This window comes from Pseudomonas sp. ANT_H12B, assembly GCF_008369325.1.
GTDB lineage: Bacteria > Pseudomonadota > Gammaproteobacteria > Pseudomonadales > Pseudomonadaceae > Aquipseudomonas.
The window spans coordinates 230,036-287,706 of the sequence record NZ_VOBI01000003.1 but is presented as its reverse complement, the minus strand read 5'-3'; the positions used below and the strand labels follow the sequence as shown (position 1 = coordinate 287,706).

Sequence of the window (57,671 nt, the reverse complement as noted above, 5' to 3'; positions counted from 1 at the left end):
CCGCGAAAGCGTCCTGACAGTCAATGAAGATGGCGGCTGTATGGGCCTCTTCGCGGGCAAGCCCGCTCCCACAGGGATTGCGCTCAGCCTTTCTTACTGCCCGCCCAGAGAGAATCCCCCGCGTGCCCGACGCCATTTTGCGCCTCGCCCTGCCTTCGCCCCTGCGCCGCCTGTTCGATTACCGTGCCCCGGCCGGAGTCCTGCGTGCCCAGTTGCAGCCGGGCATGCGCCTGCGGGTGCCGTTCGGCCGGCGGGAGATGATCGGGATTCTGGTGGAGGTGACCGATCACAGCGAAGTGCCGGTAGAAAAGCTCAAGCCAGCCCTGGCCTTGCTCGATGCCACACCGCCGCTGCCGCCCGCACTGTTCAAACTGTGCCTGTGGACGTCTCAGTATTATCAGCACAGCCTCGGCGACACCTTGAGCTGGGCGCTGCCGGTATTGCTGCGACAAGGCGAACTGGCCGAAGCACGGCAGGAACGCTTCTGGTCCGCGGCGCCCGGCGCCAGCCTTGATGACCCGCGCATCGCTCGCGCCCCGCGTCAACGGGAGGCCCTGGCAACCCTGGCCCAACATCCCCACGGCGTCGCCCATCAGTTGTTGAGCAAACTGATGCTGAGCAAGGACAGCCTGGATTTGCTGCTGGCCAAGGATCTGGTGCAAGTCGAAATCCGCAAGCACGCCCCCGACGCCCGCCACGAACACTGGCTGGCGCAGCCGGAGTTGCCGCTCAACCCGGAGCAACGCGCTGCCTATGAAGCGATTCGCGCCGGGTTCGACAGTTATCACGCCTTCCTGCTGGCCGGCGTCACCGGCAGCGGCAAGACCGAAGTCTATTTGCAGCTGATCCGCGAAACCCTTGAGGCCGGCGAACAGGCGTTGGTGCTGATTCCGGAGATCAACCTCGGCCCGCAGACCCTGGCGCGCTTCGAACAGCGGTTCAATGCACGCATCGCGCTGATCCACTCGGCGGTCAACGATCGCGAGCGCCTCGAAGCCTGGCTCGCCGCCCGGGACGGTGAAGCCGACATTATTATCGGCACCCGTTCCGCGCTGTTCACGCCGATGAAGAACCCCGGCCTGATCATCATCGATGAAGAGCACGACGGCTCCTATAAACAGCAGGAAGGTTTGCGCTATCACGCCCGCGACCTGGCATTGGTACGCGCCCGGCAGGAAAACATCCCGATTGTCCTCGGATCCGCCACGCCGTCGCTGGAAAGCCTGCATAACGCCTACACCGGCCGCTATGGGCTCCTACGCCTGAACGAGCGCGCCGGTGGCGCCAAGCAACCACGCTTCCTGCGGCTGGACGTGAAAAGCCGTCCACTGGACAGCGGCATTTCCGGGCCGATGCAACAAGCCATTGGACAGACTCTCGCCGCCGGCCAGCAAGTGTTGGTGTTCCTCAACCGTCGCGGCTTTGCGCCGACCCTGCTGTGCCACGACTGCGGCTGGATGTCCGAGTGCCAGCGCTGCGATGCCCGAATGACCGTGCACCAACGTTCCGGCGAGTTGCGCTGCCACCATTGCGGCTACGTGGAACGCGTGCCCCGGCATTGCCCGAAATGCCGCAAGGTCGACTTGCGTCCCGTAGGCGCAGGCACCGAACGCGCCGAAGAACGGCTGGGGATTCTGTTTCCAGACGTCCCGGTGTTGCGAGTCGACCGCGACAGCACTTCGCGCAAAGACGCGATGAATCAGCTGTTCGCGACGATTCAAAAGGGCCAGCCATGCATTCTGGTGGGCACGCAGATGCTTGCCAAAGGGCATCACTTTCCACGGGTGACGCTGGTGTCGATTCTCGATGCCGACGGCGGTCTGTTCTCCGGCGACTTCCGCGCCAGCGAGCGCATGGCGCAGCTGATCGTCCAGGTTGCCGGGCGCGCGGGCCGGGCTGAAGAGCCGGGCAAAGTGATCATCCAGACGCACCTGGCCGACCATCCGCTGCTGGTGCAACTGACTGAGCAGGGCTATTTCGCCTTTGCCGAACAGGCCTTGAGCGAACGTCGCTCGGCGGGCCTGCCGCCGTTTGCGCACTTGGCGCTGCTGCGGGCCGAAGCGCACAAACCGGGGCAAGCTGAAGGTTTTCTGGATGAGGCGTGCAGCGAGGCCGAGCGTTTGCTGGCCGAACAGAACCTGACCGGGATTGAACTGCTAGGGCCGGTGCCGGCGCCGATGGAACGCCGGGCCGGGCGTTATCGTGCGCAATTGTTATTGCAGGCCACGGCCCGGGCGCCGCTACATCGGTTATTGAGCAGTTGGTTGCTGGCTTTGGAACAGATGCCGAGCGGGCGGGCGGTGCGTTGGTCTTTGGATGTCGATCCCGTCGATTTGTATTGATTTTTGAGATCGCCATCGCGGGCAAGCCCGGCTCCCACAGGGTCTGTGGTGTTCACATGTTTTGCGTCATAACACTAACCCTGTGGGAGCGGGCTTGGTCCGGGCGGCGTTCCGACGAAGGCGTCCGAATGGTCACCACATATCCATAACCTGGCCGCTATAGTTGGCAAGCCCGTCTTCGCAACGGATAATGCCCAGTTTTTCCACTAGCGCATCCAGGCGCCGCCGCGCTTGCGGTCGAAAGAGAACACCATGAAAGACACCATTCGCCAGCTGATCCAACAAGCCATCACCCAACTCGTCAACGAAGGTGTGTTGCCTGAAGGCCTGTCGCCGGCGATCCAGGTGGAAAACTCCCGTGACAAGACTCACGGCGATTTCGCCAGCAACATCGCGATGATGCTGGCCAAGCCGGCCGGCATGAAGCCGCGCGACCTGGCAGAGAAAATCATCGCCGCGCTGCCGGCCGACGAAAACGTCGCCAAGACCGAAATCGCCGGCCCCGGCTTCCTGAACTTCTTCCAGAACACCCAGGCCCTGGCCACTCGCCTGGACGCGGCGCTGGCCGACGATCATATCGGCGTGCGCAAGGCGGGTCCGGTGCAGCGCACTGTCGTCGACCTGTCGGCACCGAACCTGGCCAAAGAGATGCACGTCGGCCACTTGCGCTCGACCATCATCGGCGACGGCGTGGCGCGGGTACTGGAATTCCTCGGCGACGAAGTGATCCGGCAGAACCACGTCGGCGACTGGGGCACCCAGTTCGGCATGCTGATGGCGTATCTGCAGGAAAACCCGATCACCAGCGACGAGTTGTCGGACCTGGAAAACTTCTACCGCGCCGCCAAGCAACGCTTCGACGAATCCGAAGAGTTCGCAGATCGCGCCCGTGGCCTGGTGGTCAAGCTGCAAGCCGGCGACCCGGACTGCCTGGCGTTGTGGACCAAGTTCAAAGACATCTCGCTGTCGCACTGCCAGAAAATCTACGAACTGCTGAACGTCAAACTGACCATGGCCGACGTGATGGGCGAAAGCGCCTACAACGACGACCTGATCAACGTGGTCAACGACCTCAAGGCGGCCGGCCTGCTGGTCGAAAGCAACGGCGCCCAGTGCGTGTTCCTCGACGAGTTCAAGAACGCCGACGGCGACCCGCTGCCGGTGATCATCGTCAAGGCTGACGGCGGTTACCTCTACGCCACCACCGACCTGGCCGCCGTGCGCTATCGCAGCGGCGTACTGAAAGCCGATCGCGCGTTGTACTTCGTCGATCAGCGTCAGGCCCTGCACTTCCAGCAAGTGTTCCAGGTCGCGCGCCTGGCCGGTTTCGTGACGCACCCGATGGAAATGGAACACATGGGCTTCGGCACCATGAACGGCGCCGATGGCCGTCCGTTCAAAACCCGTGACGGCGGCACCGTGAAGCTGATCGACCTGCTGACCGAAGCCCAGGAACGCGCCTACACCCTGGTGAAGGACAAGAACCCGGAGCTGGCCGAAACCGAGCTACGCAACATCGCCAAGGTCGTGGGCATTGGCGCGGTGAAATACGCCGACCTGTCCAAGCACCGCACCAGCGACTACAGCTTCAACTTCGACCTGATGCTGAACTTCGAAGGCAATACCGCGCCGTACCTGCTGTACGCCTACACCCGCGTGGCCGGCGTGTTCCGCAAACTCGGCAAGGACTTCAGCGAAGTCGAAGGCCAGATCGTCCTCGAAGCGGCGCACGAACATGAACTGGCGGCCAAGCTCGCGCAGTTCGGCGAAGTGCTGAACAACGTTTCCGACAAAGGCACGCCGCACACGCTGTGCACGTACCTGTACGATGTGGCCGGCCTGTTCTCCAGTTTCTACGAGAACTGCCCGATCCTCAGCGCCGACACCCCGGCGCAAATGCAAAGCCGTCTGCGCCTCGCCGCGTTAACCGGCCGCACTCTCAAGCAAGGCCTGCAACTCTTGGGTCTGGAAACTCTGGAGCGTATGTAAGTTGGCTGCCAAGAAAAAACCTGCACCCAAGCGTGGCGCCAGCCGTTACCAAGCTCCTGCAAAGCAACCGATCCCGGGCTGGCTGTGGATGGCCATCGGCCTGACGGTCGGCGCGTTCATTGTTTTCCTGATGAAGCTGGAACCGGGCAAGGGCAGCGAGAGCGTCAAACGCGAGAGGATCGAGCAGCAGAAGGCCAAGATCGTCGAGGCCAACAAGACCCCGCCGAGCCCGACGCAACCGGTGAAGCCGAAGTACGACTTCTACACCCTGCTGCCGGAATCAGAAGTGATCGTGCCACCGGATGCCGTGCCGGAGAAAACCCTGCCGACGCCACAAGTGCCGGCCATTCCGACGACGCCGGTCACGCCGGAACAAGCGGCGAAGATCGATACCGCGCGGGCTCAGGCCGCGCTGGCCGGGATTACTCCGCCACCAGCGCCGCCGGTTTCAAAAGCAGCGCCGGTGACCAAGTTCTTCCTGCAGGCCGGCTCGTTCCGCAAGGAGGCTGACGCGGACAAGGTGCGTGCGCAGATCATCCTGCTGGGGCAGGCTGTGGCGGTTGAATCCGGCACCGTTAAAGACGAGACCTGGTACAGGGTTCTGGTCGGTCCGTTCAGCAATCGCGAACAACTGACCACCGCCCAGAAGCAACTGGCCGGCAGCGGGTTCAGCAACCTGCTGTTACAACAACGTCAAAGCCGCTGACCCCCTCCTCCGATCGTTCCCACGCTCTGCGTGGGAACGATCATCTTCAACACCGCTCGTCCCCTCTCCCGCTCTACAGTTGAAAAACGCACCACCACCCCCATATGAGTTGGCATAAGGCATTTTCGCCCCGCTGCGTGGAGACTCTCCCTTGACCACCATCGTTTCAGTTCGCCGCCACGGCAAAGTCGTCATGGGCGGCGACGGCCAGGTTTCTCTCGGTAATACCGTGATGAAAGGCAACGCGAAGAAAGTTCGCCGCCTGTACCACGGCCAGGTAATCGCCGGTTTTGCCGGGGCCACCGCTGACGCCTTCACCCTCTTCGAGCGTTTCGAAGGCCAGCTTGAGAAACATCAGGGCCACCTGGTTCGTGCCGCTGTCGAACTCGCCAAAGAATGGCGCACTGACCGCTCCCTCAGCCGCCTCGAAGCGATGCTTGCGGTCGCGAACAAAGACGCCTCCCTGATCATCACCGGCAACGGCGACGTGGTCGAACCCGAAGAAGGCCTGATCGCCATGGGTTCCGGTGGCGGTTACGCCCAGGCCGCCGCCAGCGCCCTGCTGAAGAAAACCGATCTGTCGGCCCGCGAAATCGTCGAAACCGCCCTCGGCATCGCCGGCGACATCTGCGTATTCACCAACCACACCTTCACCATTGAGGAGCAGGACCTCGCCGAGTAAGCCTGTTTTGGCCACCACGCCACGGCTCACTTTTACCTGAGGACCGCCAATTACTATGTCCATGACTCCCCGTGAAATCGTCCACGAACTCAATCGCCATATCATCGGCCAGGACGATGCCAAGCGCGCCGTCGCCATCGCGCTGCGTAACCGCTGGCGCCGGATGCAGCTGCCTGAAGAGCTGCGCGTTGAAGTGACTCCAAAGAACATCCTGATGATCGGCCCGACCGGTGTCGGTAAAACCGAGATCGCCCGTCGCCTGGCCAAACTGGCCAACGCGCCGTTCATCAAAGTCGAAGCCACCAAGTTCACCGAAGTCGGCTATGTCGGCCGCGATGTTGAATCGATCATTCGTGACCTGGCTGACGCGGCAATCAAACTGCTGCGCGAACAGGAAATGACCAAGGTTCGCCACCGCGCCGAAGACGCCGCCGAAGAACGCATCCTCGACGCCCTGCTGCCACCGGCACGCATGGGTTTCAGCAACGACGACGCTGCTCCGGCCGGCGATTCCAACACCCGCCAGCTGTTCCGCAAGCGCCTGCGCGAAGGTCAGCTGGATGACAAGGAGATCGAAATCGAAGTCGCCGAAGTGGCCGGCGTCGATATCTCCGCGCCACCGGGCATGGAAGAAATGACCAACCAGTTGCAGAGCCTGTTTGCCAACATGGGCAAGGGCAAGCGCAAGAACCGCAAACTCAAGGTCAAGGAAGCGCTGAAACTGGTACGCGACGAAGAAGCTGGTCGCCTGGTCAACGAAGAAGAGCTGAAGGCCAAGGCGCTGGAAGCGGTCGAGCAGCACGGTATCGTGTTCATCGACGAAATCGACAAGGTTGCCAAGCGTGGTAACTCCGGTGGCGTCGACGTGTCCCGCGAAGGCGTGCAGCGCGATTTGCTGCCGCTGATCGAAGGCTGCACCGTCAACACCAAGCTGGGCATGGTCAAGACCGACCACATCCTGTTCATTGCCTCCGGTGCGTTCCACCTGAGCAAGCCGAGCGATCTGGTGCCTGAGCTGCAAGGTCGTCTGCCGATTCGCGTCGAACTCAAGGCCCTGACCCCGGAAGACTTCGAGCGCATCCTCAGCGAACCGCATGCCTCGCTCACCGAGCAGTATTGCGCACTGCTGAAAACCGAAGGCCTGGTCATCGAGTTCCAGCCGGACGGTATCAAGCGTATTGCCGAGATTGCCTGGCAGGTCAACGAGAAGACCGAGAACATCGGCGCCCGTCGCCTGCACACGCTGCTTGAGCGCCTGCTTGAAGAGGTGTCGTTCAGCGCCGGTGATCTGGCCAGCGCCCACGACGAAAAGGCGATCTTGATCGACGCCGACTACGTCAACAGCCACCTGGGCGAATTGGCGCAGAACGAAGACCTGTCCCGTTATATCCTGTAAGCCAAGCGACCCTCTAGGAGCACAGCTTGCTGGCGATGGCGCACTTGAAATCGCCATCGCCAGCAAGCTGTGCTCCTACAGGAGTCAGACCACGCGCCTACAGACGGACTCCAGGTCATGACCCAACTCCCCACCGATATCAAACTGCACAAAGCCTCGAAAACCCTGTCGCTGAAATACGCGTCGGGCGAGGAACATCACCTGCCCGCCGAGTTCTTGCGCGTGCACTCTCCTTCCGCCGAGGTCCAGGGCCACGGCAAACCTATCCTGCAATTTGGCAAGATCGGCGTAGGCCTGAGCAAGGTCGAGCCGGCCGGTCAGTACGCACTGAAATTGACCTTCGACGATGGCCACGACAGCGGCCTGTTCACCTGGGAATATCTGTACCAGTTGGGCGTGCGCCAAGAGGATCTCTGGAACGATTATCTTGCCGAGCTCAAAGCCGCCGGAAAGACCCGCGACCCGAACGAATCGGTCGTCAAGCTGATGCTCTAGCTCAGGCCTTTCGCTCATTAGAAGGCATTTTCTAATTCCATCTGTTTGAATGCTCCGCTTCTGGGCCGACGATTGGCCTGCTTGCGAAAAAAATTAAACTCGGGTAACCAATGGAACTGGCAAGTTCCCTGCAGTGCTCTCTGCGATAAAACAGCAGCGATGCAGAATTAACGGTCACCCGAGCAGTAGTACCTGGCATTGGCTGTGTGACAGCACAGCTGGACTCAGGTACTCGTCTCAGGACAATGGAGCGTCGTAGATGAGTAACAAGAATAACGATGACTTGAAGTATCAAGCCTCGGAAAATACCTTGGGGCTGAATCCTGTCGTTGGGCTGCGTGGAAAAGATCTGCTGGCTTCCGCTCGAATGGTGCTGAGACAGGCCATCAAACAACCGATTCACAGCGCCAGGCATGTCGCCCATTTCGGTCTTGAACTGAAGAACGTGTTGTTCGGCAAATCCGAGCTGCAACCGGCAAGCGATGACCGTCGCTTCGCCGACCCGGCCTGGAGCCAGAACCCGCTCTACAAACGTTATTTGCAAACTTACCTGGCGTGGCGCAAGGAGCTCCACGACTGGATCGACGACAGCAACCTCCCGCCCAAGGACGTCAGTCGCGGGCATTTCGTGATCAACCTGATGACCGAAGCCATGGCCCCGACCAACAGTGCGGTCAACCCGGCGGCGGTCAAACGCTTCTTTGAAACCGGCGGCAAAAGCCTGCTCGATGGCCTTTCGCATCTGGCCAAGGACCTGGTACACAACGGCGGCATGCCGAGCCAGGTCAACATGGGCGCATTCGAAGTCGGCAAGAACCTGGGCGTGACCGAAGGCGCGGTGGTGTTTCGCAACGACGTGCTGGAACTGATCCAGTACCGGCCGACCACCGAACAGGTGCACGAGCGCCCACTGCTGGTGGTGCCGCCGCAAATCAACAAGTTCTATGTTTTCGACCTGAGCCCGGACAAGAGCCTGGCGCGCTTCTGCCTGCGCAACAACATGCAGACGTTCATCGTCAGCTGGCGCAACCCGACCAAGGAGCAGCGCGAGTGGGGTCTGTCGACCTACATCGAAGCGCTCAAAGAAGCGGTCAACGTGGTCACCGCGATCACCGGCAGCAAAGACATCAACATGCTCGGCGCCTGCTCCGGTGGCATCACCTGTACCGCCCTGCTGGGCCACTACGCCGCGATCGGCGAGAAGAAGGTCAACGCGCTGACCTTGCTGGTGAGCGTGCTGGACACCACCCTGGACAGCGACGTGGCGTTGTTCGTCGACGAGCAGACCCTCGAAGCTGCCAAGCGTCACTCCTATCAGGCGGGTGTGCTGGAAGGCCGCGACATGGCGAAAGTCTTCGCCTGGATGCGCCCCAACGATCTGATCTGGAACTACTGGGTCAATAACTACCTGCTGGGTAACGAACCGCCGGTGTTCGACATCCTGTTCTGGAACAACGACACCACACGGTTGCCGGCAGCATTCCACGGCGACCTGATCGAAATGTTCAAAACCAACCCGTTGATCCGCCCTGATGCACTGGAAGTGTGCGGTACGCCGATCGACCTGAAGCAGGTCACGGCCGATATCTTCTCCCTGGCCGGTACCAACGACCACATCACCCCGTGGAAGTCCTGCTACAAATCGGCGCAACTGTTCGGTGGCAAGGTCGAGTTCGTATTGTCCAGCAGCGGGCATATCCAGAGCATTCTGAACCCGCCGGGCAATCCGAAATCGCGCTACATGACCAGCGTCGAGATGCCGGTCAAGGCTGAGGAGTGGCAAGAAAACTCCACCAAGCACACTGATTCCTGGTGGCTGCACTGGCAGGCATGGCAGGCCGAGCGTTCGGGCAAGCTGAAGAAGTCTCCGGCCAGCCTGGGCAACAAGGCTTATCCGGCGGGCGAGGCCGCACCGGGCACCTACGTACATGAGCGGTAACTGATACCTGTGAGAGCGAGCTTGCTCGCGATGAGGTCATTACATTCAACATTGATGTCGACTGTTAGACCGCTATCGCGAGCAAACTCGCTCCCACAATAAAGATGAGATAGCGATACCACCCCACAGGGCCTGAAGCATGCCGCAACCGTTCATATTTCGTACCGTCGACCTGGATGGCCAGACCCTCCGGACGGCAGTACGCCCCGGCAAGCCTCACTTGACCCCTTTGCTGATTTTCAACGGCATTGGCGCCAACCTGGAGCTGGTGTTTCCGTTTGTCGCCGCGCTGGACCCGGACCTGGAAGTCATTGCTTTCGATGTGCCCGGTGTCGGCGGTTCGTCGACGCCGAATCGGCCGTATCGTTTTCCGGGCCTGGCGAAACTCACCGCGCGGATGCTCGATTATCTCGATTACGGGCAAGTCAACGTGATCGGCGTGTCATGGGGGGGCGCCCTCGCCCAGCAGTTCGCTTACGACTATCCCGAGCGCTGCAAGAAACTCGTGCTGGCGGCCACGGCGGCTGGTGCAGTGATGGTGCCGGGCAAGCCGAAAGTGCTGTGGATGATGGCCAGCCCACGACGCTACATCCAGCCGTCTCATGTGATCCGCATCGCACCGATGATCTATGGCGGCGCGTTCCGGCGCGATCCAACGCTGGCTGCCAGTCATGCGGCGAAAGTCCGCTCGGCGGGCAAGCTCGGTTACTACTGGCAGCTGTTCGCCGGCCTCGGCTGGACCAGCATTCACTGGCTGCACAAGATTCATCAGCCGACCCTGGTGCTGGCCGGCGACGACGATCCGCTGATCCCGCTGGTCAACATGCGATTGCTCGCCTGGCGGATTCCCAATGCTCAGTTGCACATCATCGATGACGGGCATCTATTCCTGATTACCCGGGCCGAAGCAGTGGCACCGATCATCATGAAATTCCTCCAGGAAGAACGGCAGCGCGCAGTGATGCATCCGCATCCGGCGCCATTGGGCGGTTAATCAACCCTGGCTTTGGGTGATGAAAAGCGGTCGGCAGGACGCCGCGCCGCGCAACAACCCGTAACAGCGTCTATGGTGTTCTGGTTCGGTGTATCTGTATTTGGCCTGAAGACGAAGGAGTGTTGATTCATGCGCGAAAAACCAGCGAAGGACTTTTTGCCCACTCCCGCCGCGTTCATCAACGCACAGAGTGCGATTACCGGCCTGCGTGGCCGGGATCTGTTTTCGACCCTACGCAGCGTTGCCGCCCATGGCTTGCGTAACCCGGTGCACAGCGCTCGACACGCTTTGAAGCTGGGCGGCCAACTGGGTCGCGTGCTGCTGGGCGAAACCCTGCACCCGACCAATCCGCAGGACAATCGCTTTGCCGACCCGGCGTGGAGCCTCAACCCTTTTTATCGCCGCAGCTTGCAGGCTTACCTGAGCTGGCAGAAGCAGGTCAAACACTGGATCGACGAGAGCAACATGACCCCGGACGATCGCGCCCGTGCCCACTTCGCGTTCGCCTTGCTCAATGACGCCATGGCACCGTCCAACAGCCTGCTTAATCCGTTGGCGATCAAGGAAATCTTCAACTCCGGCGGCAACAGCCTGGTGCGAGGTATCAGCCACCTGGTCGACGACTTCCTGCACAACGACGGCCTGCCCAGACAAGTCACCAAACAGGCGTTCGAGGTCGGCAAAACAGTCGCCACGACTACCGGCTCAGTGGTGTTTCGCAACGAGCTGCTGGAGCTGATCCAGTACAAGCCGATGAGCGAAAAACAGTATTCCAAACCGCTGCTGGTGGTGCCGCCGCAAATCAACAAGTACTACATTTTCGACCTGAGCCCACACAACAGCTTCGTCCAGTTCGCCCTGAAGAATGGCCTGCAAACCTTCATGATCAGTTGGCGAAATCCTGATGTGCGTCACCGCGAATGGGGTTTGTCGACCTACGTCGAAGCGGTGGAAGAAGCGATGAACGTCTGCCGGGCGATCACCGGTGCCCGCGAGGTCAACCTGATGGGCGCCTGCGCCGGAGGGCTGACCATTGCTGCGCTGCAAGGCCATTTACAGGCCAAGCGGCAATTGCGCCGCGTATCCAGCGCGACGTACCTGGTGAGCCTGCTCGACAGTCAGATGGATTCTCCGGCGACCCTCTTCGCAGACGAGCAGACCCTTGAGGCAACCAAGCGTCGCTCCTATCAGAAGGGTGTGCTGGACGGTCGCGACATGGCCAAAGTCTTTGCCTGGATGCGTCCCAACGATTTGATCTGGAGCTACTTCGTCAATAACTACCTGCTGGGTAAAGAGCCGCCGGCGTTCGACATTCTCTACTGGAACAACGACAACACGCGTCTGCCGGCCGCCCTTCACGGCGACTTGCTGGACTTCTTCAAATACAACCCGCTGGGTCGTCCGGGTGGACTGGAAGTGTGCGGCACGCCGATCGACTTGCAGAAAGTCACCGTCGACAGCTTCAGCGTGGCGGGCATGAACGACCACATCACACCGTGGGATGCGGTGTATCGCTCGACCCTGCTGCTGGGTGGCGAACGGCGCTTCGTGCTGTCCAACAGCGGCCATGTGCAGAGCATTCTCAACCCGCCCACCAATCCGAAAGCCAACTACGTCGAGAGCGCGAAACTGACCAGCGACCCTCGGGCCTGGTATTACGACGCCAAACAAGTCGATGGCAGTTGGTGGACCCCATGGCTGGACTGGATTCAGGAACGCTCGGGTGCGCAAAAAGAAACCCAGATGACCCTCGGCAACCACAACTATCCACCGATGGAAGCGGCACCGGGCACTTACGTGCGCGTGCGCTGACTGGCAACGAACCACGGCCAGAGTTGGCCGTGGCATGACTCGACCATTAAGAAGACTGGATGAAAACCCGCGAACGGATTCTCGAATGTGCCCTGCAGTTGTTCAATCAGAAGGGCGAACCGAACGTTTCCACCATGGAAGTTGCCAACGAAATGGGCATCAGCCCTGGTAACCTCTATTACCACTTCCACGGCAAGGAACCGCTGATCCTCGGTCTGTTCGAACGCTTTCAAGCCGAGCTGGCACCACTGCTCGATCCACCTGCCGATGTAGAACTGGCACCGGAAGATTACTGGCTGTTCCTGCACCTGATCGTCGAACGCCTGGCCCACTACCGGTTTCTGTTCCAGGACCTGTCGAACCTCGCCGGGCGCCTGCCAAAACTGGCCAAGGGCATACGCAATCTGCTCAACGCATTAAAGCGCACGCTGGCTTCATTGCTCGCGCGATTGAAAGCTCAGGGGCAGTTGGTCAGCGACACTCAGGCGTTGGGTCAGCTGGTGGAGCAAATCACCATGACGCTTCTGTTCTCGCTGGACTATCAGCGGATTCTGGATCGTGAAGGTGAAGTGCGATTGGTGGTGTACCAGATCATGATGCTGGTCGCGCCGCACTTGCTGCCGCCGATCAAGGTTGCGACCGAGCAGTTGGCACTCCAATACCTCGAAGAACACGAATAACCCCTGTGGGAGCGAGCCTGCTCGCGAAAGCGGTGTGTCAGTCAGCATAGAGGCCGACTGACAAATTGCATTCGCGAGCAGGCTCGCTCCCACATTGGTTCTGTGGTGTTCATGAATCCGTGCACAAACAAAAACGCCCGACCTTTGCAGGCCGGGCGTTTTCTTGAGCCCTGAAATCAGGACTGACTGGTTGGCGTCGATGGAGCTGGCGCGGCAGTCGGGGTTACAGCAGGGGTCGGCGCGGCAGCAGAGTTCGAGGTGCTGACCGGAGTTGCCGGTTTGGCGACAGCCACTGCTGGTTTTGGTGTAGCCGCTTTCGCTGCTGCCGGTTTTTTCACTGCAGGCTTCTTCGCTGCGGCAGGTTTTGCCGCTGGCTTGGCTGCAGGTTTGGCCGATGCGCTTTTCGTTGCCGGCTTAGCCGCTGCAGGTTTTGCTGCTGATTTAGCCGCAGCTTTTGCAGCGACCGGTTTGGCCGCTGCCTTGGCTGCTGCAGGTTTAGCTGCGGCAGTTTTGGCAGCAGGCTTGGCTGCGGCTTTCGCTGCTGGTTTGGCAGCCGGTTTAGCGGCAGCTTTAGCCAGCGGCTTGGCAGCAGACTTCGCTGCTGGTTTGGCCGCCGCGGTTTTCGCCGCAACAGGTGCCACTTTGGCACCGGTGAGTTTTTCGATCTGCTTGGTCAGCGTATCGACCTTGCTGTGCAGCGCTTTCACTTCATTACGGCTTGGAACACCCAGGCGCGAAATGGCGCTGTTCAGGCGCTTGTCAAAAGCACCTTCCAACTCATCCCACTTGCCCAGTGCACGATCTTTCACGCCGCTGATGCGCGACTTGGCCGACGAGGCAGAGTCCTTGGCAGCATCGACTTTCTTGCCGACAACGCTCTTGGTGAGCTTCTCGGCTTTCTCGCCGTCTTTAACCAATGTATCGAAGAGCTTGCTGCCGTCAGTGTCGATCTTCGAGTACACGCCTAAACCAGCCAGCCAGATTTTGCGGGAGTAGTCTTCGACTTTCCCGATCCACGAGCTGCCTTCTTTTTCGGTGTTCTTTTTACCAGCCATCCCGTTCTCCTTAAGATTTACGCGCGACGCGTTCGAGCAATGCCGTCAGCTCATCGAGCTTGGCAGAGAGTGTCTCAACGTCATGTTTAGACGGAATGCCGATACGATTCAAGGTACTTGCGACACGCGAGTCAAAAGCCTTCTCGACCTTGTCGAGTTGAAGTTCGACCTTGCCTTTGAAAGTGCTTACTTCACTCTTGGCTTCATCGATCTCGGCATTGGCCGCTTCAAGTTTCTCGGCAACTACTTTTTTGCCTTTACTTTCAACCGCTTGACCAGCCTCTATCAGCTCTTGAAAGTACTCGCCGCCCTCTTGGCCGACCTTGGTGTAGGCACCCAGGCCTGCTAGCCAGATCTTGCGAGCGTAGGTTCTAACGTCGCTCAGAGCAGCTGTCGAAGCGTCGATTTTTTTCTTCAAAATAACTTTGGCCATGGTGCACCTCACGCGCAGAAGGTTTGAGGAACTGCCCGCGAAAGTGTCGGGCTCAGGCACAAAGTAGTGAGAATAATTAGAAACGGCACCCTAACAACTGACATAAACAAGTAGTCAGGAACACCACCGAACTTGTGGGATCGTGTTTCATAGAAAAAACCGGGTCAGACCAGGGCTTTATCGAGCGCCTTTTCGATTTCCGATTTGATCATGCCGCTCATGGCCGACATCATCAGGCCCAACTCCACATCGACGCGGATCGAATCTTCGCTGACATGCACCGCACCTTTCACCCCGGAGCGCTTGAGATTCAGCGTGTCACCGGACCATTGCGGCTCCAGGCCATATTGATCGGACAGCTTCTGCGCCAATTGGTCAGCCTTCTCGCGGGCCGCTTCCTTGCCCAGGCCGTGGGCACGTTCAACACTAATACGGGCCATCGAATGACTCCTGCTTTATGAATACTTCCTGAAGCATCTTGACCCTGACTGCGTCAAAACGTCCCGGCGGTTCTACATCTTACCTTCAGCCTTGCCAAGACAAAGCAGGCCACCGGGATTAGAATGTCCCGCATTCTCTTCTGGTGACAGCGATATGACTGATCAGCGCAAAGGCAGCGATGCCGAACCCACCACTCACTTCGGTTTCAAAAACGTTCCGGAAAGCCAAAAAGCGGAAAAAGTCGCTGAGGTTTTCCACTCGGTAGCCGCCAAGTACGACTTGATGAACGACCTCCTGTCGGGCGGCATGCACCGTCTGTGGAAGCGTTTCGCGATCGAACTGTCGGGCGTTCGCACCGGTAACCGCGTGCTGGACATCGCTGGCGGCACGGGCGATCTGACCAAGAAGTTCTCGCACCTGGTTGGCCCGACCGGCCAGGTCGTGTTGGCCGACATCAACGAATCCATGCTCAAGGTCGGTCGTGACCGCCTGCTGGACCTCGGTGTGGCCGGCAATGTCGAATTCGTTCAGGCCGACGCTGAAAAGCTGCCGTTCCCGGACAACCATTTCGACTGCGTGACCATCGCTTTCGGCCTGCGCAACGTGACCCATAAAGAAGACGCCCTGCGCTCGATGCTGCGCGTGCTGAAACCGGGCGGCCGTTTGCTGGTGCTGGAGTTCTCCAAACCGACCAACGCGCTGATGTCCAAAGCCTACGACGCCTACTCGTTCGCCTTCATGCCGCTGATGGGCAAGCTGATCACCAACGACTCGGAAAGCTATCGTTACCTCGCCGAATCGATCCGCATGCACCCGAACCAGGAAACCCTGAAGTCGATGATGGTCGAGGCCGGTTTCGACCGCGTGACCTATCACAACATGACCGCAGGCATCGTCGCCCTGCACCGTGGCATCAAACCCTGATGTTGCTGGCCGGCCTGCTCGCCAGCGTTGAACTCGGTCTGAACCGGGTGCTGCGTCTCGACAGCACGGCGCTGCCGCGTCTGGCGCATTTGAGTGGCAAGGTGATTGCCGTCGACTGCCGCAGCCCGGCTCTGCAAGTGTTCATCCTGCCCAGCGACGAAGGCCTGATGCTGGCTTCCCACTGGGAAACCGGCGCCGACTGCACCTTGCGCGCACCGGCCTCCAGCCTGCTGAAACTGGCGATGAGCAAGGACAAGACTTCGGTCCTGCATGCTCCTGAAGTCGAACTCGACGGTGACAGCGGCGTGCTGCTGGAACTGGCGGCGATCCTTCAGGACCTCGAACTGGACTGGGAGTACGAACTCTCGCGCTGGCTGGGTCCGGTCGCCACGCAACTGCTCGGCGGTCACCTGCGCAGCCGCGCACGTTGGTATCAGCAAGGGTTTGCCAGCCTGAATCAAAATCTTGGCGAATACCTGGCCGAAGAATCGCGCACCCTCGTCGGTCAGCGCGAAGCCGAAGCCCGTTTCAGTGAACTGGACCAGATCAAACTTGATCTGGAACGTCTCGAGGCGCGTTTCGAGCGCCTTTCCCGATCCCTCGACCCAAGCGATAACGCATGAAGCTGCTTGCCGTCCGCCGTTTGTTGCGCATCCAGCGCGTTGTGATTCGCTACCGCCTCGATGACCTGCTGTTCGCCCTGCCGCTGCCCTGGTTTCTGCTGGCGCTGCGCTACGCCTTGCCGTGGCGCTGGTTCCCGCGCAAGACGCTGGACCTGAGCCGCGGTGCGCGATTACGCCTGGCATTGCAGGACCTGGGACCGATTTTCATCAAGTTCGGCCAGATCCTGTCCACTCGCCGCGACCTGCTGCCGGAAGACATCGCCGATGAGCTGATGAAGTTGCAGGACCGCGTGCCGCCGTTCGACTCGCAGGTGTCGGTCAGGCTGATCGAAGAGCAGCTCGGCAAAAAGATCAGCGAAGTGTTCTCCCGCTTCGACGTTGAACCGCTGGCCTCGGCCTCGGTCGCGCAGGTACATGCCGCGCAACTGAAAACCGGCGAAGAAGTGGTGGTCAAGGTGATCCGCCCAGGCCTGAAGCCGATCATCGCGCAGGATCTGGCGTGGCTGTTCATCCTCGCCCGCGCCGCCGAAAAACTTTCGGCCGACGCGCGCCTTCTGCACCCGGTGGACGTGGTCCAGGACTACGAAAAAACCATCTACGACGAACTCGACCTGCTGCGCGAAGCGGCCAACGCCAGCCAGTTGAAGCGTAACTTCGACGGCTCGGAGCTGCTCTACGTGCCGCAAGTCTATTGGGACTGGTGCCGGCCGAAAGTGCTGGTGATGGAGCGCATCTACGGAATCCAGGTCACTGACCTCGCGACCCTCGCCGACCAGCGCACCGACATGAAAATGCTCGCCGAACGCGGCGTGGAGATCTTCTTCACCCAGGTGTTCCGCGACAGCTTCTTCCACGCCGACATGCACCCCGGCAACATCTTCGTCAGCACCGTGAACCCGTGGAGCCCGCAATACATTGCAATCGATTGCGGCATCGTCGGCAGCCTGACCCCGGAAGATCAGGATTACCTGGCCCGCAACCTGTTCGCGTTCTTCAAGCGTGACTACCGTCGCGTGGCGCAGCTGCACATCGATTCGGGCTGGGTGCCGGCGGAAACCAAACTCAATGAATTCGAAGCGGCGATCCGCACCGTGTGCGAGCCGATCTTCGAAAAACCGTTAAAAGATATTTCCTTCGGTCAGGTGCTGATGCGCCTGTTCCAGACCGCTCGACGCTTCAACATGGAAGTCCAGCCGCAGCTGGTTCTGCTGCAAAAAACCCTGTTGAACATCGAAGGCCTGGGCCGTCAGCTGTACCCGGACCTCGATTTGTGGAACACCGCCCAGCCGTTCCTTGAACGCTGGATGCGTGAACGCGTCAGCCCCAAAGCCTTGATCGGCAACGTGCAGAGCCAGTTTGAGCAATTGCCGCACTTGGCCAACATGGCCCGCGACCTGCTCGAGCGCATGTCCCAACCGCACGCCTACGACCCGCCGCCACCGTGGCACCGGCGCAAGGACGACTGGTTCATGCGCCTGCTCGGCTCTGCGCACCTGGCAGGCGGCACGATACTCGCAGCCGGCGGGCCGTTGAACGAATTGGGCCATTGGCCGGCGGGCATCATGGTGGCCGTCGGTTTGTATCTGGTCGTTCGCCGATAGCCAGAGCCCCCGCACGCTGGCACACTGTTTCAACGCCTGGGCTTCACTAATGAAGTGTGGAGCCCGCTGTCGGAGTCGAAGATGAAAAACTGGCTGGACGAGATCAAGTGGGACGCTGATGGCCTGGTGCCAGCGATCGCACAGGATCATAAAACCGGGCGCGTCCTGATGATGGCCTGGATGAACCGCGAAGCGCTGGAACTGACGGCTGCCGAAAACCGCGCCATTTACTGGTCACGTTCCCGTGGCAAACTGTGGCGCAAGGGCGAAGAGTCCGGCCACGTGCAAACCCTGCATGAGATGCGCCTGGACTGTGACGCCGACGTGATCATCCTGATGGTCGAGCAGGTTGGCGACATCGCTTGCCATACCGGTCGCCAGAGCTGCTTCTATCGCGTTTTCGAGAACGGCGACTGGAAAACCGTCGACCCGGTTCTGAAAGACCCGCACGCTATCTATTCCGCAGGACACACACATGAGTGACACTCTGACCCGTCTGGCCGAAGTACTGGAAGAACGCAAGGGTGCCGCCGCCGACAGCTCGTATGTCGCCAGCCTGTACCACAAGGGCTTGAACAAGATTCTGGAAAAAGTCGGCGAAGAGTCGGTAGAAACCATTATTGCCGCCAAGGACGCCGCCATCAGCGGTGACTGCAGCGACGTGATCTACGAAACCGCCGATTTATGGTTCCACAGCATGGTCATGCTCGCCCAGCTTGGGCAGCATCCGCAGGCTGTGCTCGATGAACTGGACCGTCGCTTCGGTCTGTCCGGACACGCCGAGAAAGCCTCGCGTCCGTCCGCCTGAACAACTATTTAGAGAGGAGCAGGACCATGGGCATTTTTGACTGGAAACACTGGATCGTCATCCTGGTTGTTGTCGTGCTGGTGTTTGGCACCAAGAAGCTGAAAAACCTCGGCACCGACGTGGGCGAGTCGATCAAGGGCTTTCGCAAAGCCATGAACGATGAAGACAAGCCGGCTGACCCGACGGTGACCCCGCAACAACCGGTTCCACCTGCTCAACCACAGCCCACACAGTCCGTGAACCAGTCGCACACCATCGACGTGCAGGCGCAAAAAGTCGAAGAGCCGATCCGCAAAGACGTGTGAGCACTGACTAATGTTTGGTATCAGCTTCTCTGAACTGCTGCTCGTCGGCCTCGTTGCCCTGCTGGTACTGGGCCCCGAGCGTCTGCCGGGCGCTGCGCGCACCGCTGGCCTTTGGGTTGGGCGGTTAAAGCGCAGCTTCAACGCGATCAAACAGGAAGTTGAACGTGAAATCGGTGCCGATGAGATTCGTCGGCAACTGCACAACGAGCACATTCTGTCGCTGGAGCAGGAGGCGCGGAAGATTTTCACGCCGACCCAGCAAGAGGCCACACCGGTTAAGCCGGTTAAGCCGGTTGAACCTGTAACGGAGCAGACGATTCATGCTCCGACCGCTGCCGAGCCTGCCCCGGTTGTAGCGGCCGTAGAACCTGCGCCCGTTGCAGCGGCACCGATCGAACCTGTTACGCCTGCGGCAGCGCCTGTTGCGCCGGCTCCTCAAGACCCAACACTGCCGCCGCGAGCCTCATGAGCGATCTCCCCGAAAACGACCAGCACATGCCGCTGGTTTCGCACCTCACCGAGTTGCGTACCCGTCTGCTGCGCTGCGTGGCGGCGATCTTCATCATCTTCGCCGGGTTGTTCGCCTTCACCCAGCAGATCTATACCTTCGTCTCCACGCCGCTGCGCCAGTACCTGCCAGTGGGCGCGACGATGATCGCCACCGACGTGTCGTCGCCGTTCCTGACGCCGCTGAAGCTGACCATGATGGTGTCGCTGTTCCTGGCGATCCCGGTGATCCTGCATCAGATCTGGGGCTTCATTGCGCCAGGCCTGTACAAGCATGAGAAGCGCATCGCCGTACCCTTGCTGGTATCGAGCATCATGCTGTTCTACGCCGGTATGGCGTTCGCCTACTACCTGGTGTTCCCGCTGATCTTCAAATTCTTCGCCGCCGCCACCCCGGCCGGCGTGGAGATGATGACCGACATCAGCAGCTACCTCGACTTCGTCATGACGCTGTTTTTCGCCTTCGGCGTGGCGTTCGAAATCCCGGTGGCCGTGGTGCTGCTGGTATGGATCGGCGTGGTCGACGTCAAATACCTGAAAAAGATCCGCCCGTACGTGATCATCGGCTGCTTCGTGGTCGGCATGATCCTGACGCCGCCGGACATCTTCTCGCAGACGCTGTTGGCCATACCGATGTGGCTACTGTTCGAGATCGGCATCCTGTTCGGTAGCCTGATCAGCAAGCGCGGCGAGCACCCGGACGATCAACCGGTTGACGACAACAACGACCAGCCGCCAGCGACTCAACCGTGAATCTGCTGTTACTCGAAGAGGCCGACTTCATTGCGGCCGACCGGGCGATCCTGCGCGATCGCCGCTTGACCCATATGCAGGAAGTTCATCGCTCGGCTGTCGGCGACAGCCTGCGGGTCGGGCGTATCGGCGGGCTGATGGGCTCGGCCGAGTTGCTGCGTCTGGACGCCGATGAAGCCGAACTGCGCGTCACCCTCGACCAGCCACCACCGGCCAAGCTGCCGCTGACCCTGGTGCTGGCCCTGCCGCGACCGAAAATGCTCCGTAGGGTGTTCCAGACCGTGGCGGCCATGGGTGTGCCACGAATCATTCTGGTGAACAGCTATCGTGTCGAGAAGAGCTTCTGGCAAACGCCGTTCCTGGAACCCGAGGCGATTCGCGAGCAGTTGATCCTCGGCCTCGAACAGGCCCGGGACAGCGTGCTGCCGGAAATCGTTATCGAGAAACGCTTCAAGCCCTTCGTGGAAGACCGTCTGCCGGCGATCACCGAGGGCACCCTCGGCCTCGTCGGCCACCCCGGCAACTACCCGCCCTGCCCTCGTGGTCTGGACGAACCGGTAACCTTGGCGATCGGCCCCGAAGGAGGCTGGATCCCTTACGAAATCGACCTGCTCGGCAAGTCCGGCCTGCAACCGGTGCAACTGGGCGATCGCATCCTGCGCGTCGAAACCGCCGTCACCGCGCTGCTCGCACGCCTTTTCTAGCAACCTACAGAACCCCGCTCACCTGCCGATACAGTTCCCATAAAACCAATGAATGGTCCTGGGAGTTGCAGCATGTACCGATGGCTAGCCGAGAAACTGGGGAACATCAGCGTTAACCGCAAACTGAGCGTCGGCTTCGGTCTGGTGCTGCTATTGACGTTGTTGATCACCTTCACCGGTTGGACCGGCCTAAGCGGAGTGATGAGTCGCGGCGATAAGCTGGGGTTTATTGCCAGCCTCAATGACCTGACCAAAGACCTGCGCCTAGCCCGTCTGGATTACGAAATGCGTCGTGGCGACCAAGGCCCCGGTGCGGTCAACGACCTGCTCGGCCAACTCGATACCGGCCTGAAAACCGCGCGCACGTTGATCGAACAACCGGCCGACGTGGCCATGATCGACCAGCAACTAGCCGCCGTCAGTGAGTACAAACAAGCCTTCACCGCCATGACCCAGGCCGGCGCCCACCGCGAAGATGCCCGCGGCAAACTCGGCGTCACCGCCGACAACGCCGTGGCCCGTGTCGTCGAAGTCGAAAAATCCATGCTGCTGGGTGACAGCGTCGCCGATTTCAACAGCGTGATCGACTTGAGCAAACTGATCCAGCAAGCACGCTTCCAGGTACGCGGTTACACCTACAGCGGTAAAACCGAGGCCGAGCAACCTGCTCTGGACGCCATCGACAACGCGTTGAAAAACCTCGCAAGTCTGCCCTCCAAACTGCCGGAACAGCACATCGCCAACCTGCAGCAGGCCACTGACTCACTCAAGGCCTACCGCGCCGCCGTCAGCCAGTTCCGAGACTCTCAGGTTGGCAGCGCCGCGGCCCTCAAACGCATGGCCGTACAAGGCCACATCCTGCTAGACGTCAGCAAAAAACTCACCGTGTCGCAAACCATCGTCCGTGACACCGACGCCGCACACGCCAAAAACCTGCTGCTGTTGGCCACCGCCCTGGCCCTCGCCTTTGGCATGCTCGCCGCCTGGGCCATCACCCGCCAGATCGTGATCCCCCTGAACCAGACCCTCAAAGTGGCCGAGCGCGTTGCGGCTGGCGACCTCACCCAAAACCTCATCTCTGAACGCCAGGACGAACTGGGTCAGCTACAGCGCGCCATGCAGAGCATGACCCTGGGTCTGCGCGAACTGATCGGCGGCATCAGCGATGGCGTCACGCAAATCGCCAGCGCCGCCGAAGAGTTGTCGGCAGTCACCGAGCAGACCAGCGCCGGAGTCAACAGCCAGAAGGTCGAGACCGATCAGGTGGCCACCGCCATGAACGAAATGACCGCCACTGTGCAGGAAGTTGCGCGCAACGCCGAAGAAGCTTGCGAAGCGGCCGTCGCCGCCGACCAACAGGCCCGCGAAGGTGACAAAGTGGTCGGCGAAGCCATCGCCCAGATCGAGCGCCTGGCCAAGGAAGTCGGCAACTCCACCGAGGCCATGGGTCATCTCAAACGCGAAAGCGACAAGATCGGCAGCGTGCTCGACGTGATCAAATCCGTGGCCCAGCAAACCAACCTGCTGGCGCTCAACGCGGCTATTGAAGCCGCCCGTGCCGGTGAGGCCGGACGCGGCTTTGCAGTGGTCGCCGACGAAGTCCGCAGCCTGGCCCAGCGCACCCAGAAGTCCACCGAAGAAATCGAAGAGCTGATCGTCGGCCTGCAAACCGGCACCCAGCAAGTCGCGACCATCATGGACAACAGCCGCAGCCTGACCGACAGCAGCGTCGAACTGACCCGCCGCGCTGGGGGTTCACTGGAAAGCATCACTCGCACCGTGTCGGCGATTCAGTCGATGAACCAGCAGATTGCTGCCGCCGCCGAGCAGCAAAGCGCGGTGGCCGAAGAGATCAACCGTAGCGTGCTGAACGTGCGCGACGTATCCGAGCAGACCTCGGCAGCCAGTGAAGAAACCGCGGCGTCCAGCGTTGAGCTGGCACGGTTGGGGACGCATTTGCAGATGTTGGTGGGCAGATTCAAGGTTTGAGGTGATTCATCTGGCATCGGCTCGCTCTGAACCGAGGTGATGCAATCGCGGGCAAGCCACGCTCCCACAGGTTTTGTGTTGTTCACAAATGCTGTGTTCGACCCAATCACTGTGGGAGCGGGCTTGCCCGCGATTAGCGGCCCACAAGGCAGCTGCTCTTAGAGAACCTGGCGAAGGAACGCCTGAGCCCGAGGATCCTTCGGCGCATCGAAGAATTCGGCCGGTGAAGCGTCTTCCAGCAATTTGCCGTGATCGAAAAACAGCACCCGATCCGCCACTTCCCGGGCGAAGCCCATTTCGTGGGTGACGCAAACCATGGTCATGCCTTCCACCGCCAGAGTCTTCATCACGTCCAGCACTTCACCGACCATTTCCGGATCGAGCGCCGAGGTTGGCTCATCGAACAGCATGACCTTCGGTTCCATCGCCAGTGCCCGGGCGATGGCCACGCGCTGCTGCTGACCGCCGGACAAGCGCGACGGAAACTCGTTGGCCTTCTGCGCAATACCGACTTTTTCCAGCAACGCCAGGGCCTTGGCCTCACGCTCCTTCTTGCCGCGCTTACGCACAACTTTCTGGGCGAGGCAGAGGTTTTCCAGCACGGTCATGTGCGGGAACAGATTGAAGTGCTGGAACACCATGCCGACTTCGCGGCGGTAGGCATTCACATCGGTTTTCGGGTCGGCCAGTTGCAGGCCGTCGATGCTCACCGAGCCCGCGTCGAACTCTTCCAAGCCGTTGAGGCAGCGCAGGAAGGTCGATTTGCCGGAACCGGACGGGCCGATTACCACCAGCACTTCGCCTTTGGCCACGTGCGTCGAAACGTTATCCACCGCGCGAACCACCTGACCACGAGTGTCGAAAACTTTTACCAGATCGCGGACTTCAATCACTTTGCGCGAGCCTCCGCTCAAGCCGGCTGGCGATTTTCGACAGCGGCAGGTTGATCAACAGGTACAGACCGGCCACGCAGAACAGGATTTCGAACGGCGAGAACGAGGTGGTGATGACTTCGCGACCGCTTTTGAGCAGCTCGGTAATGGCGATCACCGACACCAGCGAAGTGTCCTTGACCAGACTGATGAACTGCCCGGCCAACGGCGGCAGCACGCGTTTCAAGGCTTGCGGCAGCACCACGTGGCGCATCGACTGGCCAGCGCTCAAACCCAGGGAGCGTGCGGCTTCGTTCTGGCCACGGGCGATCGACTGCACACCCGAGCGGATGATTTCCGCCACATAGGCACCGGTGAACAGCGACAGCGCGGCGATCCCGGCGAATTCCCGGGACAGGTTCATCACGGTGCCGATGAAGAAGTAGAAGATGAAGATCTGCACCAGCAACGGAGTGCCGCGGACCAGTTCGACATAGATCGTCGACAGGTCACGCAGGGTCGGGTTGTTCGACAGACGGCAAAGGCCCGTGAACAAGCCGATCAGCAGACCGAGCACTCCGGAGACCACGGACAACCACAAGGTGGTCCAAAGCCCCCATAACAGCGGACCTGCGGCCCAATGGCGGGTTACGCCGACGACATCGCCTTCAGCCACATCATCGCCTTGGACGACTTGCAGGCTGTTGTCGTCGACGGTCAGGTGCTGCTCATCACCGGCATCATTGCGCAGAGTGACTTCAGCCTTGTCGCCCTTGCGCACCAGTTCGCTGACGGTAGAAATGTCGGCGGCACGCTGGGATTCTTCGGCATGGTAGGCGAAGTATTGCGGCACGCGGTTCCAGCGCCATTCGTAGGACATCAGCGAGGTGGCGTAGTACAACGCGCCGGCCAGGCCGATCAGCACCAGCACGGTTAACACGTGCCACGGCCATTGGGCTTTTTTCTGTTTCATGGGTTTAGCAAAATCCGAAAGTTGTGCCGCCGAGGAGGCCGTCATCGCCAGCAGGCTGGCTCCCACACTGGATCTGTGGCGTACACAAATCCCCTGTGGGAGCCAGCCTGCTGGCGATGGGGGCGACGCGGTCTAACTGACCGAGCCTTATTCCATATCCTTGAGCCAAGCGGTGTCCTTGAACCACTTGTCATGAATGCGATCGTAGGTGCCGTCTTCGTGGATCTGGTGCAGGAAGTTGTTGATGAAGTTGATGCTGTCGTAATCACCCTTCTTCAGACCGAAGGCCAAAGGCTCGTAGGTAAACGGCTTGTCGAGGAACACCAGTTTGCCGGCACCGACCTTGTTCACCGCCACAACGTTGTAAGGCGCGTCGTAGATGAAGGCGTCGGCCTTGCCGTTGACCACGTCGAGCACGGCTTCCTGCTCGTTGTCATAGCCGTGGTACTTGGCTTTGGAGATCAGCTTCCTGGCGACCATCTCGCCGGTGGTGCCGAGCTTGGAGGTGATGCGATAGTCGGCGGTGTTCAGGTCTTTGTAGGACTTGATGGTGCCTTCCAGTTCCTTGCGGATCAGCAGCGTCTGGCCGACCACGATGAACGGTTCGCTGAAATTCAGGCGCAGGTTGCGTTCCTGGGTCAGAGTCATGCCGCTGCCGATCATGTCGAACTTGTCGGTGAGCAGCGCCGGAATGATGCCGTCGTAGCCGGTGGACACCAGCTCCAGTTTGACGCCCATGGCTTTGGTCATGGCCTTGAGGATGTCGACTTCGAAGCCGATGATCTCGCCGCGCTTGTTGGTCATTTCGAACGGCATGTAGGTCGGGTCCATGCCGACTTTCAGCGTACCGCGCTTGACCGCCTCATCGATGGCACCGGCCTGCACCGCGCTGACTGCAACCAATGCCGTGACGCCGACCAGCAGCATCGACAGATACTTCTTCATCATCAAGTCCCCAAAACCATTGCGTTGTGAGGCGCGCAAACAGCGGATTCCCCTTGGAAAACCGGCAGATACGAACAGAAAATTGTCCGGGCGCACCAATTCGGGGACGGATGCTAACGCACTCGTTCGTTTGCACAAGGGTTTAAGCAGGAATTGTTGCTCGACGCTGGTGACTGACCGTTCCCCACGCTCTGCGTGGAAACGATCATCAGCACAAAAAAAACCCCGCTTTCACGGGGTTTTTCGTTATGCCAACTGAGGCTGCGTGCTCAGCGGCTTGAGCGGCAACAGCGGGGCATGGGGATCGGCCTTCACCGATTTGCGCCACGCCGCCAGCCACTCAGTGTGACCTTCATTCCAGATCTGCTCGTGCAAGCGACCCAATGCCACCGGATCACTCAGCAGTTCCACACGCTCATTGTTGGTCAGCCCTTCAGGCCCGGCCTTGAGCGCATGACGAACGCGCTCGACCCGCAGCCATTCGATCGGCTCGGCCTGACCGTGACGGGACGTCGCCAGCGAACACGCCAAGGCGTTCTGCTGCGGATCGACAACCGAACGGATGAAGCCGTCTTTCAGCGCATGCCAACGGTTTTCATGGGTGTACTGATCAGTTGCCAGCAATGCCTGTGGCGGATTGTATTCCTCAGGGATCAGGAACAGGCTTTCGTCACGGGACTTGAGGCCCAGACCGATACGGCTGGAAATCACCGACACCGGAATCGACAGCATCAACGAACCGACGATCGGCACCAGCCACCAGAGGAAGCTCGGGTTCAGCCAGATCACCAACAAGGCCCAGAAGAAGCCCAGCAAGGTTTGCGGACCGTGGCGTTTTACCGCTTCGCTCCATGGCGTGGAGTCGTCGTCACGTTGTGGCGAGTTCCAGGTCGCGGCCCAGCCGAGGAACGCGGCAAGCACGAAACGGGTGTGGAAAATCATCCGCACCGGCGCCAGCAGCATGGAGAACAGCATCTCCAGCAGCATCGACAGGGTCACCTTGAACTTGCCACCGAACTCTTTCGCGCCCTTGGCCCAGATCAGGATGATGCTCAACAACTTCGGCAGGAACAGCAGCACGATGGTGGTCGAGAACAGCGCGATCGCCTTGTCCGGGTGCCATTGTGGCCACAGCGGATAGAGCTGACGGGGTTCGAGGAAGTACTGCGGCTCCATCAGCGTGTTGACCGCCAGTAGAGCCGTCGATAACACGAGGAAGAAGAACCACAACGGCGCCGACAGGTAAGACATCACGCCGGTCAGGAACACCGCCCGGTGAACCGGGTGCATGCCTTTGACCAGGAACAGCCGGAAGTTCATCAGGTTGCCGTGACACCAGCGTCGGTCACGCTTGAGTTCGTCCAGCAGGTTCGGCGGCAGTTCTTCGTAGCTGCCCGGCAAATCGTAGGCAATCCACACGCCCCAACCGGCACGGCGCATCAGCGCAGCTTCGACGAAGTCGTGGGACAGAATCGCACCGGCAAACGCGCCTTTACCCGGCAACGGCGCCAGGGCGCAGTGCTCGATGAACGGCTTCATGCGGATGATCGCGTTGTGACCCCAGTAGTGCGATTCGCCCAACTGCCAGAAGTGCAGACCGGCGGTAAACAGCGGGCCGTACACACGGGTGGCAAACTGCTGCATGCGCGCATACAGCGTGTCCATGCCCGACGCGCGTGGCGCGGTCTGGATGATCCCGGCGTCCGGGGTCGCTTCCATCAAGCGCACCAGACTGGTCAGGCATTCACCGCTCATCACGGAGTCAGCGTCGAGCACGACCATATATTTGTAGTCACCGCCCCAGCGACGGCAGAAGTCGTCGAGGTTGCCGCTTTTACGTTTTACGCGACGACGGCGGCGGCGATAGAAGATTTTGCCGAAGCCCTTGGCTTCACGGCAGACGTCCAGCCAGGCCTGTTGCTCGGCGACGCAGATATCGGCGTCATTACTGTCGCTGAGGACAAAAAAATCGAAGCGATCCAGGTCACCCGTGGCTGCGACCGACTCGAAAGTCGCCCGCAGACCGGCAAACACCCGTGGCACGTCTTCGTTGCAGATCGGCATCACCAGTGCGGTGCGTGCGTCCTTGGCGATCGGTTCATTGCCGGCGCTTTTACCGGAAATGCGGTACTTGTCGTGACCTGTGAGCAACTCGAGGAAGCCCATCAGCGCGGTCCAGAAACCGGCCGATACCCAGCAGAACAGAATCCCGAACAGAATCAGAATGCTGGTTTGCAATGCATACGGCAGCACTTGCGTGACGGTTTTCAGGAACGGCTGATGCAGGACTTCGTTCAGGTCGACGAACGACCAGCCCTGGTACGGCATGATGCCTTTCATGTACCAGCCAGCGACGATGGTCTGACCGAGCATCAATATCAGCAGAATGTAGCGGCGGATCGAACCGACGGTACGCCAGCGAGCCGCCGGCAGTACGTTCTCGTCTTTCGGCGGGGCCGGCGGATTGGTGCGCCCGGTCAGACGACGCCAGCCACGCACCAGAATGTTGGTGCGCCACGGCTCCGGAACGACCTTGGTCCGGCGGATCGGCGGGGTCGCTCGCAGGCAGACCCGACCGCTGGCGTCCAGCGTCAGCATTTCGGCGTCGGCCAATTCTTCTGCGGTGTTCAGGGTCAGGCGGCGACCCACCGAGGCTTGAGCAGCGTCGGCCGGGGCGTCGAACGTGGATGACGACAGCCGTTCATGCAGCTCTCTGAAGGACTTGCAGCCCGCGAGTTCCGCGCGCTGCTCGTCGGTCATCGGTAAATGCGCCAGATATTCTGAAAGTGTCTCTGGCTGTACTTGAGAATTACTCATCGGCAGGCAACTGATAGCTCCAGGTCTCGGTCAAGACTTCTTCAGTCGCTGCCGATTCCGGTGTGGCTAGGGCCGCGTCGGCAGCAGCAGGCTGCTTGGCGTCGTTGTTGGCCTCCTTGGCATCTGCGACTGGTTTGGCTTCGGCCTGCTTGGCCTCGGCTTGCTTGGCGTCCTTGTCTGCCTTCTCTTGTTGCTTGGCAGCAACCTTGTCGGCCTTGGCAACAGCAGAACTGGAGGCTGGCACCGACGACTTGGCCAAATCGGCAGGCAAGATGTTCTGGACCAGTGCGGCACGCATCTCGGTCGACTTGCCCGGGTCCTTGATTTTCATCCGCAGGGTTAAACGCCAGCCCTTGGTTTCAGGGTTGTAGCGCACGTTGTTCTCGACCAGCTCGGCATTGTCGCCGACGCTGACCTTGCTGCGAACGTCCGCATCCGCCGGCAATGCCGCCAGGGAGGGGCCTTCGAAGTCCACCAGGTAGGCAACGCTGCCGTCCGGCTGACGAATCAGGTTCGACTGCTTCACGTCACCGGTGGAACGCAGGGTTTGTTGAACCCAGGCGCTGTCGGGAGCGTGAATCGAAGCTTCGTCGATGGTCCAGTGCATGCGGTAGCCGAATTCCAGCGGCTGGCCAGGCTCAGGCAGTTTTTCCGGGCTCCAGAACGCAACGATATTGTCGTTGGTTTCGTCGGCAGTCGGAATCTCGACCAGATCGACGGAACCCTTGCCCCAATCGCCTTTTGGCTCGATCCAGGCACTCGGACGTTTGTCGTAGCGGTCGTCGAGGTCTTCGTAGTGGCTGAAGTCGCGGCCACGTTGCAGCAAACCGAAGCCGCGCGGGTTTTCGATCGAGAAGTTGCTGACGGCCAGGTGTTTCGGGTTGTTCAGTGGGCGCCAGATCCATTCGCCGTTGCCGGCATGGATCGACAGACCGCTGGAGTCGTGCAGTTCGCGACGGTAGTTCAGCACTTTCGACGGCTGGTTGGCGCCGAACAGGAACATGCTGGTCAGCGGCGCAACGCCAAGCTTGGTGACCTTGTCACGCAGGAACATCTGGGCCTTGACGTCGACAACGGTGTCGCTGCCCGGACGCAGGGTCAGGCGATACGCCCCGGTAGCGCGTGGCGAATCCAGCAATGCGAAGATCACCAGGTGCTTGTCGCCCGGTTTTGGCTGTTGAATCCAGAACTCGGTGAAGCGCGGGAATTCTTCGCCGGACGGCAACGCGGTGTCGATGGCCATGCCGCGTGCGGACAAGCCATAAGTGTGCCCCTTGCCGACAACGCGGAAGTAACTCGCGCCGAGCATGGTCATGATTTCGTCTTGCTTGTCAGCCTTGTTGATCGGGTACAGCACACGGAAACCGGCATAACCCAGCTGTTCGGTGGCTTTAGGATCGAACTTGACGTCGCCGAAATCGAAACGACTCGGGTCGTACTTGATCTCTTTGACGTCATTAGCCGTGATTTCGTTGATTTTCACCGGAGTATCGAAATGCATGCCCTGGTGATAGAACGACAGCTTGAACGGGGTTTTCTGATCAGCCCACTCGGCTTTTTCGGTCAGGAACCGAATTTTTTGATAGTCCGCGAATTTCATTTCGCGGAATTCGTTCGGCAGGTTACTGCGCGGGGCTTCGTATTTCTGCCCGGCCAACTCTTTTGCCTTGGCCGATACATCATCCAGACTGAATGCCCAAAGCTGACCGGCGCTGAGCAGGCAGAGCAGTGCAGAGCCCGCTACCAGAGCGCTTCGGAACCGTTTGGCAGACAATTTTGGTGCATTACAGGGACTAACAATCACGAGCAACCCTCGCCGAAAACAGATCAAAAAACCAACGGCCAGTTAAAGTGCCTGTGCGGTAACGGCATGAAAAAACCGATCCTACAGACCACTCTTGCCAAGTTGGCGAGCATTATTCCGACTCCGATGGGGCTAAATGATTCCCCAAACGGTCCAGGACAAGTCTCTACCTAAGTCAAATGGACCAACGAACGCTGATCCCCGTAGCGCGCGATTATCTAGTAGGCCGCGTGACAACGCATCAGGGGCGACCAAGTATTTCTCGCGAAAAAACCCTGTTTTCAGTCGAAATGGGCTTAAAAACATGTTTCAAGCGCTTTCAGGTCTGTAACAGGAAGGTTACCGGGCCATCATTGACCAGGTGCACCTGCATATCCGCGCCGAATCTACCTGATGCCACAGTGCCATGCACCTGTTTCGCCTTGCCTAACAGATAGTCGAAAATTTCCTCGCCAAGGGCCGGAGGGGCAGCGGTCGAAAAACTCGGGCGCAACCCGTTCTTTGTGTCAGCGGCCAAAGTGAACTGAGAGACCAGCAACAACCCACCGCCTACATCCGCCAGGGACAGATTCATCTTGCCCTCGGCGTCACTGAATACACGATAGTTAAGCAGCTTATGCAGAAGTTTGTCGGCGCTTGCCCGAGTGTCCTCGGGCTCGACGGCCACCAGCACCAACAAACCCTGATCGACCGCGCCAACCACCTCCCCCGCTACCTCGACTCGCGCGCCACGCACACGCTGCAGCAGGCCCTTCATGCTTCTTCAGGAGCCAGGTCGAGCAGACGATGGGCCATCTGATCGGCGGCGCGAACCAGTGCGTCGGTAATGCCAGGTTCGGAGGCGGCATGGCCGGCGTCACGGATCACCTGCAATTCACTGTTCGGCCAGTTCTGATGCAGTTCCCAGGCGTTGTCCAGCGGGCAGATCACGTCGTAGCGACCGTGGACGATCACGCCAGGCAAATGGGCGATCTTGCCCATGTCGCGGATCAGCTGGTTGGGCTCAAGGAACGCATTGTTGGTGAAGTAGTGACATTCGATGCGGGCAATCGACAGTGCGCGCTGTGGCTCGGAAAAACGATCGACCACCATCGGGTTCGGGCGCAGGGTGGCGGTCCGGCCTTCCCAGGTGGACCAAGCCTTGGCCGCGTGCATCTGGGCAATCTGATCGTTGCCGATCAAGCGCTTGTGGAAAGCCGAGAGCAAGTCTTCGCGCTCGTCCAGCGGGATCGGCGCGATGTAGTCCTGCCAGTAATCGGGGAACAGACGACTGGCGCCACACTGGTAGAACCACTCGATTTCCTGCGGACGGCAGAGAAAAATCCCGCGCAGAATCAGACCGTGTACACGCTCCGGGTGGGTTTGCGCGTAGGCCAGCGCCAGGGTAGAGCCCCACGAACCGCCAAACAACACCCATTTTTCGATGCCAAGGTGCTGGCGAATCCGCTCAAGGTCGGCGACCAGATCCCAGGTGGTGTTGTTTTCCAGGCTGGCGTGGGGCGTGGAACGACCGCAACCGCGCTGGTCGAAGGTCACAATGCGATACAGGTTCGGATCGAAATACCGACGGCTCTGGGCATCACACCCGGCGCCGGGGCCGCCGTGGATGAATACAACCGGCAAACCTTCCGGCGAACCGCTTTCGTCGACATACAGCGTGTGGGTTTCATCGACGGCCAGATCGTGCCGGGCGTGGGGTTTGATCTGCGGGTACAAAGTCTGCATTGCGCGCTCCGTAAGGGGTCGAGGTCATCCCTGGGGGGACTTCAATTATTCTGCCGTCCGGCATCATAAACCCGAATTACGCCAATGAGCATGCCTTGCAGAGTCAGAGTTTTTCAGCCGGTTTTTTCAGACAAATAGCCGAGCAGCATTTCATAGAGTGCATCGACCTCGGCGACCTGCCCCCGCGCCCGCAAACAGCCGTGGACCAACCCCTCGCCGTAATAAAGCGTCGCGGCCACGCCTGCTGCGTTCAGTCGCTCGGCGTAGAGCGTGCCGTCATCGCGCAACGGATCGAATTGCGCCACGGCGATCAAGGCTGGCGGCAACCTGCTGAAATCCTCGGCGAGCAACGGCATCGCATAGGCACTTGGCTGTCCGGTGCCGCGCAAGTACAGGGCGTGATAACAGTCCAGATCGCTGCTGCTGAGCAAGGGAGCATCGACGCATTCACTGCGCGACGGCAATCGGTGATCACCGCCCAGCCCCGGATAGATCAGCACCTGCGCAGCCGGCAATGGCTCGCCTGCATCGCGCAACGCCAGGCACAACGCCGCCGCAAGGTTGCCACCGGCGCTGTCCCCGACCACCAGCGTACGCTCGGGATCGAGCCGGAATGGCCCGGTCCGTAGCGCACGCCAGACACTCAGACAATCCTCGAACGCCGCCGGAAACGGATGCTCCGGCGCCAACCGATAATCGACGGCGATCACCAGCACGCCGAGCGTCGACGCCAGTTCGGCGCAGATGAAGTCGTGGGAGTCCAGATCCCCCACCACCCAACCGCCGCCGTGCAGATAAACGATGCACGGGCAACCGCTGGTCGGCGGCGAAACCGCCGGTTGATAAGACCGCACCGGCACGCCGGCCAACTCGAAATCCACCACATACAGCCCGGCGGGACGCAACGGGGTGAACGCCCGGCACATCCCGCTGTAGGCCTGGCGCAAACCGGCGAGGCTGCCGTCAGGGCTGTTGAAACTGACGGTTTTCTCGACGAAAGCCGCCATCTGTTCGGAAAGCGGGTAAGGAGTCATAAGCCTGGTGCCTGCCCGTTCAGGGGGTTGTGGAGTGCAACTTTGTGGGAGCGAGCTTGCTCGCGAAGGCTGAGGGTCAGCCAACATTAATGTCGACTGACACGCCCTCTTCGCGAGCAAGCTCGCTCCCACAAGTTTTGATGTCAGTTTTTCAAACTGGCCTGAACAATTGCCACGCCATCCTTACCATCAAAACTGCTGACACCGGCGAGCCAACGCTGCAGATCCTCGGGATGATCACGCAGCCATTGTCTGGCAACGTCCTGCGGCGTCTTGCGCTCCATGATCGGCACCATCAACTGGCTTTCCTGGGCGGCGGTGAAGGTCAGGTTTTCCAGCAGACGGTTTACGTTCGGGCAGCGCTGGGCGTAATCCGGCGCGGTCACGGTGGAGACGGTGGCGGCGCCCTCGTTCGGGCCGTAAACGTCTTCGCTGCCGGTCAAGTAGGCGATCTTCATGTTGATGTTCATCGGGTGCGGGGTCCAGCCGACGAACACCACGAATTCCTTGCGGTTCACCGCCCGCTGAACGGCGGCCAGCATGCCGGCTTCACCCGACTCGATCAGCTTGAAATCCTTCAAGCCAAATTGATTGGTCTCGATCATGGTTTTGATGGTGGTGTTGGCGCCGCTGCCCGGCTCGATGCCGTAGATTTTGCCGCCGAGCTGATCCTTGAATTTGGCGATATCGGCGAAAGTTTTCAGACCCGCTTCGGCGACATACTCAGGAACGGCGAGGGTTGCCTGCGCGTCGGCCAGGCTCGGTTTGTCCATGACTTTCACTTGATTGGCGGCCAGAAACGGCGCGATGTTTTTGTCCATCGCCGGTTTCCAGTAACCGAGGTAGATGTCCAGACGCTTGTCGCGGATGCCGGCAAAGATGATTTGCTGCACAGCGCTGGTTTGTTTGCTTTCGTAGCCGAGGCCATTGAGCAGTACGTCAGCTACGCCGCTGGTGGCGATCACGTCGGTCCAGTTGACCACGCCCATGCGCACGGCCTTGCAGGAAGCGTCGTCACTGGCCAGGACGCTGGTGCTCAGGAGAGCAGTGCCGCAGAGGATTGAGAGACAGCGGGTAAACAGTCTTTTCATTGGGGAGAGTCTCGTGCGGCAGCGGATTATTGTCGGGCCGGTGTCTTTGTGCACCGTGGCCAAACATTACGCAGCAGACGAGCGGTAAAAGCGACCTGTGGCGACCGTGTTTTGCACGGTGGCGACTGTCGTCATCCGTTATCAAGTCGAACTCGCTCCCACAGTGTTATGCGTCAGACGTTAACGTTTGTAGTGCTTCTCGCCCCAGGCCAGCAGGCCTTGCAGCAATTCCTTGAGCACCACCTGAGTCGGCGCCGCCAGGTCCGGGCGATAACGGAACGGCTCGAACTCTTCCATGTACGTGCACTGGCCCAACTCCAGTTGCACCGCATGAATGTTCTCGGCCGGGTTACCGTAATGCCGGGTGATGTGCCCGCCCTTGAAGCGACCGTTCAGCACATGGCTGTAATCCGTATGCTTGGCGCAGATCGCTTCCAATTGAGTCGCAAGCTGTGGATCGCAACTGGCGCCGTTGAAAGTGCCAAGGTTGAAGTCCGGCAGTTTGCCATCGAACAGATGCGGGATCACCGTACGGATCGAGTGCGCGTCGAACAGCAGCGCATAACCGAACTCGGCTTTCAGTCGCGCCAATTCGTTTTGCAAGGTGCTGTGATAAGGCGTCCAGACCTGCTCAAGATAAGTCGCCCGTTCTGCCACCGACGGTTCCATGCCCTCACGGAACAACGGGATACCGTCGAACAGCGTCGCCGGATACAAACCGGTGGTAGCGCCGGCATACAAAGGCTTGTCGTCAGACGGTCGATTCAGGTCGATGACAAAACGCGAGTACTCGGCGGCCAAGGTGCTGGCGCCCAGCTCGGCAGCAAATTCGTAAAGCTGCGGGATGTGCCAGTCAGTGTCGGGCAGGCTTTTCGCGTCGGGGATCAACCCGGCTTCGACGGTCGGGGTCAGACGCAGGCCGGCGTGGGGCATGCTGATCAGCAGCGGCACGCGGCCTTGTTTGAAGTTCAGAACCTTATCCACAACTGTTCTCCTAAATGCTCACTTCAACGCCGTGACGCACGACGCGTTTTTCCAGGTCACCGCCCAGCCAGTACGACAGGTCGGCCGGACGATCGATTTGCCAGGCGACGAAATCTGCACACTTGCCGACTTCCAGCGAACCGTGGGTTTCAGCCATGCCTAGCGCGGTGGCGGCATGAATCGTTGCACCCGCCAAGGCTTCTTCCGGGGTCATGCGGAAACAGGTGCACGCCATGTTCAGCATCAAACGCAACGACAGCCCCGGTGAGGTGCCGGGGTTGAGGTCGCTGGCGATAGCGATTTTCACGCCGTGTTTGCGCAAAGCCTCCATCGGCGGCAATTGGGTTTCCCGCAGAAAGTAGAACGCGCCGGGCAGCAGCACCGCAACGGTGCCGGACTTGGCCATGGCGATGGCGTCGTCTTCGGTCATGAATTCCAGGTGATCGGCCGACAGTGCGTGGTAACGCGCCGCCAGGCTCGAACCGTGCAGCGACGACAATTGCTCGGCATGCAGCTTCACTGGCAAGCCGAGGTTCTGCGCGGTGATGAATACGCGCTCGACCTGCGCCGGCGAAAACGCCAGGTACTCACAGAACGCGTCCACCGCATCCACCAGCCCTTCGGCGGCCAGGGCCGGGAGCATCTCGGCGCAGATGTGATCGATGTAGTCGTCGGCACGGTCCGCGTATTCCGGCGGCAGGGCGTGAGCGGCCAGGCAGGTGCTGCGCACGCTGACCGGGAGCTCGGCGCCGAGACGGCGGATGACCCTCAGGATCTTGCGTTCGCTGGCCAGGTCCAGGCCGTAGCCGGATTTCATTTCGACCGTGGTCACGCCGTCGCGCATCAGGCTCTTCAGACGCTTGGCGGCGCTGGCGAACAGTTCATCTTCAGTGGCCGCGCGAGTGGCGCGCACGGTGCTGGCGATGCCACCACCGGCCGCTGCGATTTCTGCATAGCTGACGCCTTGCAGACGCTGTTCGAATTCACCGCTGCGGTTACCACCGAACACCGTGTGGGTGTGGCAGTCGATCAGGCCCGGCGTCACCCAGGCCCCTTTAAGATCATTGACTGCCGGGTATTCGCCCGACGGTAGTTCAGCGCGTGGGCCGATCCACTCGATGTGCGCTCCTGACGTCACGATGGCCGCATCCTCGATGATCGAGTAGGCGCCTTGCGCCATGGTTGCGACGTGACAGTGTTGCCAGAGAGTTTTCATCCGTGGCCTCCGTTAGGTTATCGATGAGAAAAAGAAGGTTCACGCTCCACCGGTACTGCCTTGCCTGCCGCCGGTTTCACCCACGTCAGGTAGGCCAGCACCAGCAATACAATCCAGACCACGCCGACGATCAGAGCTGCCTGGGTGTCCGGGAAATAGCCCAGCACGCCAAAGATGAACAGCATGAAGGCAATCGCCGCCATCGGCGCATAGGGCCAGAACGGCACCGGGAATTTCAGTTGTGCGACCTGCTCGGCGCTCATGGAACGACGCATCGCCACTTGGGTGAGCAGAATCATCAGCCAGACCCACACCGTCGCAAAGGTTGCGATGGAAGCGATCAACAGAAAGACGTTTTCCGGAATCAGGTAGTTCAACAACACGCCCAGCAGCAACGCGCCGCTCATCACCACCACCGTCATCCACGGCACGCCATTGCGCGACAGCTTGGCGAAGCCCTTGGGTGCATGACCTTGCTGGGCCAGACCGTACATCATGCGGCCAGCACCGAAAATGTCACTGTTGATCGCCGATACCGCCGCCGAGATCACCACAATATTGAGAATAGTCGCCGCCGAGCTGATCCCAAGGTTGTCGAAAATCTGCACGAACGGGCTGCCCTGGCTGCCGATCTGCTGCCATGGAAAGATCGACATCAGCACGAACATCGTCAGCACGTAGAACAGCAAGATACGCAACGGTACCGCGTTGATCGCCCGTGGCAGCACGCGCTGCGGGTCTTTGGCTTCACCGGCGGTCACGCCGATGATTTCGATGCCGCCGAACGCAAACATCACCACCGCAAACGAAGCGATCAGGCCGCCCACGCCGTTGGGCATGAAGCCGCCATGACTCCAGAGATTGCTGATGTCGGTCGCCTGGGCGCCGGGGGCGCTGCTGATGCCGAACAGCATGATGCCGAAGCCGCCAAGGATCATTGCGACAATGGCCGCGACCTTGAGCAGCGACAGCCAGAACTCCATTTCACCGAAGACTTTGACGTTGCACAGGTTCAAGCCGCCGACGACCGAAACGATGCCCAGCACCCAGATCCAGCGATCGACTTCCGGAAACCAGAAGCCCATGTAAATACCGAACGCGGTGACGTCGGCCATGCCGACGATGACCATTTCGAACGCGTAGGTCCAGCCGAGGATGAAGCCCGCCATCGGCCCCAGGTAGGTGCTGGCGTACTGGCCAAAAGAGCCGGCCACCGGGTTGTGCACCGCCATCTCGCCGAGGGCGCGCATGACCATGAACACCGCTGCGCCACCAATCAGGTAGGCAAGCAGTACCGCAGGCCCGGCCATTTGAATGGCCGAGGCAGAACCGTAAAACAGCCCGGTGCCGATAGCCGACCCCAGCGCCATGAAGCGAATATGTCGGGCAGAGAGCCCGCGTTTCAAACCCTTTTCTGACTGTTGCATTGCTCGTCCCTAATTATTCTTGTTCGACGCAAAAATCGAATCGCGAGCAGGCTCACTCCCACAGGGGTATGCATTCCAATGTGGGAGTGAGCCTGCTCGCGATGGGGCCATTACAGGCTCGGCAGCAACTTCGCCGTGACCAACTCATTCAGGCAACGCGTCGCCAACAACTCGCTCGCCGCATTGATGTCCGGCGCAAAGAAGCGATCCTTCTCATAGAACGGCACTTCGGCACGCAGGATGGCACGAGCCTTTTCCAGCTTCGCAGAGGTCTTCAAACCCTCACGCAGATCCAGACCCTGGCACGCCGCCAACCATTCCACCGCGAGAACACCTCGCGTGTTTTCGGCCATTTCCCACAGGCGTTTGCCAGCCGCCGGGGCCATGGAAACGTGGTCTTCCTGGTTCGCCGACGTCGGCAGGCTGTCCACCGAATGCGGATGGGACAGCGCCTTGTTCTCGCTGGCCAATGCCGCCGCAGTCACCTGGGCGATCATGAAGCCGGAGTTCACGCCGCCATTGGCCACCAGGAACGGCGGCAGTTGCGACATGTGCTTGTCCATCATCAGCGAGATACGACGCTCGCTCAGGGAGCCGATTTCCGCGATGGCCAACGCCATGTTGTCGGCAGCCATGGCCACCGGTTCGGCGTGGAAGTTACCGCCGGAGATCACGTCGCCTTCAGCGGCGAACACCAGCGGGTTGTCGGAGACGGCGTTGGCTTCGATGGCGAGCACTTCGGCGGCCTGACGGAACTGGGTCAGGCAGGCGCCCATGACTTGCGGCTGGCAGCGCAGGGAGTACGGGTCCTGGACCTTTTCGCAGTTCTGGTGCGAGTCGGATACTTCACTGCGCTCGCCCAGCAGATCGCGGTAAGCGGCAGCGGCGTCGATCTGGCCTTTCTGGCCACGAGCGGCGTGGATGCGGGCGTCGAACGGCGAGCGCGAGCCCAAGACCGCTTCAACCGTCATGCCACCAATGGCCAAGGCGCCGGCGAACAGGTCTTCGCCTTCGAACAGACCACGCAGCGCGTAAGCGGTGGAAACCTGAGTACCGTTGAGCAGCGCCAGGCCTTCTTTGGCAGCCAGGGTCAACGGGGTCAGACCGGCGACTTTCAGCGCTTCAGTGGCTTCCATCCACTCGCCTTTGTAGCGAGCCTTGCCTTCGCCCAGCAGCACCAGCGACATGTGGGCCAAAGGCGCCAGGTCGCCGGATGCACCGACCGAACCTTTCAATGGAATGTGCGGGTAAACCTCGGCATTGATCAGGGCGATCAGTGCGTCGATCACGACGCGACGAATGCCGGAGAAACCACGGCTCAGGCTGTTGACCTTGAGCACCATGACCAGTCGCACCAGCGCGTCGCTGATCGGCTCGCCGACACCGGCGGCGTGAGACAGCACCAGCGAGCGCTGCAGGTTTTCCAGGTCTTCGCTGGCGATGCGGGTCGAGGCCAGCAGGCCGAAACCGGTGTTGATGCCATAAGCGGTGCGGTTCTCGGCGAGGATCTGTTCCACGCAGGCAACGCTGGCTTCGATCTGCGCCGAGGCGCTGCTGTCGAGGGTGATTTTGACCGGTTGCTGATAAACATCACGCAGTTGGGCAAGGCTCAGTTGGCCGGGAATCAGGTTTAGCGCAGTCATTTCGTGCTCCTTTTGAGAGTTTGTCATTAACTCACCAGACGCTCCGGAGATGTCCGTTGTCCGTCGCTTCCCACCTTTTGGGGGGCTGCGCCTTGGCACGCTGGTGTGGTGGAAATCAGTTCAGGTTGGGTAACGCGTTGTGCAGCAAAATCGGGTCTTTCAACACGCCGGCAGCGGCGGCGATATCCGGGGCCAACCAACGATCCTGGTCGTAGGCCGGGACGCGTTCGCGCAGCAGGCGCCAGGCAGCATCGGTGCCGGCGCCGAAGCGTTGTTCTTTGAGGAATTCAAACGCCTGAGACGCCAGCAGGTACTCGATGGCGAGGATCTGGGTGCAGTTTTCCAGGGCGCGATGCAGCTTCAAAGCGGCGTTGGTGCCCATGCTCAGGTGGTCTTCCTGCAGGCCCGAAGTGACGTAGTTGTCGAGCACTGCCGGTTGCGCCAACTGACGGTTTTCCGCACACAGCGAAGCGGCAACGTACTGGACGATCATCATTCCGGAGTTAACCCCCGGATCAGCCACCAGGAAGGCTGGCAAACCGCTGACGTGAGGGTTGATCAAGCGATCCAGGCGACGCTCGGCGATGGAGCCGATTTCAGCCATGGCGATGGCCAACAGATCCGCGGCCAATGCCACTGACTGACCGTGCGGGTTGGCTTGGGACATCACCCGGAAATTGTCCGGTGTACCCAACAACATCGGGTTATCGGTGACAGAGTTGAGTTCGGTTTCGATCTGCTTTCTGGCGTGCTCAAGTTGATCGCGAGCGGCACCGTGAACCTGTGGAATCGAGCGGATGCTCAATGCGTCCTGCGTGCGAATGCCTTTGCTCGAAGCAATCACTTCACTACCATCGAGCAACGCCCGCAGATTGATGCCGACTTGCTGCATGCCCGGGTGCGGTTTGAGCGCGATGATCTCGGCATCGAACGCCGCGATCTGTCCACGCTGGGCTTCGAAGCTCATGGCACCGATCACATCGGCCCACTGCACCAAACGCGTGGCGTCGGCGAGTGCCAGGCAGCTGAGGCCGGACACGCACGGCGTGCCGTTGACCAGGCACAAGCCGTCTTTGGCACCGAGCTGAACCGGTTCCAGACCTTCTTCGGCCAGGGCCTGCTGCGCGGAGACGATCTGCCCGCGATAGCTGACATTGCCGACGCCCAGCAGCGTGATGCTGATGTGGGCCATGTGGGTCAGGTAACCGACCGAACCCTGGGAGGGTACTTGCGGGGTAATGCCGCGATTGAGCAGCGCCACCAGGGCTTCGACCACCCGGCGATGAATGCCGGATTTGCCGTGGCTGTAGTTACGAATGGCGGCGCAGATGATTGCGCGAGTCTGCTCGTCGGCCAGTGGAGCGCCAACGCCACAGGCGTGACTGAGCAAGGTGTTGCGCGACAGTTGGCTGAGCTGTTCATCTTTGAGCGAGACATTGCACAGCGCGCCGAGGCCAGTGTTGACGCCATAGGCGCGCTCGCCGCTGGCGACAATCCGCTGGACGATGGCCTGGGCATTGTCGATCCGCGCCCAGGTCTGTGGTGACAGCTCAAGCTGTGCGCCATGGCGAGCTACGGCAACCACATCCTGCCAACGCAACGGGGCGTCGGCGATAACGATTTTTTCAGCCTGGGACATCTTCAACCTCGTGCGTACTACCTGAATATTGATGCAGCTCTACTGGCCCGCGATGAGGCCCGCCCGCTCGCCGCAAATCTCTTAAACCACTGCAGCCCGCCGCTGTACGAACCGGTCCACATACTCATCCGCCGGCGAATGCAGGATCTCTCTCGGCGTACCCACCTGAATCAGGCGACCATCCTTGAGGATCGCAATGCGGTTGCCGATACGCACGGCCTCGTCGAGGTCGTGGGTGATGAAGACGATGGTCTTGTGCAGGGTCTTTTGCAGTTCCAGCAACTGGTCCTGCATCTCCGCACGGATCAGCGGGTCGAGGGCGCTGAAGGCCTCGTCCATCAGGATGATGTCGGTGTCTGCGGCCAAAGCGCGGGCCAGGCCCACACGCTGACGCATGCCGCCGGAAAGCTGATGCGGGTATTTGTTTTCGTAGCCCTTGAGGCCCACGGTGTTGATCCAGTGCAGCGCGCGCTCAGAGCACATTTGCTTGCTCTCGCCGCGCACTTTCAGGCCGTAGGCAACGTTATCCAGCACGGTCTTGTGCGGCAGCAGGCCGAAGCTCTGGAATACCATGCTGATCTTGTGCCGGCGAAATTCGCGCAGGGCTTCCATGTCGTATTGCAGGATGTCCACGCCGTCCACAAGGATCGCGCCGCTGGTGGGGTCGATCAGGCGATTGAAGTGGCGCACCAGCGTGGATTTGCCAGAACCGGACAGGCCCATAATCACGAAGATCTCGCCGGTGCCGATGCTCAGGGACAAGTCGTTCACGCCGACCACACAGCCGGTTTCGGACAGCACCTGATCCTTGGTCTTGCCCTGGCCGATCATGGCCAGCGCATCCTTGGAACGGTTGCCGAAAATCTTGAAGACGTTTTTGACTTCGATTTTGCTCACGGTTGCGTCGTTCATTTGCTCACCTCATGCCGTGGCCGACCGTACGCTTGAGTAATGCGGTCGATCACCACTGCCAGAATCACGATCGCCAGACCGGCTTCAAGGCCACGTCCGACGTTGAGGGTCTGAATCCCCACCAACACGTCTTCACCCAGGCCACGAGCACCGATCATCGAAGCAATAACCACCATCGACAGCGCCATCATGGTCGTCTGGTTGATCCCGGCCATGATGCTCGGCAGGGCCAGCGGCAGTTGCACGCCAAACAGTTGCTGCCAGCGGTTGGCGCCGAAGGCGTTGATCGCTTCCATCACTTCACCGTCGACCTGGCGAATGCCCAAATCGGTCAGACGGATCAGCGGCGGCGCGGCGTAGATCACGGTGGCGAAAATCGCCGGCACTTTGCCCAGGCCAAACAGCATCAACACCGGGATCAGGTACACGAAACTCGGCATGGTCTGCATGATGTCCAGCAACGGCATCAGCACCGAACGCAGGCGATTGCTGCGTGCCGAAAGGATGCCCAGCGGGATGCCGATCAGCACCGAAATGACTGTCGCGACCATCATTAGCGCAAGCGTCTGCATCAGCTTGTCCCAGAGGCCGACCGCGCCCACCAGGAACAACAAACCTACGATCACGGCGGTGGTTACGACTTTGCGGGTCGCGTGCCAGGCAACGCCCGCCACGATCGCCAGCATCAGCCACCAAGGCGCCGCACGCAGCAGCCCTTCAAGATTGACGATGGCCCACAACAGGGTGTCGGAGATGCTGCGGAACACATCGCCGTAGTTGGTGACCAGCGAATCGACCCAACTGTTGACCCAGTCGGCGATGGAAAAGGTAAAGCTTTCGGGAAACATAAGAGACTCTCAATCAAGGGGTTGCAATCAAGCGTCCGACTGCCGTTGCCGACAGCCGGAGAGGCTCAACCTACAAGGCCGCGTCGATTTTCTTGGCTGCGTCGTCGCTCACCCATGCGTGCCAGACTTCAGGATGTTCCTTGAGGAAAATTTTCGCCAGTTTTGGCGACTCGATCCGCTCTTTGGCCATGCGCCCGAGGTTCTGGTTGAGCAGGTCGATTGGCAGGTTGACCTTTTCCAGCACCGCCACCAGTTCCGGGGCTTGCTCGTGGAAGGTCTTGGACAGGCCGACCTTGATGGTCACGCGCTTGTCCACGCCTGGTTTCTCTTCGAGTTTGACCAGGTCGACCTGGCCCATCAGCGGCGTTGGCGACCAGTAGTAGAACAGGATCGGCTCGCCACGCTTGTAGCTCGACAGCACCGCCGCATCCAGCGCCGGGCCGGTGCCCGGACGGAAGTTGGTGTAGGTGCTTTCCAGGCCGTAGCTTTTGAGCATTTCGCTGTTGTCCAGCTCGCAGGTCCAGCCGGCCGGGCAGTTGTAGAAACGGCCCTTGGATGGCTCTTCCTGATCCTTGAACACGGCAGCGTATTTACTCAGGTCGGCAATCGCTTTCAGGTCCGGGGCTTTGGGCTCCAGCTTGCGCTTGGCATCGCCTTCGATCACGTAGCGCGGCACGTACCAGCCTTCGATCGCGCCAACGACCGGAGCGCCGACACCGACGACCTTGCCGGCCTTCTCGGCCTTGTTCCAGACTTCGCTGCGGCCGACCCACTCTTCGGCAAACACTTGAATGTCATTGCTGCTCAGGGCGTTTTCCATGGTGATGGAGTTGCCTGGCAGGCTGTCGACCTTGCAGTCATAACCTTTCTCCAGCACGACTTGCATCACGTCGGTCAGCAGCATGCCGCTTTCCCAGTTCAGGCCGGCGAACTTTACCGGTTTGCCTGACTCACACCAGCCCGCCGCCTGAGTGGCGCCGACGCTGGCCAGCAGCCCCATGGAAAGCAATGTGGTCAGCAGGGTCTTGTTCGATTTCATTGTTGTGACGCTCCTAATCATGAATTGGCTTACGGCAGTCAAGAGGCATCCAGGCCCTGTCCACGTCCAATCAGGCCTGCGCCGCAGCGCGACTGGCCCCGCTTGTTATAGGTGCTGCATCGCTGTCCTGCTCGACTGGCAGAATCAGGTGATCGGGTACTGCGCTGTGCCATTTTTTCGCGCACACGTAATACAGGGCTGCCGGAAGCACCAGACCGATGATCCAGGAAATATCCACATCACCCAGAGCGGCCACCAGCGGACCGGTATAGAACTTGGTAGAAATGAACGGCAATTGCACCAGCACACCGAAGACATAAACGCTGATACCGAGAGGGTTCCAACGGCCGTAGCGACCGTTCGGATCGGCCAGCGCCGGCACGTCATAGCGCTCGCGAGTGATGCAGTAGTAGTCCACCAGGTTGATCGCGCTCCATGGCGTAAAGAACGCCAGCAAGAACAGGATGAAGGACTTGAACGCACCGAGGAACGAGTGCTGACCGAGCAACGCGATCAGGGTCGCCGTGCCGACGATGACCAGCACGAAGACCAGACGCTGCAAGCGCGTTACTTTCAGATCACCACGGAAACCGCTGATGACGGTCGCAATGCACATGAAGCTGCCGTAAGAGTTCAGCGTGGAGATGGTGACCTTGCCGAACGCGATGCTGAAGTACAGCAGCGCAGCGGTGGCACCGGTACCGCCCAGACCCACGATTTAGGCCACTTCGTGGCCGGCGAACTGCCCGTTGGCCGAGGCGGCGGCAAGCACGCCGAGGATCATCGCCACCTGCGCGCCAATGACCGAACCTGCGCCAGCGGCGAAAAAGGTTTTCACCGAGGACGTCTTGCTCGGCAAGTAGCGTGAATAGTCAGCCACGTAGGGACCAAAGGCGATTTGCCAGGAGGCTGCGAGCGATACCGCGAGCAGGAAGCTGCTCCAGCTGAAGTGGCGGATTTGCAGGAGTGCGCCAACGTCCGTCTGGCTCATCAGACGACTGAACAGGTAAACGAAGGCAATCACACCAATGACACTGGCAACACGGCCAATCCAATGGATCACCCGATAACCGAGCACCGTGACCAGCACGATGACACTGGCGAAGATCAGGATACCGACGCTGTCGCTGACGCCAAACAACTGGCCCAGCGCCTGGCCGGAAAGTACGGTGCCCGTGGCGGTGAAGCCCAGGTACATCAGACAGACCAGCACGATCGGGATGGCCGCGCCATACACGCCGAATTGCACCCGGCTGGAGATCATCTGCGGCAGGCCAAGCTTTGGCCCTTGCGCCGCATGCAGCGCCATAACGCCACCGCCGAGCACTTGACCGATCAACAGACCGATCAACGACCAGAACACATCACCGCCCAGCACCACGGCCAGGGCCCCGGTGACAATCGCGGTGATTTGCAGGTTGGCACCCATCCACAGGGTGAACTGGCTTAACAGACGACCGTGTCTTTCCGCTTCCGGGATGTAGTCGATCGAACGTTTCTCGATCAACGGTTTGTTGCCTGCACGATCGGTATTAACAGCCATGATTCAACCTCTGTGGATTGTTCTGGGTATTTTCTTGTATTGGCTTTTGTAGGAGTGAGCCTGCTCGCGATCGCGGTGTGTCAGTCAGCAAAGATACTGAATGTGCCGGCCTCATCGCGAGCAGGCTCGCTCCTACAGGGGCAAGCATTACTTGCCAGTAATCATCGGCAGGTTCAGACCCTGTTCCTTGGCGCAGTCGATCGCGATCTGGTAACCCGCATCGGCGTGACGCATGACACCGGTCGCCGGGTCGTTGTGCAGCACGCGAGCAATACGCTCGGCCGCTTCGTCAGTACCGTCGCAGACAATCACCATGCCCGAGTGCTGGGAGAAGCCCATGCCGACGCCGCCGCCGTGGTGCAGGGAAACCCAGGTCGCGCCGCTCGCGGTGTTGAGCAGAGCGTTGAGCAGTGGCCAGTCGGACACGGCATCGGAACCGTCTTGCATGGATTCGGTTTCGCGGTTCGGGCTGGCGACCGAGCCGGAGTCCAGGTGGTCGCGACCGATCACGATTGGCGCGGACAATTCACCGCTGCGCACCATTTCGTTGAACGCCAGACCGAGCTTGGCGCGCAGGCCCAGGCCAACCCAGCAGATACGTGCCGGCAGACCCTGGAAGCTGATGCGCTCGCGCGCCATGTCCAGCCAGTTGTGCAGGTGCGCGTCGTCCGGGATCAGCTCTTTTACTTTGGCGTCGGTTTTGTAGATGTCTTGCGGATCGCCCGACAGGGCCGCCCAACGGAACGGACCGATACCGCGGCAGAACAGCGGACGGATGTAAGCCGGCACGAAACCTGGGAAGTCGAATGCGTTTTCAACGCCTTCTTCCTGGGCCATCTGGCGGATGTTGTTGCCGTAGTCGAAGGTCGGAATACCCATTTTCTGGAATTCGAGCATCGCTTTAACGTGCACGGCCATGGATTGCTTGGCGGCTTTGACCACGGCAGCTGGCTCGGTCTTGGCGCGAGCGCGGTACTCGTCCCAGGTCCAGCCGGCTGGCAGGTAACCGTTGAGCGGGTCGTGGGCGCTGGTCTGGTCGGTGACCATGTCCGGGCGCACACCGCGCTTGACCAGCTCCGGCAGAATTTCAGCCGCGTTGCCCAGCAGAGCGATGGAAATCGCTTTACCTTCCTTGGTGTACTTGGCGATACGGGCCAGCGCGTCGTCGAGGTCGGTGGCTTGCTCATCGACATAGCGGCTGTTCAGGCGGAAATCGATGCTGACCTGCTGGCATTCGATGTTCAGCGAGCAAGCGCCGGCCAGGGTGGCGGCCAGTGGTTGAGCGCCACCCATGCCGCCGAGGCCTGCGGTCAGGACCCAACGACCTGTCAGGTCATCGTTGTAGTGTTGGCGACCGGCTTCAACGAAGGTTTCGTACGTGCCTTGAACGATGCCCTGGCTACCGATGTAGATCCAGCTGCCGGCGGTCATCTGGCCGTACATGGCCAGGCCTTTGGCGTCGAGTTCGTTGAAGTGTTCCCAGCTCGCCCAGTGCGGCACCAGGTTGGAGTTGGCGATCAGTACGCGCGGGGCATTGGTGTGGGTCTTGAACACGCCGACCGGCTTGCCGGATTGCACCAGCAGGGTCTCGTCGTCATTCAGGTTTGTCAGGCTTTCGACGATCTTGTCGTAGCATTCCCAGTTACGCGCCGCACGACCGATACCACCGTAAACCACCAGTTCTTTAGGGTTCTCGGCGACTTCCGGGTCGAGGTTGTTCATCAGCATGCGCAGCGGCGCTTCAGTCAGCCAGCTCTTGGCGGTCAGCTTGTTACCGCGTGCGGCACGGATTTCTACATTGCGGTATTTAGTAGGTTTCTGGGTATTGTCAGTCACGAAAAAGACTCCTCAGCGATCAATCCAAACCAACCCTGGCGGTGGGCAGCCAGCCTGTGTGCGTCAAAGCGTCACAAGCGAATCAGTGGACGCTGCGAGGAGTCTCGATCGACTCATACGCATACGTCTTTACTTGTACATACAAGCATATGCAATCAAGCGGCCAACTTGCTGGATGAGTGTTCAAGAAAAGTTGTGAAAGGGCTGGAAAGCGCCTGGAACAAGGGTTGTGGCAGAGATGAAATTTTTCGGAGGGATTTTGCGAGGGGCGTGACCGCTGTCACTTGGACGTGGTTTTGCGCCACGCTGGGGCGTTCGGTAACAAGTTGGTGCGCAGTTTCGAATCAGATGATCGTTCCCACGCTCTGCGTGGTAACGCCGCCGGGGACGCTCCGCGTCCGCTGTTGCGACGGTGACGCGGAGCGTCACGGGATGCATTACCACGCGGGAGCGTGGGAACGATCAGTGGAGGTGTTGGATCAGCGTGCAGCCAGCTCAATCATGCAGCATGGCCCATTGCTGGAGACTTCCAGCAGACCGGCGTTACCGTCGAGTTGCAGGCAATCATGGCGACCGAGTTGCGAGACACTGTTACCGACCTTCACTTCAAGCTCGTCGGTGACACTAAATACGAGCACGGTGCCTGCCGAGCTGAAAAACCGCTGCTCGCCGTCCAGCCACTGCAACCGCGCGCTATACCGCTGCGGCGCATAAATCAGGTTGAAATCGCGAATTGGTCCACCGAGCAAGGAGCACGAGACCTGGCTCTCTCCGCTGAAGGCAAACGGGCCCAGCGGTAACAGTGGCCGTGTGTCCTGACCATCAACCCGCAAGGTCATGCCGTCGCCTTGCAGCACAGTGATCACTCGCTCATAGCCGGCGAACGTCGAGAAGCCGCCCGACTCGCCGATATCGGCAATCGACAGGCGCCAGCCGAAACCCTCAAGGCCGGTACCCGCATCGCGGGTGATTTCTTCAGTGCTGCCGCCGCCGTTTTTCCACGGCATGCGCGGGTAATCTTTGGCGCGTAGAACTTTCACTTCATTCATTTATGGAACCGACCTTCCAGACGATGACGGGAACCGGGGTGGATTAAACGGGCGGCGGTCACCGGCTGACGGCCGGACCAGGTGCGACGACGAATCAGCAGACACGGTTCGCCCTTTTCAATCTGCAGCAACTTGCACTCGGTGGCTTCAGCCAGAATCGCCTCGACTACGTGCTCGCCTTCCGTCAGCGGCGCGACCTGATTCAGGTAGGCGTAGGGCGTTTGCAGAGTGAAGTCTTGCTTGAGGTAATCCGGCGCCACCAGTGCGTTGACGAAACGGTCTTCGATTTGCACCGGAATATCGTTCTCGAAATGCACGATCAGCGAGTGGAACACCTTCTGGCCTTCGCGCATGTCCAGGGCCAGGGCGCGCTCGGAACCGGCGGCCTCTTCTTCGAGGGTTATCACCTTGCAGGTGTGGCGATGGCCACGGGAGGCGATTTCGTCGGCGATGTTGTGGACTTCAAACAGCGCGGACTGGCTTTTCGGTTCGGCGACGAACGTGCCGACACCCTGCATGCGCACCAGCAGACCGTCAGCGGTCATCTCGCGCAGGGCGCGGTTGATGGTCATGCGGCTGAAACCCAGTTGGTTGACCAGCTCGCTTTCCGACGGAACGCGGTAGTGCGGCGGCCAGTTTCCACTGTCGATTTGCTGGGTAATCATTTGTTTGACGCGGGCGTACAAGGGCGCCGGACTGTCGCCTATGTTCGCGGCCAACGGTGACACTGTAGGCGGAGTCGGCACGGTTAATCCTTGTTCATCTGTTAGAGGTTGCTAGCTTGCCGGAGTTTACCGAGCAGGCAAACGTCTGTATATGTATATACAAATAACACACGATGGGGTGCTGAACCATGTCCGCCTTCTTTGCCGAACGCGCGCTGCTGCCTAGTGGATGGGCCAATAATGTACGTCTTGAGGTCAGCGCCGAGGGCGTTTTGACCCATATCCAGGCCGATTCCAACGCAGATGGCGCCGAACGGCTTAGCGGTCCGCTGCTGCCGGGTATGCCGAATCTACACTCCCACGCCTTCCAGCGGGCTATGGCCGGGCTGGCGGAAGTGGCGGGTAATCCGAACGACAGTTTCTGGACCTGGCGCGACTTGATGTATCGGCTCGTCGGAAAAATCAGCCCGGATCAACTCGGCGTCATCGCCCGCCAGCTGTACATCGAAATGCTCAAGGCCGGTTACACCTCGGTCGCGGAATTTCATTACGTGCACCACGACACCAACGGCCAGCCTTACGCTGACCCGGCCGAACTGGCGCTGCGCATCAGCCAGGCCGCCAGTTCCGCCGGGATCGGCCTGACCCTGTTGCCGGTGCTCTACAGCCATTCAGGTTTCGGCGGCCAGGCCCCGAACGAAGGCCAGCGCCGCTTTATCAACAGCACCGAAAACTACCTCAAGCTTCAGTCGCGCTTGCAGCCGATCCTGGCGCAGCAACCGGCCCAGGCCTTGGGTTTGTGTTTCCACTCGTTGCGCGCGGTAACACCACAGCAAATCAGCGAAGTACTGGCCGCCAGCGACAAGCAGTACCCGGTGCACATTCACATCGCCGAACAGCAGAAGGAAGTCGATGACTGCCTGAGCTGGAGCGGTCGTCGTCCGCTGCAATGGCTGTATGAAAACACCGAGGTCGATCAGCGCTGGTGCCTGGTTCACGCCACCCACGCCAACCCGGAAGAAGTCACGCTGATGGCTAAAAGTCGCGCCATCGCCGGGCTCTGCCTGACCACCGAAGCCAACCTCGGCGACGGGATTTTCCCGGCGGTGGACTTCCTCGCTCAAGGCGGGCGCATGGGCATTGGCTCTGACAGCCATGTGTCGTTGAGCGTGGTGGAAGAATTGCGGTGGCTGGAATACGGACAGCGTCTGCGCGATCAGCGACGTAATCGTTTGTATGGTGCGGATCAGCCGATGGTCGGTCGCACGTTATACGACGCTGCGCTGGATGGCGGGGCTCAGGCTTTGGGTCAGTCGATTGGTGCGCTGGAAGTTGGCAAGCGTGCGGACTGGTTGGTGCTGGATGGCAACGATCCATACCTGGCGACGGCCAGTGGTGACGGGATTCTGAATCGCTGGTTGTTCGCCGGTGGCGATCGCCAGGTACGCGATGTGCTGGTCAACGGCCAGTGGGTCGTGCGCGATGGGCGCCATGCTGGCGAAGAAGAAAGTAACCGCGCGTTCACTCAAGTTCTACGCGATCTTCTGGGCTAATTTCCCCCACTGATCGTTCCCACGCTCTGCGTGGGAACGATCAGTGGGGGAGTGATCAGTTCGAAGTCTTGGCCATTTGCGTATCCGACGCACGCCAGATCAGCCGCGTAGTGTCGTAGCCCTGCTGCCGTGCCTTGCTCAGCAGCTCTTCACGCACTACGCCATTGACTGTCGGGGTCCGGGACAGCAGCCACAGATAACGACGGCTCGGGTCACCGACGACGGCGGTCTTGTAATCATCGCTGACGTACAGCACCCAATACTGCCCCTTCGCCACACCCGGAATCAGCCGCGAAAACCAGTTGTCGAACTCGACCCACAACTTGTCGGTCTTGCCCGGCACCTGTGGATAAGCCGTACCCTTGGCCTCTTCCCACTGCCAGTCCGCCGTCAGGCAGCGGTTCAGCACGGTCACGTCGCCGTCAGGCATGAGGGTGTAATGGGCTTCCGATTGCGCGCAATTGCGCTGGAAATACATCGGCAGACGGGCCAACTCGTACCAGGTCCCCTGGTAGCGCTTGAGGTTGACACTGTTGGCGGTCTTTGGCGCCAACGGATCTTCGCCAGAAGTGGCGCAGCCGGCCAGTACCAGGCCGGCAAAAAGCACTATCAATAACCGCTTCATTGTTTTTCTCCCGTGGGCGCATCGCCCCGGTTTACTTCAGGCCTTGGCCGGAAAACATCAACACTTTGTCACCGGCGTACTGCACGCTGATAAAGCTGTTCTTGTCGCCCCAGGTGCAACTGGACATGCCGAGCGCGCCCGAGCAGTCGGCAGGTTTACCCAGCAAGGTTTCAACCTCGGCCTTGGGCATGCCTGCCGACAGCTTCGAATAGTTTTCCTGGTTAACCTTGCTGCATGCGGCCAACAACACGCAGAACGAAAGCAGGGCGATAGATCGCAGCGACATGGTGTAACTCCTGGAACGAAGGGGAATGGCATGTCTGCCAAGCAGAAGCTTAGAAGAGAAAAGCCCTGTCTGGTTCCCTGACCTCGCGGCTATTTATTCGGCCGCTCGTCTACCTTTTCCCGAAAAATCAGCCACTTTCTTTTTCTGTCGAGTATTTCGTCGGTTTTCGCAAAAGCCGCCTAATCTTTGGCGCCGTGCAGTCGACATAAATGCATCGCCAAATCCACATGTTGGAAATTGGCCCCCTTTGTTGACCCGTCTCTCCGCGGTAGCGCACTTAATGACCAGAAACATGAAGTTCAGCCACAAGATCCTGTTGGCTGCCGCCCTCGTGGTGGCCGTTGCATTTGCTTGTTTCATCCTGTTCAACGACTACCGCCAACGCCAGACCCTGCGTAGCAGCACCGAATCTTCGATGCAGGAACTCGGCAGCCTGACCACCAGCAACATCCAGTCCTGGCTGGAAAGCCGCATGCAGTTGTTGCAATCGCTGTCCCAGCAGATCGCCGTGGACGGCAGCGCTCCGTCCAGCCTCAAGCGCGCCATCGACCTTGCGGCTTACACCAGCAACTTCCAGTTGAGCTACTTCGGTGGCACCGATGGCGTGATGTTCTCGGTCCCGGCCGGCAATCGCGCCGCGGACTACGACCCCCGTGCCCGTGGCTGGTACAAGGCGGCCAACAGCGCGCAACAGACCATCGTCACCGAACCCTACATCGCGGCCTCATCCGGCAAACTGGTGATCACCGTTGCCACCCCGGTGAAACATCAGAACCAAATGATCGGCGTCGCCGGCGCAGACATCGACCTGTCGAGCGTCAGCGCAATCATCAACTCGCTGAATTTCGGCGGTCATGGCCATGCGTTTATCGTCAGTGCCGACGGCAAGATCCTGATTCACCCGGACAGCAAACTGGTGCTCAAGAGCCTGACCGACGCCTACCCGAACGGTGCGCCGAAAGTCAGCCCGGGCATGAAAGAAGTCGAACTCGACGGCAAGACCCAATTCATTTCCTTCACCCACGTCAACGGTGTGCCGTCGGCGGACTGGTACGTGGCACTGGTGCTCGATCAGGACACCGCCTTCTCGATGCTCAGCGAATTCCGCACCTCGGCGATCATCGCCATGGTCATTGCGGTGGTGATCATCATCGCGCTGCTGGGCATGCTGATCAGCTTCCTGATGCAGCCGCTGCTGACCATGGGCCGCGCCATGCATGACATCGCCGAAGGCGAAGGCGACCTGACCAAACGCCTGACCATTCACGGCCAGGACGAATTCGGTGCGCTGGGCACCTCGTTCAACCGTTTTGTGGAGCGTATTCATACGTCGATTCGCGAAGTGGCCTCGGCCACCGGCCAAGTCAACGAAGTGGCCTTGCGTGTGGTTGCCGCGTCGAACTCTTCGATGTTCAACTCCGACCAGCAAGCCTCGCGCACCAGCAGCGTCGCCGCAGCGATCAACGAACTGGGCGCCGCCGCCCAGGAAATCGCCCAGAACGCCGCCCTCGCCTCTCAGCATTCGAGCGACGCCCGCGCATTGGCCGAAGACGGTCAGCAAGTCGTCGATAAAACCATCGCGGCGATGCAGCAACTCTCGGCGAAGATCAGTGATTCATGCGGCAACATCGAGACGCTAAACAGCAACACCGTGAACATCGGGCAGATTCTGGAAGTGATCACCAGCATCTCGCAGCAGACCAACTTGCTGGCGCTGAACGCGGCCATCGAAGCGGCCCGGGCCGGTGAAGCCGGTCGTGGGTTCGCTGTGGTGGCGGACGAAGTGCGCAACCTCGCCCACCGCACTCAGGATTCGGCGCAGCAAGTGCAGAAGATGATCGAGCAACTGCAAGTCGGCGCCCGCGAAGCGGTCAGCACCATGACCGACAGCCAGCGCCAGAGCGAAAGCAGCGTCGGCATCGCCAATCAGGCTGGCGAGCGTCTGGGCAGCGTGACTCAGCGTATCAGCGAAATCGACGGGATGAACCAGTCGGTGGCCACTGCGACGGAAGAGCAGACGGCGGTGGTGGAATCGATCAACGTCGACATCACCGAGATCAACACGCTGAACCAGGAAGGTGTGGAGAACTTGCAGTCGACCTTGCGCGCGTGTTCAGACCTTGAGCAGCAGGCGGCGCGGTTGAAGCAATTGGTCGGTAGCTTCCGGATATAAGCTGCTTTCACTGGCCTCATCGCCAGCAGGCTGGCTCCCACAGGAGATGTGTGAACAACACAAACCCAATGTGGGAGCCAGCCTGCTGGCGATGGCGGCATCAGCTACAGCAGAAAACTAAAAGCGAGAACCAGGCCCCGAAAGAAACGCCAACTCCTCAGCCGTACTCTTCCTTCCCAACACCGCATTGCGATGCGGAAACCGGCCAAACCGCGCAATGATCTTCTGATGCCGCTCGGCATAATCCAGGTTGTCGGCAAACACCGCCCGGTCCGCCTCGGGTTGCTGTTCAACCAGATCGAGAAACCGTGAAACCGCTTCGTTCTGCACCACCAGATTCTCGCAATGCACAAACACCAGGTAGATGAACACCCGCTGGATAGGCCGCAACTGCCGATCGAAATCCGCAGCAATGCCTTGCGCCACCAGTGCCTGAGCCCTGAGATCGCCTGCAAAGGATTTGGGAGAGTCGCGAAAGATCATTCGCGGGAGTTGATCGAGTAGCAGCACCAAGGCCAGCCAACCTTCCGGGCGTTGCGCCCAGTCAGTCAAACCGCCGGCCAGTGCCTGCTCGACCCAGTTCCCGAAACGCGTGCGCGCTTCGAGGTCCTGGCTGTCGCGCTTGCCGAACCATAACTTGCCCTTGTCAGCCGCTATTTCGTTGGGGGATTCGAGCGTTCCGAACCACCATTCGAGCAACGGCTGCCAGGGCGCGATCATGGTTTATTCCTTGTGGTAAGCCGTGACGCGCTCGACTTCTTCTTTCGAGCCGAGGAACACGGCGACACGCTGGTGCAAGCCGTCAGGCTTGATGTCGAGGATGCGCTGATGGCCATCGGTGGAAACGCCACCGGCCTGTTCAACCAGGAACGACATCGGGTTGGCTTCGTACATCAGACGCAGCTTGCCCGGCTTGGACGGCTCGCGGCTGTCGCGTGGGTACATGAACAAGCCACCACGGGTCAGGATGCGGTGCACGTCCGCGACCATCGCGGCGACCCAGCGCATGTTGTAGTTCTTTTTCAGCGGGCCTTCTTCGCCAGCCAGCAATTCGCCGACGTAGCGTTGTACCGGAGCTTCCCAGTGCCGCTGATTGGACGAGTTGATCGCGAACTCCTGAGTGGTTTCCGGGATTTTGATGTCTTCGTGGGTGAGCACGAAGCTGCCCATTTCGCGGTCCAGGGTGAAGCCTTTCACGCCGTCGCCCAGGGTCAGTACCAGCATGGTCTGCGGGCCGTAGATGGCATAACCGGCGGCTACCTGCTCGGTGCCTGGCTGCAGGAAGGCCTTTTCGTTCAAGGCTTCGTTCTGGCTCAGGTGTTCGTTCGGGCAACGCAGCACCGAGAAGATAGTACCGACCGGTGCGTTGATATCGATGTTCGACGAGCCGTCCAGTGGGTCGAATACCAGCAAGTACGCGCCTTTCGGGTATTTGCCCGGGATCTGGTAGGCATTGTCCATTTCTTCGGACGCCATGCCGGCCAGGTGACCGCCCCATTCGTTGGCTTCGAGCAGGATCTCGTTGGAGATCACGTCGAGTTTCTTCTGCACTTCGCCTTGGACGTTTTCGGTGCCCATGCTGCCCAGAACACCACCCAGGGCGCCCTTGGACACGGCGTGGCTGATTTCCTTGCAGGCGCGCGCCACCACTTCGATCAGGAAACGCAGATCGGCAGGGGTGTTGTTGCTACGGGTCTGCTCAATCAAATAGCGACTCAGGGTAACGCGGGACATGGAAGGCTCCGGTGGAATGGGGGGCTAAAAACCCGCGCAGTTTAACGCGAGTCGGGGCGCATTTCCTCCTATCAGACGTGATACACCCAATAGAGTTCATGTCCCGGGATGAGCGTAGTTCGAAACGAACGGGATGTGGTTCAAGGATGGGTGGCCGTTTCGAGATTTTTTTTGCCTGATAGTCCCCTTCGCGAGCAGGCTCGCTCCCACAGGGGTACGCATTCCAATGTGGGGCGAGCCTGCTCGCGAAGGGCGCGCAGCGCCAGCCATCCTCAGGATTTGACTGGAGGCTTGCGCAGCAAGCTGAACGCCATCGCCGCCAGGAACAAAACACTCAGCAACAACACCGCCCACAACGCGAACTTCTTCCAATTCGCGTCCGTCGTCGCCGCCGTTTTCACCGTCGATGTCGGAATCACGACCGCCCCACCGTCCACCGTAGCCTTGCCCAACGTCGCCAATTTCGCAGCGCTGTAATCCGGAATCAATGTCGCCAACGGCAGGCTCGCCGCCTTCACCGTCGCACTCCCCAGCGCCAGCGTATAAGGCGCAGCGCCGCGCGCCAGGAACACCAGTTGCGTCGAACGCACGGCGAACCGAATCGTCGGTGCTTCGGCACCCAGGTCTCCGCCACGTTCATCCACCGTCAGCTTCAACTGCTGAACGGTCTGCCCCGGCAACTGCAATTCGTTCTGCACCACGTCCTGGCCATTCTGGGTCAGGCGATAGAGCAATCCGCTGCTTAGCGGTTGCCACGGCAGGCTGCTTTCCCTACGACCGGACAACGTCACCGGCGCCAGGCTGTTGGGTTGGCTCAACTCGACCTGCAAGCGTTCCAGGTTCAGCCCCATCGGCAATTGCCAGGTGTATTCACCGGCCTTCACGCTGCTGCCGGCCAACGGTTGCGACCAGACCAACGGCAGCGGCAGGCTACGGGTGCTTTGCAGTTGCGCGGAGGTTAGCGTCGGTGCCGATTGCGGCGTGTTCCACAACAAGCGCAGATAGCGCGCCGATTGGCCCGGCAAACCGACTTCATGTTGTTCGACCCGCTCATCGGCAAACGTCAGCCGCGCCACCTGCCCTTCGCCCCACGATTGCCAATGCTGCAAGTCGTCGCTGGCTTCGATGCTGAAACGCTGGAAGCCGTCGCGCTCGCTGGTCCAGTCGAGAATCAACTGCTGCAACGGTGCCTTGATGCTACTGGCGTCGAGTAACCAGCCACGCAGCACTTCTTCGCCCGCCTCCAGCTGACTGGACGGCTGCACTTCAACCAATGTGCCGTTAGCGCTTGATTGCACCCGCACGCTTGGTGCGTGTTCGGTGGCATCCGCGGAGTTGTACAGCGGGAACCATTTCACATCGGTCAGGGTGCGGTTTTCGCGGGTTGGCGCCGATGCGCGGGCCAAGGAATAAGCCTGAGCCTCACCTGCGGCGTTGAACACGCGCACATCGCTCAGATCGGTTTGCCGCGCATTCAGTTGCACCGCCAAAGGCAATTCGAGGCGATACCACGGGCCTTCGCCGCTCACGGACAACGGCACTTGTGTGGCGAAGTCCGCGGGTTTTTCCTGAGCGCCGGCCGACAACGTCATCCCCAGCGCAACAGCACCCAACCAGCCCAGGTTCAGCTTCTGACTCAAGACGAAACTCCTTCGGTTTCAGGGGCTGGTTTTTCAGCCTCCGCAACAGCCTCGGCGCGCTTGGGCGGTAACGGCGCGAAATAGCCCACCACCAGCAGCAACACGCCAACGCCGATAAACGACACGATCCGGGCGAGTCCGCCGCGGTTACTCAATTCAACAAAGAACAGTTTGGCCACCACTACACCGATCAGCGCAGCACCGATCAGCCAGACTTCGCGGCGGTGACGCAAATGGCCGCCAATCATCAGACTCAGCGCCATCAACGTCCAGACGATCGACAGACCAGCCTGCACCTGCATCGACCCGAGCAGCAAATCCAGTTCGAACGGCACGCCGCCCCAGTGGTGAGCCGTGCGGTTTACCAGTGCAGTAAAGAAGGCAAACAGCGAGACACCGGCGATCAGTTGTGTGGCGCGA

General features: G+C 60.2%; 51 protein-coding genes and 3 pseudogenes (1 of these 54 cut by a window edge). 24 read left to right on the top strand and 30 right to left on the bottom strand.

Annotation, left to right across the window (positions count from 1 at the left end):
* The first annotated feature begins 122 nt into the window (after positions 1-122).
* The 10 genes from FQ185_RS06585 (at position 123) to FQ185_RS06535 (ending at position 13,035) form a co-directional block, all read left to right on the top strand.
* The gene (locus FQ185_RS06585) at positions 123-2,342 is read left to right on the top strand and encodes a primosomal protein N' (protein ID WP_149416799.1); all 2,220 of its coding nucleotides are present in this window, start codon (positions 123-125) and stop codon (positions 2,340-2,342) included.
* A 252-nt stretch (positions 2,343-2,594) separates the two neighbouring features.
* Positions 2,595-4,331, top strand: coding sequence for an arginine--tRNA ligase (gene argS, locus FQ185_RS06580; RefSeq protein ID WP_149416798.1), 1,737 nt, complete (start codon positions 2,595-2,597; stop codon positions 4,329-4,331).
* A 1-nt stretch (position 4,332) separates the two neighbouring features.
* The gene (locus tag FQ185_RS06575) at positions 4,333-5,037 is read left to right on the top strand and encodes an SPOR domain-containing protein (RefSeq protein ID WP_149416797.1); all 705 of its coding nucleotides are present in this window, start codon (positions 4,333-4,335) and stop codon (positions 5,035-5,037) included.
* Between the two features lie 151 nt (positions 5,038-5,188).
* Positions 5,189-5,719 carry an ATP-dependent protease subunit HslV gene (hslV, locus tag FQ185_RS06570; RefSeq protein WP_007899242.1) on the top strand — a complete coding sequence of 177 codons (531 nt, stop codon included), beginning with the start codon at positions 5,189-5,191 and terminating at the stop codon, positions 5,717-5,719.
* 55 nt (positions 5,720-5,774) lie between these two features.
* Positions 5,775-7,115, top strand: coding sequence for an ATP-dependent protease ATPase subunit HslU (gene hslU / locus FQ185_RS06565; protein WP_149416796.1), 1,341 nt, complete (start codon positions 5,775-5,777; stop codon positions 7,113-7,115).
* Positions 7,116-7,232: 117 nt separating this feature from the next.
* The gene (locus tag FQ185_RS06560; RefSeq protein WP_149416795.1) at positions 7,233-7,610 is read left to right on the top strand and encodes a gamma-butyrobetaine hydroxylase-like domain-containing protein; all 378 of its coding nucleotides are present in this window, start codon (positions 7,233-7,235) and stop codon (positions 7,608-7,610) included.
* A gap of 259 nt (positions 7,611-7,869) precedes the next feature.
* Entirely contained in the window at positions 7,870-9,549 is a 1,680-nt protein-coding gene (gene phaC / locus FQ185_RS06555) for a class II poly(R)-hydroxyalkanoic acid synthase (protein ID WP_149416794.1), read from the top strand.
* A 139-nt stretch (positions 9,550-9,688) separates the two neighbouring features.
* Positions 9,689-10,543, top strand: coding sequence for a poly(3-hydroxyalkanoate) depolymerase (phaZ, locus tag FQ185_RS06545; RefSeq protein WP_149416793.1), 855 nt, complete (start codon positions 9,689-9,691; stop codon positions 10,541-10,543).
* Between the two features lie 129 nt (positions 10,544-10,672).
* Positions 10,673-12,355 carry a class II poly(R)-hydroxyalkanoic acid synthase gene (gene phaC, locus FQ185_RS06540; RefSeq protein ID WP_149416792.1) on the top strand — a complete coding sequence of 561 codons (1,683 nt, stop codon included), beginning with the start codon at positions 10,673-10,675 and terminating at the stop codon, positions 12,353-12,355.
* 59 nt (positions 12,356-12,414) lie between these two features.
* Complete coding sequence (locus tag FQ185_RS06535) at positions 12,415-13,035, top strand: TetR/AcrR family transcriptional regulator (protein ID WP_149416791.1); 621 nt, start codon at positions 12,415-12,417, stop codon at positions 13,033-13,035.
* Positions 13,036-13,211: 176 nt separating this feature from the next.
* On the opposite strand, the gene FQ185_RS06530 is transcribed toward FQ185_RS06535, so the two are convergent.
* The 3 genes from FQ185_RS06530 to FQ185_RS06520 all read right to left on the bottom strand — a co-directional run bounded on the left by FQ185_RS06530 (position 13,212) and on the right by FQ185_RS06520 (position 14,963).
* Entirely contained in the window at positions 13,212-14,090 is an 879-nt protein-coding gene (locus FQ185_RS06530) for a phasin family protein (RefSeq protein WP_149416790.1), read from the bottom strand.
* Positions 14,091-14,100: 10 nt separating this feature from the next.
* Complete coding sequence (locus tag FQ185_RS06525; protein WP_149416789.1) at positions 14,101-14,523, bottom strand: phasin family protein; 423 nt, start codon at positions 14,521-14,523, stop codon at positions 14,101-14,103.
* Between the two features lie 164 nt (positions 14,524-14,687).
* Entirely contained in the window at positions 14,688-14,963 is a 276-nt protein-coding gene (locus FQ185_RS06520; RefSeq protein ID WP_149416788.1) for a polyhydroxyalkanoic acid system family protein, read from the bottom strand.
* A gap of 154 nt (positions 14,964-15,117) precedes the next feature.
* On the opposite strand from FQ185_RS06520, the gene ubiE reads away from it, so the two are divergent.
* The 11 genes and pseudogenes from ubiE to FQ185_RS30975 all read left to right on the top strand — a co-directional run bounded on the left by ubiE (position 15,118) and on the right by FQ185_RS30975 (position 23,178).
* On the top strand, positions 15,118-15,888 hold the full coding sequence (ubiE, locus tag FQ185_RS06515) for a bifunctional demethylmenaquinone methyltransferase/2-methoxy-6-polyprenyl-1,4-benzoquinol methylase UbiE (RefSeq protein WP_007948968.1): 771 nt from the start codon (positions 15,118-15,120) through the stop codon (positions 15,886-15,888).
* Positions 15,888-16,511: an SCP2 domain-containing protein gene (locus FQ185_RS06510; protein ID WP_111449382.1), complete on the top strand. Its 624-nt coding sequence runs from the start codon at positions 15,888-15,890 to the stop codon at positions 16,509-16,511. Before ubiE ends, FQ185_RS06510 begins: the two co-directional genes overlap by 1 nt.
* On the top strand, positions 16,508-18,112 hold the full coding sequence (ubiB, locus tag FQ185_RS06505) for a ubiquinone biosynthesis regulatory protein kinase UbiB (protein ID WP_149416787.1): 1,605 nt from the start codon (positions 16,508-16,510) through the stop codon (positions 18,110-18,112). Before FQ185_RS06510 ends, ubiB begins: the two co-directional genes overlap by 4 nt.
* An 81-nt stretch (positions 18,113-18,193) precedes the next feature.
* Positions 18,194-18,595: a phosphoribosyl-AMP cyclohydrolase gene (gene hisI, locus FQ185_RS06500; RefSeq protein WP_149416786.1), complete on the top strand. Its 402-nt coding sequence runs from the start codon at positions 18,194-18,196 to the stop codon at positions 18,593-18,595.
* Positions 18,588-18,920 (top strand): phosphoribosyl-ATP diphosphatase, encoded by a 333-nt coding sequence (locus FQ185_RS06495; protein ID WP_008047820.1) that lies wholly within the window; start codon positions 18,588-18,590, stop codon positions 18,918-18,920. Before hisI ends, FQ185_RS06495 begins: the two co-directional genes overlap by 8 nt.
* A 26-nt stretch (positions 18,921-18,946) precedes the next feature.
* Positions 18,947-19,225, top strand: a complete 279-nt coding sequence (locus FQ185_RS06490; protein WP_149416785.1) for a twin-arginine translocase TatA/TatE family subunit — start codon at positions 18,947-18,949, stop codon at positions 19,223-19,225.
* Between the two features lie 10 nt (positions 19,226-19,235).
* Entirely contained in the window at positions 19,236-19,694 is a 459-nt protein-coding gene (tatB, locus tag FQ185_RS06485) for a Sec-independent protein translocase protein TatB (protein WP_149416784.1), read from the top strand.
* Entirely contained in the window at positions 19,691-20,485 is a 795-nt protein-coding gene (tatC, locus tag FQ185_RS06480; protein WP_149416783.1) for a twin-arginine translocase subunit TatC, read from the top strand. Before tatB ends, tatC begins: the two co-directional genes overlap by 4 nt.
* The gene (locus FQ185_RS06475) at positions 20,482-21,189 is read left to right on the top strand and encodes a 16S rRNA (uracil(1498)-N(3))-methyltransferase (protein WP_149416782.1); all 708 of its coding nucleotides are present in this window, start codon (positions 20,482-20,484) and stop codon (positions 21,187-21,189) included. The genes tatC and FQ185_RS06475 overlap by 4 nt, the downstream gene beginning before the upstream one ends.
* Positions 21,190-21,237: 48 nt before the next feature.
* Positions 21,238-22,320 (top strand): annotated as a pseudogene (locus tag FQ185_RS30980) (methyl-accepting chemotaxis protein); the annotation flags it as partial.
* Positions 22,306-23,178, top strand: a complete 873-nt coding sequence (locus FQ185_RS30975; protein WP_371926597.1) for a methyl-accepting chemotaxis protein — start codon at positions 22,306-22,308, stop codon at positions 23,176-23,178. The pseudogene FQ185_RS30980 and the gene FQ185_RS30975, both read left to right, overlap by 15 nt.
* Positions 23,179-23,336: 158 nt before the next feature.
* Here the strand turns inward: FQ185_RS30975 and FQ185_RS06465 are convergent, their stop codons facing one another.
* The 21 genes and pseudogenes from FQ185_RS06465 to hutC form a co-directional block, all read right to left on the bottom strand.
* Entirely contained in the window at positions 23,337-24,071 is a 735-nt protein-coding gene (locus tag FQ185_RS06465) for an amino acid ABC transporter ATP-binding protein (RefSeq protein ID WP_149416780.1), read from the bottom strand.
* On the bottom strand, positions 24,064-25,023 hold the full coding sequence (locus FQ185_RS06460; protein ID WP_149416779.1) for an amino acid ABC transporter permease: 960 nt from the start codon (positions 25,021-25,023) through the stop codon (positions 24,064-24,066). Before FQ185_RS06460 ends, FQ185_RS06465 begins: the two co-directional genes overlap by 8 nt.
* 147 nt (positions 25,024-25,170) lie before the next feature.
* Positions 25,171-25,968, bottom strand: a complete 798-nt coding sequence (locus FQ185_RS06455) for a transporter substrate-binding domain-containing protein (protein WP_149416778.1) — start codon at positions 25,966-25,968, stop codon at positions 25,171-25,173.
* 246 nt (positions 25,969-26,214) lie between these two features.
* The gene (gene mdoH, locus FQ185_RS06450; protein ID WP_149416777.1) at positions 26,215-28,785 is read right to left on the bottom strand and encodes a glucans biosynthesis glucosyltransferase MdoH; all 2,571 of its coding nucleotides are present in this window, start codon (positions 28,783-28,785) and stop codon (positions 26,215-26,217) included.
* Positions 28,778-30,589, bottom strand: coding sequence for a glucan biosynthesis protein G (locus tag FQ185_RS06445; protein WP_149416776.1), 1,812 nt, complete (start codon positions 30,587-30,589; stop codon positions 28,778-28,780). The genes mdoH and FQ185_RS06445 overlap by 8 nt, the downstream gene beginning before the upstream one ends.
* A 319-nt stretch (positions 30,590-30,908) precedes the next feature.
* Positions 30,909-31,346, bottom strand: coding sequence for a D-aminoacyl-tRNA deacylase (gene dtd, locus FQ185_RS06440; protein WP_149416775.1), 438 nt, complete (start codon positions 31,344-31,346; stop codon positions 30,909-30,911).
* Positions 31,343-32,314: a prolyl aminopeptidase gene (gene pip / locus FQ185_RS06435; protein WP_149416774.1), complete on the bottom strand. Its 972-nt coding sequence runs from the start codon at positions 32,312-32,314 to the stop codon at positions 31,343-31,345. Before pip ends, dtd begins: the two co-directional genes overlap by 4 nt.
* Positions 32,315-32,427: 113 nt before the next feature.
* Positions 32,428-33,348, bottom strand: coding sequence for an alpha/beta hydrolase (locus FQ185_RS06430; RefSeq protein ID WP_149416773.1), 921 nt, complete (start codon positions 33,346-33,348; stop codon positions 32,428-32,430).
* 143 nt (positions 33,349-33,491) lie between these two features.
* A complete protein-coding gene (locus tag FQ185_RS06425) occupies positions 33,492-34,439 on the bottom strand; it encodes a choline ABC transporter substrate-binding protein (RefSeq protein WP_149416772.1) in 948 nt (315 codons plus the stop codon).
* Between the two features lie 180 nt (positions 34,440-34,619).
* A complete protein-coding gene (gene hutG, locus FQ185_RS06420; protein ID WP_149416771.1) occupies positions 34,620-35,423 on the bottom strand; it encodes an N-formylglutamate deformylase in 804 nt (267 codons plus the stop codon).
* Positions 35,424-35,433: 10 nt separating this feature from the next.
* A complete protein-coding gene (gene hutI / locus FQ185_RS06415) occupies positions 35,434-36,639 on the bottom strand; it encodes an imidazolonepropionase (protein ID WP_149416770.1) in 1,206 nt (401 codons plus the stop codon).
* Between the two features lie 17 nt (positions 36,640-36,656).
* Complete coding sequence (locus tag FQ185_RS06410) at positions 36,657-38,066, bottom strand: amino acid permease (protein WP_149416769.1); 1,410 nt, start codon at positions 38,064-38,066, stop codon at positions 36,657-36,659.
* Between the two features lie 110 nt (positions 38,067-38,176).
* Positions 38,177-39,709, bottom strand: coding sequence for a histidine ammonia-lyase (gene hutH, locus FQ185_RS06405; protein WP_149416768.1), 1,533 nt, complete (start codon positions 39,707-39,709; stop codon positions 38,177-38,179).
* A gap of 115 nt (positions 39,710-39,824) precedes the next feature.
* Entirely contained in the window at positions 39,825-41,348 is a 1,524-nt protein-coding gene (gene hutH, locus FQ185_RS06400; RefSeq protein WP_149416767.1) for a histidine ammonia-lyase, read from the bottom strand.
* Positions 41,349-41,429: 81 nt separating this feature from the next.
* Complete coding sequence (locus FQ185_RS06395; RefSeq protein ID WP_149416766.1) at positions 41,430-42,260, bottom strand: glycine betaine/L-proline ABC transporter ATP-binding protein; 831 nt, start codon at positions 42,258-42,260, stop codon at positions 41,430-41,432.
* Positions 42,257-43,108 carry a proline/glycine betaine ABC transporter permease gene (locus FQ185_RS06390; protein ID WP_074872803.1) on the bottom strand — a complete coding sequence of 284 codons (852 nt, stop codon included), beginning with the start codon at positions 43,106-43,108 and terminating at the stop codon, positions 42,257-42,259. Before FQ185_RS06390 ends, FQ185_RS06395 begins: the two co-directional genes overlap by 4 nt.
* Positions 43,109-43,178: 70 nt before the next feature.
* Entirely contained in the window at positions 43,179-44,147 is a 969-nt protein-coding gene (locus tag FQ185_RS06385) for an ABC transporter substrate-binding protein (protein WP_149416765.1), read from the bottom strand.
* A 70-nt stretch (positions 44,148-44,217) separates the two neighbouring features.
* Positions 44,218-45,690, bottom strand: a pseudogene (locus FQ185_RS06380) (cytosine permease).
* Positions 45,691-45,837: 147 nt separating this feature from the next.
* Complete coding sequence (gene hutU, locus FQ185_RS06370; protein ID WP_149416764.1) at positions 45,838-47,526, bottom strand: urocanate hydratase; 1,689 nt, start codon at positions 47,524-47,526, stop codon at positions 45,838-45,840.
* 479 nt (positions 47,527-48,005) lie between these two features.
* Positions 48,006-48,575, bottom strand: coding sequence for a HutD family protein (locus FQ185_RS06360; RefSeq protein ID WP_149416762.1), 570 nt, complete (start codon positions 48,573-48,575; stop codon positions 48,006-48,008).
* A complete protein-coding gene (hutC, locus tag FQ185_RS06355) occupies positions 48,572-49,240 on the bottom strand; it encodes a histidine utilization repressor (RefSeq protein WP_256730383.1) in 669 nt (222 codons plus the stop codon). The genes FQ185_RS06360 and hutC overlap by 4 nt, the downstream gene beginning before the upstream one ends.
* 188 nt (positions 49,241-49,428) lie before the next feature.
* Between hutC and FQ185_RS06350 the strand changes: the two genes are divergently transcribed.
* Positions 49,429-50,793, top strand: a complete 1,365-nt coding sequence (locus FQ185_RS06350) for a formimidoylglutamate deiminase (protein WP_149416760.1) — start codon at positions 49,429-49,431, stop codon at positions 50,791-50,793.
* 55 nt (positions 50,794-50,848) lie between these two features.
* Here the strand turns inward: FQ185_RS06350 and FQ185_RS06345 are convergent, their stop codons facing one another.
* Both FQ185_RS06345 and FQ185_RS06340 read right to left on the bottom strand, forming a co-directional pair.
* Complete coding sequence (locus tag FQ185_RS06345; protein ID WP_149416759.1) at positions 50,849-51,418, bottom strand: lipocalin family protein; 570 nt, start codon at positions 51,416-51,418, stop codon at positions 50,849-50,851.
* A 31-nt stretch (positions 51,419-51,449) separates the two neighbouring features.
* Positions 51,450-51,704, bottom strand: coding sequence for a hypothetical protein (locus FQ185_RS06340; protein ID WP_128872236.1), 255 nt, complete (start codon positions 51,702-51,704; stop codon positions 51,450-51,452).
* Positions 51,705-51,729: 25 nt separating this feature from the next.
* On the opposite strand from FQ185_RS06340, the pseudogene FQ185_RS30970 reads away from it, so the two are divergent.
* Positions 51,730-53,019: pseudogene (locus FQ185_RS30970) on the top strand (cache domain-containing protein); the annotation flags it as partial.
* Between the two features lie 93 nt (positions 53,020-53,112).
* Complete coding sequence (locus FQ185_RS30965) at positions 53,113-53,877, top strand: methyl-accepting chemotaxis protein (RefSeq protein WP_371926596.1); 765 nt, start codon at positions 53,113-53,115, stop codon at positions 53,875-53,877.
* 117 nt (positions 53,878-53,994) lie between these two features.
* Here the strand turns inward: FQ185_RS30965 and FQ185_RS06330 are convergent, their stop codons facing one another.
* The 4 genes from FQ185_RS06330 to FQ185_RS06315 all read right to left on the bottom strand — a co-directional run.
* Entirely contained in the window at positions 53,995-54,597 is a 603-nt protein-coding gene (locus FQ185_RS06330; protein WP_149416757.1) for a DUF924 family protein, read from the bottom strand.
* Between the two features lie 3 nt (positions 54,598-54,600).
* A complete protein-coding gene (locus tag FQ185_RS06325) occupies positions 54,601-55,611 on the bottom strand; it encodes a class 1 fructose-bisphosphatase (RefSeq protein WP_149416756.1) in 1,011 nt (336 codons plus the stop codon).
* A gap of 272 nt (positions 55,612-55,883) precedes the next feature.
* A complete protein-coding gene (locus FQ185_RS06320; protein ID WP_149416755.1) occupies positions 55,884-57,251 on the bottom strand; it encodes a DUF3999 domain-containing protein in 1,368 nt (455 codons plus the stop codon).
* Positions 57,248-57,671, bottom strand: partial view of a DUF2339 domain-containing protein gene (locus tag FQ185_RS06315; protein WP_149416754.1) — the final stretch only. The gene runs 3,149 nt beyond the window's last position; the window shows 424 of its 3,573 coding nt (coding positions 3,150-3,573); its start codon lies off the right edge, out of view — the gene reads right to left on this strand; the stop codon is at positions 57,248-57,250. Before FQ185_RS06315 ends, FQ185_RS06320 begins: the two co-directional genes overlap by 4 nt.

What these genes read in the sequence shown, in the direction of transcription:
- FQ185_RS06425 (WP_149416772.1), bottom strand. Translation starts at nt 34,439, where the DNA reads ATGAAAAGACTGTTTACCCGCTGTCTCTCAATCCTCTGCGGCACTGCT.
- argS (WP_149416798.1), top strand. Translation starts at nt 2,595, where the DNA reads ATGAAAGACACCATTCGCCAGCTGATCCAACAAGCCATCACCCAACTC.
- FQ185_RS30975 (WP_371926597.1), top strand. Translation starts at nt 22,306, where the DNA reads ATGCAGAGCATGACCCTGGGTCTGCGCGAACTGATCGGCGGCATCAGC.
- FQ185_RS06455 (WP_149416778.1), bottom strand. Translation starts at nt 25,968, where the DNA reads ATGAAGAAGTATCTGTCGATGCTGCTGGTCGGCGTCACGGCATTGGTT.
- FQ185_RS06330 (WP_149416757.1), bottom strand. Translation starts at nt 54,597, where the DNA reads ATGATCGCGCCCTGGCAGCCGTTGCTCGAATGGTGGTTCGGAACGCTC.
- tatB (WP_149416784.1), top strand. Translation starts at nt 19,236, where the DNA reads ATGTTTGGTATCAGCTTCTCTGAACTGCTGCTCGTCGGCCTCGTTGCC.
- dtd (WP_149416775.1), bottom strand. Translation starts at nt 31,346, where the DNA reads ATGAAGGGCCTGCTGCAGCGTGTGCGTGGCGCGCGAGTCGAGGTAGCG.
- ubiB (WP_149416787.1), top strand. Translation starts at nt 16,508, where the DNA reads ATGAAGCTGCTTGCCGTCCGCCGTTTGTTGCGCATCCAGCGCGTTGTG.
- FQ185_RS30965 (WP_371926596.1), top strand. Translation starts at nt 53,113, where the DNA reads ATGTTCAACTCCGACCAGCAAGCCTCGCGCACCAGCAGCGTCGCCGCA.
- FQ185_RS06520 (WP_149416788.1), bottom strand. Translation starts at nt 14,963, where the DNA reads ATGGCCCGTATTAGTGTTGAACGTGCCCACGGCCTGGGCAAGGAAGCG.
- FQ185_RS06350 (WP_149416760.1), top strand. Translation starts at nt 49,429, where the DNA reads ATGTCCGCCTTCTTTGCCGAACGCGCGCTGCTGCCTAGTGGATGGGCC.
- mdoH (WP_149416777.1), bottom strand. Translation starts at nt 28,785, where the DNA reads ATGAGTAATTCTCAAGTACAGCCAGAGACACTTTCAGAATATCTGGCG.
- FQ185_RS06345 (WP_149416759.1), bottom strand. Translation starts at nt 51,418, where the DNA reads ATGAAGCGGTTATTGATAGTGCTTTTTGCCGGCCTGGTACTGGCCGGC.
- hslU (WP_149416796.1), top strand. Translation starts at nt 5,775, where the DNA reads ATGTCCATGACTCCCCGTGAAATCGTCCACGAACTCAATCGCCATATC.
- FQ185_RS06340 (WP_128872236.1), bottom strand. Translation starts at nt 51,704, where the DNA reads ATGTCGCTGCGATCTATCGCCCTGCTTTCGTTCTGCGTGTTGTTGGCC.
- FQ185_RS06530 (WP_149416790.1), bottom strand. Translation starts at nt 14,090, where the DNA reads ATGGCTGGTAAAAAGAACACCGAAAAAGAAGGCAGCTCGTGGATCGGG.
- FQ185_RS06410 (WP_149416769.1), bottom strand. Translation starts at nt 38,066, where the DNA reads ATGCAACAGTCAGAAAAGGGTTTGAAACGCGGGCTCTCTGCCCGACAT.
- FQ185_RS06490 (WP_149416785.1), top strand. Translation starts at nt 18,947, where the DNA reads ATGGGCATTTTTGACTGGAAACACTGGATCGTCATCCTGGTTGTTGTC.
- FQ185_RS06495 (WP_008047820.1), top strand. Translation starts at nt 18,588, where the DNA reads ATGAGTGACACTCTGACCCGTCTGGCCGAAGTACTGGAAGAACGCAAG.
- hutC (WP_256730383.1), bottom strand. Translation starts at nt 49,240, where the DNA reads ATGATTACCCAGCAAATCGACAGTGGAAACTGGCCGCCGCACTACCGC.
- FQ185_RS06385 (WP_149416765.1), bottom strand. Translation starts at nt 44,147, where the DNA reads ATGAAATCGAACAAGACCCTGCTGACCACATTGCTTTCCATGGGGCTG.
- hisI (WP_149416786.1), top strand. Translation starts at nt 18,194, where the DNA reads ATGAAAAACTGGCTGGACGAGATCAAGTGGGACGCTGATGGCCTGGTG.
- ubiE (WP_007948968.1), top strand. Translation starts at nt 15,118, where the DNA reads ATGACTGATCAGCGCAAAGGCAGCGATGCCGAACCCACCACTCACTTC.
- FQ185_RS06430 (WP_149416773.1), bottom strand. Translation starts at nt 33,348, where the DNA reads ATGACTCCTTACCCGCTTTCCGAACAGATGGCGGCTTTCGTCGAGAAA.
- phaZ (WP_149416793.1), top strand. Translation starts at nt 9,689, where the DNA reads ATGCCGCAACCGTTCATATTTCGTACCGTCGACCTGGATGGCCAGACC.
- hutI (WP_149416770.1), bottom strand. Translation starts at nt 36,639, where the DNA reads ATGAAAACTCTCTGGCAACACTGTCACGTCGCAACCATGGCGCAAGGC.
- phaC (WP_149416794.1), top strand. Translation starts at nt 7,870, where the DNA reads ATGAGTAACAAGAATAACGATGACTTGAAGTATCAAGCCTCGGAAAAT.
- FQ185_RS06395 (WP_149416766.1), bottom strand. Translation starts at nt 42,260, where the DNA reads ATGAACGACGCAACCGTGAGCAAAATCGAAGTCAAAAACGTCTTCAAG.
- FQ185_RS06510 (WP_111449382.1), top strand. Translation starts at nt 15,888, where the DNA reads ATGTTGCTGGCCGGCCTGCTCGCCAGCGTTGAACTCGGTCTGAACCGG.
- hutH (WP_149416767.1), bottom strand. Translation starts at nt 41,348, where the DNA reads ATGTCCCAGGCTGAAAAAATCGTTATCGCCGACGCCCCGTTGCGTTGG.
- FQ185_RS06390 (WP_074872803.1), bottom strand. Translation starts at nt 43,108, where the DNA reads ATGTTTCCCGAAAGCTTTACCTTTTCCATCGCCGACTGGGTCAACAGT.
- FQ185_RS06360 (WP_149416762.1), bottom strand. Translation starts at nt 48,575, where the DNA reads ATGAATGAAGTGAAAGTTCTACGCGCCAAAGATTACCCGCGCATGCCG.
- FQ185_RS06325 (WP_149416756.1), bottom strand. Translation starts at nt 55,611, where the DNA reads ATGTCCCGCGTTACCCTGAGTCGCTATTTGATTGAGCAGACCCGTAGC.
- FQ185_RS06460 (WP_149416779.1), bottom strand. Translation starts at nt 25,023, where the DNA reads ATGAAACAGAAAAAAGCCCAATGGCCGTGGCACGTGTTAACCGTGCTG.
- hutH (WP_149416768.1), bottom strand. Translation starts at nt 39,709, where the DNA reads ATGACTGCGCTAAACCTGATTCCCGGCCAACTGAGCCTTGCCCAACTG.
- FQ185_RS06535 (WP_149416791.1), top strand. Translation starts at nt 12,415, where the DNA reads ATGAAAACCCGCGAACGGATTCTCGAATGTGCCCTGCAGTTGTTCAAT.
- tatC (WP_149416783.1), top strand. Translation starts at nt 19,691, where the DNA reads ATGAGCGATCTCCCCGAAAACGACCAGCACATGCCGCTGGTTTCGCAC.
- pip (WP_149416774.1), bottom strand. Translation starts at nt 32,314, where the DNA reads ATGCAGACTTTGTACCCGCAGATCAAACCCCACGCCCGGCACGATCTG.
- FQ185_RS06560 (WP_149416795.1), top strand. Translation starts at nt 7,233, where the DNA reads ATGACCCAACTCCCCACCGATATCAAACTGCACAAAGCCTCGAAAACC.
- phaC (WP_149416792.1), top strand. Translation starts at nt 10,673, where the DNA reads ATGCGCGAAAAACCAGCGAAGGACTTTTTGCCCACTCCCGCCGCGTTC.
- FQ185_RS06525 (WP_149416789.1), bottom strand. Translation starts at nt 14,523, where the DNA reads ATGGCCAAAGTTATTTTGAAGAAAAAAATCGACGCTTCGACAGCTGCT.